The sequence below is a fragment of the Paenibacillus sp. SEL1 genome, assembly GCF_054602535.1.
The window spans coordinates 2025001-2082671 of the sequence record NZ_CM137723.1 but is presented as its reverse complement, the minus strand read 5'-3'; the positions used below and the strand labels follow the sequence as shown (position 1 = coordinate 2082671).

The window sequence follows — 57671 nt, the reverse complement described above, 5'->3', positions numbered from 1 at the left end:
TTACGATCATGACGATTATGCATCAAAATGACCGGGCAATCGAATTCCGCAGCTACACGCGCCATATCAGGGTCTGCCTTAAACCCCCACACATCATTAATGATATGTGCACCAGCTTCAAGCGCCTGCCTGGCTACTTCGGCTTTGTAAGTATCTACAGATAACGGAATGTGCGGTGCGATACGATGAATGGCCTGGATGACCGGAATGACCCGAGCCAACTCCTCTTCCACACCTACTGGGTCATGACCCGGGCGGGTAGACTCCCCACCAATGTCAATGATATCGGCTCCATCTTCCACCAGCTTCAATGCATGTAAAACAGCAATCTCTGGGTTATAATGTAATCCTCCATCGGAAAATGAATCCGGGGTCACATTCAGTATACCCATGATCTGTGTGGAATGTCCTAGCGTAAGCTCGGCATCCCCCATTCGGTAACTACGTTGATAAAGGGTCGGTATGTTCACTTGATCCCTGCTTTCTGTCTATAATCGTGCAACAGCAAAGCTGTTATGGACCTGGGTTGCGTCAAGGGAACCGATACATGGTTCGTTGCTCCACCCGGCTCCAACAACAAATCCACGGGCCGTATTTCTTGTATAGAGTTGGTCATAAAAATTTCATCAGCCTGTTTCAGCTCGTCCCAGCTGTACAAACCTTGCTCACAAGGAATGTCTCGCAGATGCGCCAGCTCCAAAATGAATTCACGCGTAATGCCTGGCAGAATTCCTGTAGACAAGTCAGGGGTATACAGCGTATTATTCCGCACAAAAAACAGATTGCTGACCATTCCCTCCGCCAGAAAACCATTGGCCGTAAGCATCATTCCTTCAGCCTTATAACGGACAGCCTCGGCATACTGCTGAAGTTCCCGCTTCGCAAGAATATTATTCATATAATGGAGCGACTTTAAACGAACCTCACCCTCTGGAGTGTTTCTGGGGGTTCGCAGCAACTGAAGCGCCGATGGGGAAATGGATTGCCCGGTTTGTGTATTGGTAGAGGGCAACGGTTTCGCAAACAAAATATGGTTGGGGCGCGTATAGTCCCCCGTCGGCAATCCTAGCACCTCTTCGCCCGCTGATACGGTGTAGCGGATATAGGCTTCATCCAGTCCATTCGCCACCATCAGATATTGGATGTGTCTCGTAAGCTGCTCCTCATCCGGTTGAAAAGGAATGCCGAGCATTCGGCAACCTTCCTGCAGTCGATGCAGATGCCGATCCAGCAAGAATGGGACACCCTTGTAGGTGCGGAATGTTTCAAACAAGCCCATTCCGTATAAAAAGCCGTGATCACTTACGTGAATCACGGCTTTTGCGGCTTCCGTGAGGACGCCGTTGACTCCGATATATTTCATGAATCAGACGCCTACCTTGCGTTTTAGGAAATTGCGTAATAGTTGATGCCCGTAATCCGTAATAATAGATTCTGGATGGAACTGAACTCCTTCTACGGCAAATTCTTTATGCCGCAAACCCATAATTTCACCTTCCGCGGTTTCTGCGGTAATCTCTAGACACTCAGGCAGACTCTCGCGTTCCACCAGCAATGAGTGATACCGGGTTGCTGTGAACGGAGAAGGCAAGCCTTCAAATACCGACGTATTGTGATGAAGAATCGGTGATGTTTTACCGTGCATGAGTCGTTCAGCCCGGATAACCTTACCGCCAAAAGCCTGTCCGATGGCCTGGTGGCCGAGGCAAACGCCAAAAATCGGAATGCGACCTTTAAAATGGCTGATCACATCCAGTGATATCCCCGCCTCATTCGGCGTGCATGGACCCGGCGAGATCAAAATATGCTCTGGTGCCAGCTCTTCTATGCCTTTCACATCAATCTCATCGTTCCGTTTTACGGTTACTTCTTCGCCAAGTTCACCCAAATATTGAACAAGATTGTACGTAAACGAATCATAATTATCAATCACCAAAATCATACGACTCACCCTCCTGTGATACCGCTTCTGCTCAAAGCAGCTTCTTCTTCACCACATTGTACCGCCTTCATGACAGCTCTGGCCTTGTTCCGACATTCCCGATATTCCCTGTACGGGTCTGAATCAATGACGATCCCCGCACCTGTCTGTAAATAGGCAGTGCTGCCTTTAACAGCTAGTGTTCTTATTATAATATTTAATTCCATATTGCCGTTATAGTCAATCCATCCAAGAGACCCTGTATAAGGACCCCGACGAACGGGCTCTAATTCTTCAATGATTTCCATGGTGCGCACCTTGGGTGCCCCGGTAATGGTTCCGCCTGGAAAGGTAGCAGCAATTACATCTATAGCTGTACGACCCTGGGCTAATTTCCCCTCAACCTGAGATACCAGATGCATAACGTGCGAATAGTATTCGACAGTCAGCAGTTCAGGCACATGCACCGATCCGTATTCAGCAATCCGTCCGATATCGTTACGCTCCAGATCGACGAGCATAATATGCTCGGCGCGTTCTTTTTCGCTTGATAGAAGCTCTGCTGCCATAGCGGCATCTTCATCCGGTGTTAGCCCCCTTCTTCTCGTACCTGCAATAGGTCGGGCGCTCACACGTCCATCCTCCAGCTTCACCAACAATTCTGGCGAGCCACTGACGATCCGTAAATCTGGCATACGCAGCATACCCATATAAGGGGAAGGATTCAGCAGACGAAGCCATTCATATATATTTTCAGGGAGGGCTGTAAGCGCACGTTGCTGACGAATCGACAAGTTAACCTGGAATACATCCCCTTGGGCAATGTATTCCTGCACACGTCTTACGGCATGTTCAAAATCTTGTTGGTTGAATGCCGCTGTCCAACCATCAGATTCTTGATGAGCAGCCTCTAACCCCTCTTCGGCAAGCCTAGCACAACGACGAGGGTACGCAGGATCAATCTCTCCTGCATTTATGATGTTATTCCACTGAATCAGCATACGTTCTGCACGTTGGGCAGCTTCCGCATAATGCTCGCAAAGTATGGGATTTGGCCCATCCCGTATAACGGGATTGGTCAAATCGGTATCACGGCTGACTTTATCGGAATGCGCAGGAGCAGGCATATGAACAGCACAATATATGCAGGATTTTTCGTGATCATAAATCCATAGCTCATTCACCCTCATCCATACATAATCAGGTATGCCCGTATCGTCTGCAGCTTGAGATGGCAAACGCTCCAACGAGCGAGCTACATCGTAGCCAAGATAACCCGCAAATCCCCCAGAGAAAAAAGGCATGCCAGGTACACGCGGTGCACGGTAAGGAGCGATCCAGTTGTTCATGACGTTCAAAGGTTGACCATGTATATCTCCATGTTTCCCACTTTGCAAATCAGTCCAAACTGCATGTTCTCCCTTGCCTTCCAATATAGCAACCGGATTTAAGGCCAGATAGGTGTACCGCCCACCTTTAGCGCTCTCCAGCAAAAAGGCATATGGCGACGAATCCTCCCAAGCCTTCCGCCACGATGACGGTAGCCCTCCCACGGGTAATGGGTACTCAGCGATATAGGGAAGTATGCTCCAGCCTTCCTCCTGCCAAACCTGCCACTGCGCCTCCGTCACTCTAGCTGTCGATTTCATCCGTGTGTGCTTCCCCTTCCCTACTTTTCAAAAAGTCTACATTCTCTCCTTAAAAAGAAACCCCCACCCCCCTGCAACAGGGAAATGAGGGAATCCTTACGTATAGTATACACAATTACGACATAATTACAGCTCGAAATTGTATAGTGGCGTACTCAGGTAACGTTCTCCATTACTTGGAACAATGACAACGATCCGTTTACCCTTGCCCAATTGCTTAGCAAGTTTCAAAGCCGCATGAACAGCCGCGCCAGAAGAAATACCGGACAAAATGCCCTCTTCCTTGGCCACTCTACGTGCTACCTCAAAAGCTTCATCGTTTTCTACATGAATAATTTCATCATAGATATCACGGTTTAAAATTTCAGGAATAAAGTTGGCACCCAGTCCTTGGATCTTGTGGGGTCCTGGCTTACCGCCTGCTAACAGCGGGGAAGAGGCGGGCTCTACAGCCACCACTTTGATATCAGGGAATTCTTTCTTAAGCACTTCTCCGGCACCAGAAATGGTTCCGCCAGTGCCTATTCCCGCTATAAAAGCATCCAGAGTTCCGCCAATGGAACGAATGGCTTCCACAATCTCAGGGCCGGTCGTTTCACGGTGAATTTTGATATTAGCTTTGTTCTTGAACTGCTCAGCAGCAAAATAATCCGGATTTTCACTCAGCAATTCTTCCATTTTCTTAACGGACCCATTCATGCCTTCTGATCCTGGTGTTAACACAAGCTCGGCTCCATAAGCACGCAACAAATTACGACGCTCTATGCTCATCGTTTCTGGCATAACGATGACTGCCTTATAGCCCTTCGCAGCAGCTACCATAGCCAAGCCGATTCCTGTATTACCGCTTGTTGCTTCAATAATGGTACCGCCTGGCTTAAGCAGACCTTCACGTTCAGCTTCTTCTACCATGCTAATCGCAATACGATCTTTTACACTGGAGCCTGGGTTCTGATATTCCAGTTTCAAATAGATTTCGGCGCTATCTTCCGGTACGATCCGGTTGAGGCGAACGAGGGGTGTTTCTCCGATAAGTTCGGTAATGTTATTAACAACTTTAGCCATGATAATTCCTCCCTGACTGTAGATGATATATTACAAATTGCGAAATCATATTGTAGATGATTCTTAGTCAATTACTTTAATTTAGTGCCGTTCATTAATTTCCGATAAAAATAGTTGGTTTTATACGCTAATCATAACAATCTTCAATTCCAATGTCAATACGAGTGAATAAGCCGCGATGCTGTCAACCCGCGTTATCAGCATCGGGCTTCCTTCAAACCAATATTCTTTCACTACGTTACAGAGAAGCTTAGGATGCATTCTTTCCAGATAAAATACGCGCTCCATATTTATCACGCAGACCCTTCTCGACCTCTTCCAAAGGAGCGGCTTGTGCAAGCGCAAGAGATCGGCGAATTTGCTGTCGGATCTGCTGCTTATCCGGAGAATTCTTCAACCGGACATCCTGTACATAAATGACAGCATAGCCATCGTTAACAGAGATCGGACCTGCAACATCCCCAGAGCTTAGCTCTCTCGCCGCCTTCATGATCGCCTCCGGTTGCAATGGATCATATTCATCCACCCATCCCAGCTGTCCACTGCTATCTTTGTCGAAAGGCTTACCTGCATGCTCTTGAATCAGCACATCGAAGCTCTCCCCCTGCTTAACCCGATCTAGCAACGCTTCTGCTTCCTCCGCATTATCTACATAAAGAGCTGCCAATTGGATCTGCTTACCGACGGCAAATTCCTCAGGATGCTGCTCCCAATACTCGTCAATCTCCGCTTCCTGAACCTGAATACCCTGCGTGGCTATTTTCTCCAAACCAATCCGGTATTCCGCTTCATTCCGCAAATCAACCGGACCTAAGCCAAACTGTCGCTGCATTTCATCAAAATAGGCATGATCTGAGTCATACCCTTTACTATCCTGCTCCAGCACCTGCTGTAGATCCTCTTGGGTGATCTTGATACCGAGACGCTTGGTTTCAGCCTGCACGGCTTTACGATTCAACATTTGCAACAGCGTATTGGTTCCATATCGCTTTTTCAGTTCCGCTACCCACTGTTCCTCCGATATGCCTTCCTGACCCATCTCCGCCACAGTATGATCGCCGTCATCCTTGCTTACATCACCCGGCTTTGACAGCCCCCGAAGCATGATAAGACCACCCAAGGCGGCGACGCTAACGGTCAGAATAATGACAGCTGTCCATAATCCTTTTTCCCGTGTAGTCATCGCTTGCACCGCCCATCCGGTTAGGCTTTGGCTTGATCTAACAGATTTTGCAATTCATCTTTATTAAATTGATAAGCCTCATTACAAAAGTGGCATACGACCTCAGCCTGTCCTTCTTCCTCAATTAACTGCTCTAATTCGCTTTCTCCCAAACTGATCAATGTTTTTTCCACGCGCTCACGTGAACACTCACATTGAAAATGAATATCCAATTCATCGAGAATCCGAACGTCCGGCAGCATCCAGCGCAGCATTTCATCAAGTTCCAACCCTTGATCCAGCAAAGCAGTAACGGGTGGAATGGAGCTGACTGCATTTTCGATCGCAGTAATCTCATCATCATTCAAGCCTGGAAGCAACTGAATAATAAATCCACCGGCCACAATAACCGAGTTATCCGTATCTACCAGCACACCCAAGCCCACTGCTGACGGGGTCTGTTCCGATTTGGCAAAATAATAGGTAAAGTCCTCACCCAGTTCACCGGAAATAATCGGAGTACTGCCGCGATACGGTTCTTTTAACCCCAAATCCTTGATGATATGAATGAAACCCTCTGTACCTACGGCACCCGCTACATCCAGTTTGCCCATACTATTGCTCGGCAAATGCACATGCGGTTCAGTAACATAACCTCGCACTTCCCCTACAGCATTGGCATCAACGACAATTTGCCCAATCGGTCCATCACCTTTAACTTGAATGGTCAATCGCTCTTTGCCTTTTAGCATAGAACCCATAATAGCACCTGCTGTGAGGGTTCGCCCCAAAGCAGCGGTTGCCGTAGGATGAGTATCATGTCTTCTCCGCAATTCCTCTACCAATTGAGTTGTCCGAACAGCAAAAGCTCTAACCCTTCCATCCATGGCTGTACCACGAATAAGTCGATCCTGCTTATTTTCCATATTGATATCCTCCCCTATTCTCCAGGACAGCTATGCTGCTTATTTTCGTTAGTATGGCTCATCATTGAAGCATAATTTCCTATTATATAAACAACCTGCATCGACAGATCACGCGAATTGTTCAAAAACGTAACATATTTCAGTATAGACGAAAAACGCCGCTAATCCAAACCGATAAGATCATCGGTTGGACTCAGCGGCAGCTTATATCCACTTTTTTTATTCAGCGTTACGTTGGTAAATGATGCGTAATCCTTCGAGCGTCAACATCGGCAACACTTTCTGAATGCTCTCTGTCTCTGATGCGATTAGCTCTGCAAGACCTCCGGTAGCAATAACCGTAGGCTCCACCTGCATTTCTTCCTTAATGCGCCTCACAATGCCATCCACTTGCCCCGCATAACCGAAGATAATCCCAGCTTGCATGGCATGAACCGTATTACGACCAATAACCTTTTTGGGTTTCTCCAACTCGATGCGGGGCAGCTTGGAAGCCCGTTGATACAGTGCCTCCGTCGAAATCCCGATCCCCGGCACAATGACACCGCCCAAGTAGTTTCCCTTATCGTCAATACAATCAAACGTCGTCGCTGTTCCAAAGTCCACCACAACCAGCGGCCCGCCGAACCGTTCGACAGCCGCAACAGCGTTCACGATCCGATCCGCACCTACTTCACGTGGATTCTCATAACGCAGGTTAAGACCAGTCTTGATTCCCGGCCCGACGATTAACGGCGTTTTGCCTATGTATTTATCGCACATTTCTTCTAATACACGGACCAATGGCGGAACGACAGAGGAAATAATCACTCCCTGGATGTCATCCTTTAATACGCCACCCATACTAAAAAGATTATGTATGAGTACGCCGTATTCATCTGCGGTTGCCTGTCTGGAGGTACTGATCCGGTAATGGTGCAACAGCTCCCGCCCTTCGTATATCCCCAGAACAATATTGGTATTGCCTACATCCACTACAAGAATCAATGGGTGTCACCTATCTTTCTTTGCGTTAAGGTCAAGGCTGATATCCAGGTTATGAAAAGAGTATGTCAGCCTGCCTACAGAAATCACATCTACGCCACTCTCAGCCATCTCACGCACTGTATCCAGCGATACATTGCCCGAGGCTTCTGTTTTGACATGTGGTGCCCGTTCCCGAATGAACCGAACGGCTTCCTTCATATCTGGGGCAGACATGTTATCCAGCATAATGATATCCGCCCCAGCTTCCAGGGCTTCCTGAACTTGTTTCATGTTTTCCGTCTCTACTTCAATCGTCATCGTATGCGGTATATTAGCGCGCGCTCGACTCACAGCTTGTTCAATCCCACCTGCGCCCTTAATATGATTATCCTTAATCATAACAGCATCGTACAGGCCAAAGCGATGATTCGAGCCACCGCCTACACGAACAGCATACTTCTCCAGCAGTCGATGTCCCGGTGTTGTTTTACGTGTATCCACCAAGCGAGTGGACAGACCATGCAATTGATCTATAAAAGCCCGAGTCCGCGTGGCAATACCAGACATCCGTTGGAGCAGATTTAACGCCAATCGCTCCCCGGTCAGGATTGCATAGGTACTCCCCGTTACTTCTGCCAAAACGCTCCCCTTTTCAATCCACTGTCCATCGACTACCAGCGGAGTGAACGACAAGGAAGGGTCCACTACCTGAAATACAAGGGCAGCCACGGGTAACCCCGCAACCACGCCGCTCTCCTTGGCATGAATGACAGCCTTGGATTGGTGGCCCTGCTCAATTGTCCAGCGCGTGGTCACATCGCCAGAGCCCGTATCTTCTCGCAGCCAGCTGCGAATTTGTGCCGTCAGTTCTTCCTGATATCCACTAAACTCTCCATAAAGCTCGCTGTTAGATGTCATGAACGTACTCCTCCGTTATCCCTTGCTCACGTCGCTGCTGAACATGCTTTCGCCAGACGCTATCATCTGTCTCAGGAAAATCCTCGCGATAATGCGCTCCCCGGCTCTCCTCACGTAGCAGCGCACCATCTGTTACTAATAAAGCACAGGTGAGCAAATTGGCAAATTCGATCTCTTCCCGGCTAGCAATCACAGCCTCAAAAATAGGCATTAGCCCTTGCAACTCATCTAATGCTGCTTGCAGCCCTTCGCCGTGCCGACGAACTCCAGCATAACGAACCATTGCTTCTTGCAGCCTATGCCGCTGCTCCGCGACGGATGAAGCCGGGAACTCTGTACGGTTATCGCTATAAGATATCAACGTATGGCCGACTAGCGGTGGCAATGAATGCAGTCGCTCAATAATTCTGCTGGCGAATACAATAGCTTCAGATAATGAATTGCTCGCCAGACGATTAGCTCCGTGAACACCTGTAGAAGAGGTTTCCCCGCAGGCGAACAAACGCGCAATGGAGCTTTCCCCGTGTAGATTAGTCTGAACACCACCCATCATATAATGGGCAGCAGGCGCAATGGGGATCCAGTCTGTCGTCATATCCAAACCAAATGACAGACATGTCCGATAAATGGTTGGAAAACGTTGCTTCACCCGCTCAGGTGGCTCATGCGTAATATCCAGGTATACAAACGCAGCTTGGGTGCGTTCCATCTCATGAATGATAGCACGAGCTACGATATCTCTGGGTGCAAGCTCCTGCCGGGAATCATACTTGTCCATGAAGCGTTCTCCGTGAATATTGCGTAATACGGCTCCTTCTCCCCGTACAGCTTCGGAAATTAGAAACCTTGGAGCGCCCGGATGGCACAACGCCGTAGGATGAAACTGTATGAATTCCATATCCCGTACAATCGCCCCAGCACGATATGCCATAGCGATACCATCCCCGGTTGCAATATCCGGGTTGGTCGTATAACGGTATAATTGCCCGCTACCTCCTGAGCACAAAATCGTTGCATTAGCAGTGATATACGACCTTTCCCCACCTGGCTTTTGGACGAGGGCTCCAATACACTCACCATGCTCCGTCAGCAGATCAATTACCATGCATTCTTCCCACACTTCGATACCGGGATGGGCAGCAACCTGGTCTGATAAGGCACGCACAATTTCATAACCGGTAGCATCTCCATTAGCATGCAAAATACGCCGGTGACTATGCGCTCCTTCCCGTGTCAACGCTAGTTCACCATCCACACGATCAAAAACCGTTCCCATACGTATTAACTCTTGAATACCAACTGGACCTTCATGGACAAGCGTACTGACCGCCTCAGGTTCACACAGACCTGCTCCAGCAATCAGAGTATCTTCCATATGATAGGCTGGTGTATCCTCGTCCGATGTGACAGCAGCAATGCCGCCTTGAGCATAACGCGTGTTGCTTTCCATCAAAGTCTTCTTGGTAATCAGCAACACTTTCCGATTCTCCGCAGCCTTAATCGCCGTATATAAGCCCGCAATGCCTGAGCCGATAATTAACACGTCGGCCTCCAATCGGGTCAAGTCCGCTACATCAAAATCAACTAGATATCTTGGAATCATGCCTTCACCTGATTTCACAGAAGAATAGCGCACACCATAAGTTCTACAGTATGCGCTCACGTATATGTTCAAAATGATAGAGAGTCGATTGCAGCGACTGTTGGCTTTTATACGCTAAGAAGACGACAGCCGTTTATTTAACAATAAATGTACACAACGTTCCGATGTCTGTCAAATCACGTTAGCAATAATCTTCCATTTAAAAAACTCCGGAAAACCAATAATACCTGGTTCCCCGGAGCTTACCTATACGCTTATTCAACTATCCATCGGATGATTAGGGTGTTGTCGGTGGAGTACCACCGGAGTTGCCCGAATTGTTATCATCCTCTGGCTTTTTCAGATTAGGGATATCATTCGGTTGATCCGTTGTATTCTTAGGCTCGTCATCCTTACCTTGAATACGTACACGGACGTCTCCAATGTTGTCGATCACAGGCTCACCATTTTCTGGTGTTCCTTCTCCCTCCGTTGTGCCACCATCCAAAGAACCTGTCTCGATCAAACGTTTGATTTGTTCAAGTTCCAGAGTTTCTTCTACCAGCAAGGTTTGAGCAATCAAATGAACCTCTTTGGAATACTTGGTCAGGAGTTCTCTAGCACGCTCATAAGACTCAGTGATGAAGCGATTCATCTCCTGGTCAATCTGATAAGCGATCTGATCACTGTAGTTCTGCTCATGACCGATATCGCGTCCAAGGAATACTTGGCCTTGTGAAGTACCGAACTGCATCGGACCAAGCTTCTCACTCATACCATATTCTACGATCATGCTGCGTGCAATGCTTGTCGCTTGCTGGAAGTCGCTATAGGCTCCCGTTCCGATCTCACCAATGAACAGTTCCTCGGATACGCGTCCACCCAACAATCCAGTGATTTTGTCCAGCAATTCCTGCTTAGTTGTCAACATGCGGTCTTCCTTCGGAAGCATGATGACATATCCGCCTGCACGTCCACGTGGAATAATCGTTACCTTATGAACCATATCCGCATTTTCCAAGAAGAAACCAATAATCGTATGGCCTGCTTCATGATAAGCAACAATTCGCTTTTCGCGGTCACTGATTACGCGGCTGCGTTTTTCTGTACCTACGATAACACGGTCGATAGCTTCATCTACTTCTCGCATCGAGATATCTCTGCGGTTACGACGAGCCGCCAACAAGGCAGCTTCGTTCAACAGATTTTCCAGATCAGCGCCTGTAAAGCCTGTTGTACGTTTCGCAATTACGTCCAGTTTAACATCCTTCGTTAATGGCTTGTTGCGAGCATGTACATACAATACTGCTTCACGGCCTTTAACATCTGGACGGTCAACCGTAATTTGACGGTCAAAACGTCCTGGACGAAGCAACGCCGGGTCTAAGATATCCGGACGGTTTGTAGCCGCTACGATGATGATACCTTCGTTTGCGCCGAATCCATCCATCTCTACGAGCAATTGGTTGAGCGTCTGCTCACGTTCATCATGTCCGCCACCCAATCCGGCGCCACGTTGACGTCCAACGGCATCAATCTCATCAATGAAAATGATACAAGGTGCGTTCTTCTTCGCATTCTCGAACAAATCGCGAACACGGGAAGCACCGACCCCGACGAACATTTCTACAAAATCAGAACCCGAGATGCTGAAAAACGGTACTCCGGCCTCGCCTGCAACAGCTCTCGCCAAGAGTGTTTTACCCGTACCTGGAGGGCCCACTAACAGGACACCTTTTGGAATACGAGCGCCCACAGCTGCAAACTTGCGTGGGTCCTTCAAGAATTCTACAACTTCGACAAGCTCTTGCTTCTCTTCGTCAGCCCCTGCCACGTCCTCGAACGTAACCTTCTTCTTCTCTTCGTTATACAGACGGGCTTTGCTCTTGCCGAAGTTCATAACTTTGCCGCCACCGCCCTGTGCCTGATTAAACAGGAAGAAGAACAACAGGAACATGATCACCAAAGGAATGATAGAAGTCAAAAACGTCAGCCAAATGCTTTCGCCTTCCATTTTCTTCTGCACGTATTCAAACCCGTTCGTTTCGCTGGCATTCACCAGTTCACTTAGTGCTTGATCCGTTGGTGGAACATATACGGAAAAATTGGTCGATTTAGCATTAGCCGGCTGCTTCTTATATGCACCGGTTACAAGATAGGCGTAACCGTCAAATTGGACCGTTACTTTAGAGATGTTATTAGCTTTAACCTCTTGCCGTAATTGGTCATATCTAGGGAGATCGGAGGCTTCGTTACTGTTGCTAACAAACTGAACGATACCCACCACAACTAAAAAAAGAATCAAATAAAAACCAGAATTCCGGATGAACCGATTCATCCCCTACCTCCTCTCGAGACACTTAAGTTATTTTACCATAGCCTGTAAGTCCTTCTCAACAAAGGGCCTTATTTAGTCCTAGGACTGGAGGCTGAGATTAGCTGGTGTAGATTTCCGGCTTTAAAATCCCTATGTATGGGAGGTTCCGGTAGTGCTCGGCATAGTCCAGACCATAGCCGACAACAAACGCATCTGGAAGCGTAAATCCAGTATAATCTGCTTCAAGATTAACTGTCCGGCGTGCAGGCTTGTCGAACAAGGTTACGACACATACCGAATTGGCATTACGGTTTTTAAGCAATTCAATCAAATGCGTCAGCGTCAGGCCGCTGTCGATAATATCTTCGACAATCAGAACGTCGCGTCCTTCTACAGATGCGTCCAAATCCTTAATGATTTTGATGATACCTGAGGATTTTGTGGATGCTCCGTAACTTGATACAGCCATGAAATCAAGCTCCAACGGCACTGTAATGGTTTTAACCAAATCAGCCATAAAGATAAACGCACCTTTCAGTACGCAAATCACCAATGGATTTTTACCTTCATATTTCACGCTGAGCTGTGCACCCAATTCCTTAATTTTACTCTGAATTTCTTCTTCGCTGATCAATATTTCCTGAATATCATTTTGCAACGGTGTAAACCTCCTAAGTTTATACTATGAAAGCCGTTCCTGCGCAATTACCGATGCCCCGGACTCTCTCGTCTTTGCCATGACATATATATAACCGAAGACGTGTGCTTTTGCACTGCGGCATGTACAGAACGTCGTACGCCCGGAATCCAGAGAATAGTTCCAGCGTGGTCGCAGACGATGGGAGTAACGGAACGCATTGAAGGAGGTATTTTTTCATCAATAAAAATATCTTTAACCTTTTTTCTTCCGTTTAATCCCATTATATACATGGTATCTCCAGGTAATCGCGAGCGTACAGTCAAAGGCAGACTCAATTGATCTGCGTCGAACCACGCTTCCTCCTTATTCGCCGGATGGTCCGCATCCGAATAGGAAGCCCTTCGCCACCGAAGTACACCACCTGCCTCAGGCAACTCTAGCTCACCGGAAAAAGGCAATACACTTAGTCCATAGCACCATTCGCCCATAACGACTTGCCTACGGTCAAACAAAACCGCCTGGTCATATTCGCGGACTCCAACCGCACCGCCTCCCAAGTCCAAACTCCATGTAGACGATGCCTCTTGGAGAAGTCTTAGTCGAACGGTCTCAATTTTACGAAAATCAAAATTTTCACTGTCCGAAGGCAGATAATTTAATATTAGTTTAATCAACCTCCGTTGTAAAGCAACGGATAGCTTACGGTATGAAGCGATGGGAAACATGTACCTGCCATTATCCAAGCGCACCATTTTCTCGTATGCCGACAGTGTGGATGCCTCCATAAAGTCATTTTCGTCAGCCATCGTTTCGGCCAGCCGGTTTAGGGACGGTGTCAGTCGCTCATTATATTGCCCCAAAAAAGGAAGCACATCCATGCGAATGGCGTTACGACGGTATTTGGATGATAAATTAGTGCTGTCTATCACATAGGAAAGATCATAAAAGTTACAAAACTCAATCAGGTCAGCCTTGTACATACGTAGCAGCGGGCGAATGAGTTGCACATTTTTTTCCCTGCGCGCCAAACGCATACCTGCCAAACCTGCTGGGCCGCTACCACGCAGCAAATGCAAGAGAACCGTTTCGGCTTGATCGTCGCCGTGATGGGCCATTGCAATATGCTGTGCTTCCCACTTTGTAGCCATATCATGTAAAAAACTGTAGCGCAGCTCGCGGGCTGCTTCCTGTGGCCCCTTCCCACTCTCCTTCATATAAGCGGGTACATCCACCCGAGTCATTTCAAATGGAAGTTCGAGCTTTTGGGCAATATTACGTACCTCTTCAGCCTCCGCATCCGATTCCTCTGGTCTGAAGCCATGATGAACGTGAGCGCAGACGAGTTGTAAAGGCATATGTATAACGGATATTTCATGTAAAATGTGCAAAAGGGCCACCGAATCCGGCCCACCGGATACAGCAACCACAATGCGGTCTCCGGGGCTCCACAGTGAATGATCTCGCGCCAAGGCGAGCACTTCCTGTACAACACCGGTCGGTTTTGTTGTTCCCATTCACGACCCTCTTTTCTCCCGACCGTAAAAATGATGATCATCTGTTATCTTATGTAAGTCTGCTGCTACCTTAACGCAATCCAGAGCGCTCCGGCAAGCAGCAAAAGCGATACCGTGAAAGCATATCCCAGCCAGCGTGGGTTCCCTTTTTTGACCGACGATTGCCTGACATGTGCGGAAGCCAAACGTGACCAAGATCGGGCCGCTGCACGAGTATCGGAATATTCTCCACGCACTGCACCCAGCAGCCATTCGGCATAGGGGCGCAATACACGGCTACGGCGAATGATGACCGTCAATTCTGCCGTATTACGCAACTGAGGCAGCCTACTCGCAGCGGTCTTTAATGATTCGCTCTCCAATATATGAATCGTTAGAAGAGCGAAGGCAAACAGGTCATACTGGGAATCAGCATTTCGGCTGCCAGCATTCCAGAATCCCCTATCATACCACTCTGTGAATTGTTTAACACTCCGACCAGCAAGAGACACCCCACCGTAGTCAATTAATTCAGCCTCTCCATAGGCATTGACCAAAATATTCTGCGGCTTGAGGTCGCCAAACACCCATCCTGCCTGATGGAGATCCGCCAGGCGATTCAGTATACCGGTTCCAGCCACACCATACCATTCCGGCCCTTTGGCTGCCACAAAACGATGAAGCGGATCACCCTTAACATATCGCATAACATAAAAGGGGATTTCTCCGCTGCGTAACACTACATCATCCACCTCAAACAAAAAGGAAGGATTTCCATTTCGCTGAAGGGCGGCCTGAGTGCCCTGAGACTGCAATGTGGTCAGCACATTAATCTCCGATTGCAGATCAAGCGTGTTCTTCCCCATTTTCAGAGCAAATTGCCGATCGGCCTGTGCTTCTTTTACCAAATATACAGTTCCGTTCGCTCCCCGGCCCAGCAAGCGCTGGATGACATAGCTGCTCCGCTTCCACTTGCCCTTGATGACCGTTCCGGGTGCAAGAACGGGATCAGACGACGTAGTCACCGAGCATCCCTTCTCCTTTGCCATAGGATTCTTCCAGATCTTTCTGTTCTCCTAGTGTAACATATCGGTAATAATCAATCACTTGTAAAATGGCAGGACCTGTCGGTGTTGCCCCTTTCATCCGCAAGCGTCCAAATATCGATTTGATCTGGTTAAGCTCAGAGGTCCAACCGATATCCATGACTGCGTCTTCTCCCATTTTGCCGCCCGGAAAATGAAATACAGATATACGACTGTGTCCGCTTCTGGACTGTAAACTGAGTAGCAAATCACGGATGCTGTCCTCTACAGCAGGCAGCTTAGGCTTCATGCTCGCACTTGCATCAATGAGCAAAGCAATCTCCAGGTTGCTTGTTTCTGTCAGTTCATCCATCACCTCAACCACTTGGGCTCGTTTGGCCGGAGGAAGTTCACCGATATGTTTGGCGCCACCCTCACCCAGAATGTGCGTTAACTCTCTATTAACCGCCTGCTGAATGGTTTGAACCACCGTTTTGCGCGTCATCATCTGCATGGTCTGCGCCAACTGTTTTGTCCCTACGATTTGGCTAAACCCTCCCCCTGCTTTAGCAATTTCTTGAATCTCCGCACTGCCAAGCTCGCCAATAGTTCCATAATCTATGACTCCGGCGACGTTCACTGTAATACCTTCCCGTAAAGCCTGGGCAGCCGCCATGACTGGACTAACACCTACATTTGAGCATCCGTCTGTAATGATCAAAATTTGCTTCATCGTTTTTTGACCTCCGCTTCCTCTTAATCTATCCCGATAGATTCTATCTTTGCCTAATCCGGAACGATTCAAACGAAGGATGCGGATTTTTAAAAATGGGTAAGGAATTTCCCGGGCAATGTCGGCTTAGCTCACCGTCCGTGGACGTTCCAACCACCTCATGCCAGGTACATGGAGAGTTGCCCACTCTGGGCGGAAGTGGTCGATTTTACTAACAACTACAGTCATATCATCATAGATTTGATTTTGCTGGTATCGAATAACCCGTTCTAGCAAACAGTCGGCCAACTGCTGAGGATCTTCACTTTCAATTTCCTGAATCATGCGTTTCATCCATATTTCCTTATTAACCGCGTAACCCGGTGAGTCGTATATACCGTCTGTAATCATAATGAGAATATCGCCCGGCTGGAGCTGCAGTGATACCAAATCAATTTCAATATCCTGTATAATGCCAATCGGCAAGTTGCTGGCAGATACAGGGATGACCTCCTCCCCTCTTTTAATAAAGCTCGGCGTAGACCCAATCTTCATAAAAGTTGTCTGGGCCGTGTACTGATCAATCAGCGCCATATCGACCGTAGCATACATTTCTTCAGGTGATCGCAGCATCAGGACAGAGTTAACCGACTTGATCGCCAACTTTTCGTCCATACCCGATTGCAGTAATTCCTCCAAAATGTTAAGTGCTGCACTGCTTTCTTGCTGCGCGCGCTCTCCGTTCCCCATACCATCACTTAATGAGACTGCAAAAGTCCCGTTCCCTAGCTCCATCATGCTGTAGCTGTCTCCTGAGAAAAAATCGCCTCCTTTGGCGGCACTAGCTACCCCTGTAGCAATCTCATACGTTTTAGCGGAGCCGAACATGACTGTAGCCAAGCCTTGGCGGCGATCTGCCTCCGTTTCGCGCATCACAGCTATATGCTCGTCCAGAATGTCCGACAGAAGTGGAGCAATGATTTTCCGACATTCATCAAATCCCCTTGTATAGGCATGGACAATCTCAATTTCTACCTGACCTGCATCCAGATTAATAATCTCAATAGATTGGATGGACAAGCCCAGTCTATCAAGAGCCTCTCGTATTTGCTCCTCCTGCCGATGCATGGTCTGTCCTTCCCGCTGAATTTCTCGCGCTAAATCCTCCATAATTTGTGATACACCCGATAGCTGGTCAGCAACAAGCTGACGACTATCGTATACTTGGCGCTTCCACTGCATATTATGTTGGTAGAGGCTATACTGCTGCTTCATCACTTGCAGGACAGCGCCCGTTTTAGCACATGCCTTGCTCCATTGCGGGGGGATCTGCTCCGGCTCCAAATCGGGGTTATCCTCAATGGCGCTCATCATTTCCGTCATATACTGATGGGTTTGCATAAACTTGCCGTCCCAGCACTGCTCACACTTGAAGCAGGAGGCACATGTCCCTTCTGCCACCGCATTCATAAAGTGTTCGATTTCTCCGTCCGACTTCGTGCTCTCACTCGCAGATATCTGGTGAAAGCTGCGGGATAGCTGACTGAATACACGGGAAAACTTCGTTACCCGCTCTGCGGTGAGATCGCGGACCCTTTTGGCATATTCATGCTGAGATTTGGCGTGGTCCTGCGTACCGGGAACATAGGTAGAAACCGCTTTAAAGAAACTTTTTGGGGTCATTAAGAATAATAGAATCGCCGCACAACTCTCCCAAGTTGACGTCAGCACGTCTCCGGTTCCGTCCAAATAGATCGTCAGAATTGAGGAGCCTAGCAGCATCCCAAGCGCAACAGCACCCTTTTTCCCTTCACGCAGCATCCCTGCCAGCAAACCTGCAAAAGCGAGTAAACTCATCTGCACAATTGCAGACATATTGGCCAAGCTTAAAATTAAACCGGTAATTACACCGACCGATGCGCCCAGCGAGGCACCTCCCACCAGAGCAAACACCAAGACCAAATATCGCGATAGTACATGATCGACAGACAATGAATGAACAGTCCAGCCTACTGCTCCCGTCATCACAGAGGCTAATAAAATAATAAGACATAAAATTTCCTCATTTTTGAGCTGGCTTGTCTTCTTGCGGTACGTAAACAACGGTATGGCCTGCGTGAACACCAGCGTAAGCATAAAACTGAGAACCGCATCCGTTCCCACAATGATAAGCTCATACCATGTAAAAGTTGGAGCCATCACGGCGTTAAATAAATTGACCATAAACACCGACAAGAAAACCATAAGCGGGGCATAGGATAATTCCAGACGGTCGAAGGTTCGTAGTCCGCGATACAGGAGATAAAATACCAGTAGCTCGCCACCAATCATAAATAACGATGGGTAAGGAGCTAACAGGCTGCCTAACACAACGGATACAGCTACAGGCAGCATCAGATCACGCCGAAGAAACGTTATGACCGCAAAATAAGCGAGGGCAAACGGAGAAAGCTCGTCCAAAATAGTGGCGCGTCCCAGTAGAACTCCCATAGCTGACAATAGCAGCATCCATCTTTGCGCCGTTACCCATTGCACCACTTTATGTGAATCCAGCCGTTTCTTGAGTCTGGAAGACCACCCTTCCGTACGCTCTTTGGATTTGGACTTTCTAGATTTTAACCCTGGAAAATGTACCACGTTCCATTTCTCCATCATGCGTCAGGCACCCCATTCATCAATTTGATGTTCCTATCTTAAACCGGAACGACTGAGAAAGTTTGTCAGAACCCCACGTCTTATTCCAAGAAATTTCCGACAAAAAAACGTTCTGCGCGAAAGGACAGAGCATCACTCTGAACATCAAGCTACGCCCGTATGGAAGCCGATGGAAGAAACGTCCCGCTACTCCTTATATGACCTCTCGATGTCGTTCATCCTGATGTCCAATCTAGCGATTTGCACAGAAGATAGACGGAAAACCGTTGGAGTTTGTCGGACGATTATGTCCTCACGACAAAAAAAACATCCGCTTTCCAGCATCGAAGCTCTTTTCTTTTCATCAAAATTGCGAATCTCATAAATGCCCGTACGACTAACCACTGGATTCAGCGCCAACAATCGCTGCTTATCGCATCCGTTGTCGGTAGAACGCAAAAAAAACCGTAGCAGTCTCTCGACTGTACGGTTTTCCGTGTATGATTGATACGGTTGTCAAAGTGAATTAAACACGCTTCGCGCCGCGTCCTCCGCGTTTACCTTCGGTGTTCTTTTTCAGCGACGAAATGCGTTCCTCACTATCTTTCAGGAAGCGTGACATTTTATCCTCAAATGAAGGTTTACCCGGTGCAGGCTTGAAAGAACGGCCTCCACGATCGCGGTTGAAACCACCGCCACCACCACCGCGTCCTTGACTTGGACCTGAACCTCCACCGCCGAAACGGTCGCCTCCGCCTGGTCCTCCTGTACGCTCCGGTCTTGGAGCTCTTGGGGGACGGGCTTCACTTGCCGGCTTGTCAATCGTTTGCTTAATGGAAAGTCCGATTTTGCCATCTTTGTCAACATTAATGACTTTCACCGTCACAACATCATTAATCTTCAGGTGGTCGTTAACATCCTTAACATAGTTATCGGCGATTTCCGAGATGTGAACGAGACCCGTGACACCTCCAGACAAATCCACAAATGCTCCAAAATGCGTGATGCCTGTCACTTTGCCCTCTAACTTGGTGCCCACTTCAATTGCCATAGAATAAAATGATCCTCCCTTAAAATATACAACCGATTTTTTTGCAAAAAAATCCCGCTGTGGTGATTTGATTATACAAAATGGCGGAACCAAGGTCAACTAAGCATTGGCCCGATAATGTTCCTATTTTTGATCTCCGATGATTGGCGTCTCTTCCGGTTTGTAAAGACCGTACTTGCTTCTGGCAATCTCGCCAATGTACTCAGGGTCCTTCAGACGATTCACTTCGGTTTGAAGCTGTTGTTCCGTTTGTGTAGCAGCTTGCTTCTGCTTTTCCTTCTGGGTGAGCTGTTCACTTCGATCGGCCATAATCATGCCTTGAGAAAAAAAGGTAAAAATTGCCCAACTACCAAAGGCGGCAAGCGATAGCAACCAAATCATGATTCGCCTGCGCCCGCCCGCGTTGGACTTGGACGTAGAAGATGAATGGCGATCTACAGACGAATTACGCATGATACTACCTCCTTCCAAACCATCTTTTCGCTGTGTTTTTCAGTCTGATACCCAGCTTTACGAGCAACTCTGGAGTCTTCCAGCGCGCTTTAAGCGGACCGATCAGCCATAGGATCGGCTTCCAAACCGGCATCAGGATGTATATCAGCATCCTTCCCAGGAACACAATTAGTGCCCATGTCCATCCGACCAGCTTGCGTAACAGCCGATACAGCGCTAACACCGGAAGAACAATCAGGATGCGCAGTATGCTGTTCACGATCAACGTCAGTCTGCGAACTATCTCTAATAACATTACCACAAAACGTTGGGTTGTAACACTAAAGGCCCAAAAATAGAGCCAAACCCCCAAAAGTAGTCCTAAAAAGACATAAAACCGCAGCTCACCGCGATTACTCGCGTATAGCACACGGAAAATAAACAAAGCCGAGGCCACCCAGTACAGCACGTCCAACATATGAACACTCCAGCGGGCAAAATGAAAGCGGATGGACAGCACCCGGTAGCTGTCAAACACCACTCCCATGGCTATGCCCGACAACAGCATCCACGTCAACGTCAGCCATTGCGTGTAAGGGTTCATTTGAAGATCTTGCCGAATAGGCTTTTTCCGTTTTTGGCCGGGGCCCCGGGCTCCAGGTAGACGAGGGAAGTAATCAGACCTTCAATGGACAACAGCCCCTCTTCTAGACTGAGGTTTTTGATATGTAAATGTTGTCCGCGAATGGTGAGATGGCCCAGCTCGGTCTGAAGCAAAAATTCTTCACTGTCAAAGCTCTCCACATTGCTGACGCCTGAAATATCGAGTTGCTTGCGGCTTTGCATGCGCAGATCATGGTGCTTGGACTTCCCTTGTTCAATCATGGCATGTACCCCTCCTTCTGTTCTTAGCTTATGAAGGGGGCCGTATGATTTAGAACCGCTTTTGCTGTTAATCAGCATATGATGGACGAAAACTCGTCATTAAAGAAAAAAAGCACTCCTTCATAAAATAATGAAGGAATGCTTTCATGTACAGTTATGAGAAAATCAGAGGTCTGCTTACCAGTTCAAACCATTGTCCCTGGCAATAGGCTCTTCCTTTACCAAAGTGTACATACTTGCAGCCTCGTCCTTGCGTGTAGTGTCGGCGAGCCGTTCCACTCGCACGGTCACCAGCTTCTGGCCAAACTGGACGGTAATTTCATCGCCTACTTTGACCGCACTGCTCGGCTTGGCTTCGCGTCCGTTCACCAGCACTCTCCCTTGTTCGGAGACGTCCTTGGCTACCGTACGCCGCTTAATCAGCCGCGAGACTTTCAAGAATTTATCAAGACGCATTAGTTAACGGCTTCTTTAAGCTTATTACCGGCTTTAAAAGCAGGAACGGTCGATTCTGGAATTTCAATCGTGTTACCGGTTTGTGGATTGCGGCCTGTACGGCTGGAACGCTTGCGTGTTTCGAAAGTACCAAAGCCGATCAGTTGCACTTTGTCACCGCTAGCAAGTGCATCTGTAATTTCACCAAGAACGCCATTCAATACAGCTTCAACGTCACGTTTGCTCAAACCGCTTTTGCTGGAAATATTGTTGATCAGATCTGTCTTGTTCATAAGATAAAAGCCTCCCAAATGTCAAAAAATAATCATCACGCTGCATGTCCATTTATGGAGCAGACGTGAGGTCCAACTGTGGCCGAAGCCCTCCTGAATGTCACTGTAACACGCTTAACTATAAGCTACAGTTATTTTCAGAATTACTACAAGTTATTCTGGCTTGTCCGTAAAAATCCTGCAATGACAGGCGTTTTTTTATTCGACCCCAGTTAAGCCAACATCCTACTACAAAACTCTGTCCATTGGCAAGTCTTCTCAAACTGGGCCTTCTTTCAACCCTGCATATGTCTCATTTTACTGGTCTGTGCAGCCAAAAGCGAATGTGTGGAATCACGCTTTGCCAAGGAGCTTTTTGGCTTCCTGCCAGTAAGTCTCCATTTCATCTACGCTGCTTTCTTCGGGACGACGCCCCTGCTCGCGTAATTTCTGCTCAATATACTGGAAACGGTCGACAAATTTGCGATTGGTGGCGGACAATGCCTCTTCTGGATCTACTCCCATGAACCGGGCTGCATTCACGGCAACAAATAACACATCGCCTAACTCCAGCAACTGGGCTTCCACGGCATGCCCTTCACGAACCGCTTCCTTCAACTCAGCCACTTCTTCGTCTAATTTATCAAATACGCCCTCAATGCTATCCCAGTTAAAGCCTACTTTAGCTGCTTTCTTCTGGAGCTTGTACGATTTCATAAGAGCAGGTAGATCACGTGGAACCCCATCCAGTACGGAAGGATATGCTGCCGTCGTGCCTTTAAGCCGTTTTTCCTCAGCTTTCATCTGCTCCCAGTTTTGCAGCGCCTCTTCCGCATCATTCGCTTGATTGTCACCAAATACATGTGGATGACGGAAAATAAGCTTATCATTCAACCCCTGGATAACATCATACACATTGAAGGTTCCGACTTCCTCTTCCATTTGGGCATGCAGCAAAATTTGCAACAACAGATCACCCAGTTCTTCCTTCATATGCTCAGGGTCGTCATCATCTATCGTTTCGATGACTTCATACGTTTCTTCGATCAGATTTTTGCGAATCGACTGATGTGTCTGTTCACGATCCCATGGACAGCCCTCCGGGCTGCGTAAAATATCGACAATCTCGTGTAGACGGTCAAAAGAACGCCGTTTCAGCGCCTCATCTTCACTGCGAGGTATGTATACCAAGGATAGGTTCCCGTAGCCCTCTACTCGATCCAGCTCGTACAGCGGCACCTTGTGCACCGCTTCCTCACCTTCCACCCCAAGAGCGTGACCGACATACACCTCATAATCGTCAGGATATCGCTCCATCAGGCACAGCTTTACATCAGATGCCGTGAAGGTGTCATACACCTGTCCGATCAGCGTATGCAGCGGAGGCTGGAGCCAGCTGGCATCCAGTGTACCTGCGTCCAACAGCTGGAAACCCTCAATCGGATCAAAACCAAGACGCACAAAAGCTTCATCCAGGAAACTTTCGCCGCCCAGAATGTTCAGTTCAATCCCTTGCGCAGGACAACGCTCCTTAAGCAACTGCACCGCTGCTTCTGCCACCATCGGGTGACCGGGAACCGCATAGACGATTTCGCTTCCGTCTTCCGCCTTAGCAGCCGTCGTAATTAATTGGCTGGTAATTTCCTCGTATACCTCTGGAAAGGACTCCTTTGTCTCATATACGTTGTCAAACGACTCAAAAGCCACTTCAAACTCATTCAGCACTTGAACCGCAGGATGCTCCTTGGTCCGCAGATAGAGCGCTGAAGCGCCCCGCATTTTGTTCAATATCCCTATCGTAAGCTGATCCGGGTCTCCCGAGCCCAAACCTACGACCGTTAATGTTACGCTCATATTCAATCCTCCGTTTCGCAGAAACAAGGTTCATGCTCGAAAAAATACACGGCCTAACCCGCTTCCGCTTCCTTTGCTTTGGCATTTACTATACCACAAAGTTGTATAGGCTCATAAAATGGCTGTGCCGCTTTCGTGCCCTAAGCCCTATGCCTGGGCTACGTCAGTACACGCAGCCTGCGCAGCACGGCTGCCAGCGGGCGTCCGAGCTTGGGCACCACCACAAGCTCGGCTTCCGTGATCAGCCTCAAGCGTGCGAGGCCGATCACGAACACTACGGTGCCTGCGGCTACGCCCAGCAGGCTCTCCGCGGCTGCCGTGGCACGACCTCCGGCAGCCCACCCCAAGGCACCCAGCACAGCGCTGGTGCCCCACATCGCCGCCCCGGCCGCACCAGCCAGGGCGATAAGCAGTGCCGCCGGCTTGAGCACGCTGGCGGACCAGCTCCCACGCAGGCCTACCAAGCGAGCCAGCAGCACGATGTTGATCACCGCCGCCAGCAGATAGGCGACAGCCCCCGCAATGGCGGCTCCAGCCGTGCCTAGCTGCGGCACGAGCAGCCAGTTTAGCAGCGCCTTGGCTACTGCAGCCGCGAGCATCGCCAGAGCCGGCGCACGAACCGCGCCAAGCCCTTGCAGCAGCGCAGCCGAGATGATGCTGAGCGTGCCGCCTACGGCGGTTAGCGCCATCCAGCGCATAACCCCGCTGCCGGTGTCGTCCGCATACAGCATCACATTGACGGGCACAGCCAGCACGATCAAGCCTGTCGCAGCGGCTAGTCCCAGCAACCAAAACCAGCGCAGCGATTGCTCGCACTGGCGACGTGCCAGCTCCGTACCGCCGGTTATCCGGGCCTCAGCCAGCGATGGAATGAATAATGCCGACAGGGTGGTGGCAAACATCATGACTAGCTGTACCAGCGGCAGACCTCGGTTATACACGCCAAAGGCCACCATAACCGCAGTATCGTCCAAACCCTCCTGCTTTAACAATCGAGGTACGGTAAATGTGTCTACCAGACTAATTAACGGAACGGCTAGCGCTCCAAGGCAAACAGGCAAGGCATAACGCAGCAGCGCCTTTAGCAAGGCACCGTTGCTTTCCGCTGGGTGTAGCTCTCCAGTTTGTGCTTGCACTGTCGCCATGACCGTCCCTTGCCTTCTAGGCCTCTTCCTGTGATTTCGCCAATATAGCAACATGACGACCAAGCCCGCTGCTCCGCCTGCTGCTGAACCAAACACTGCTCCGGCGGCAATCATATCCGCCCCCGCTCCTTGTGACAGCATGAACAGCAACAGCATAATCATCACGCTTACCCGTATCGCCTGCTCCGTCACTTGGGAGATAGCAGTCGGAAGCATATTTTGCAAACCTTGAAAATATCCTCTCAATCCCGCCATAACCGGCACGAACAAAAAGGCAAACGCCGCCGCCCTCACCGACGGAATGACGTGAGCATTGTCGATCCATTGACCAATGAGCGGCGCACACGTATACATCAGCACGCCCAGGATCAATCCAAAGACACCCAAGACAAGCGAAGATAGCCGAGCAACACGTTGCCCCGCTGCCCGGTTTCCCACTGCCTCAAACTCAGCTACAAATTTGGATATTGCAGCCGGAAATCCAGCAGCTGCAATGGTAATGAATAGCGTATAAAAAGGATAAACCGTATTATAAATGCCAAACACGCCGTCGCCGCCGATATTCTGCAGCGGGATTTTTTGCACTGTGCCGATCAGCTTGCTCGCTACTGCTGCCAGTGTCAAAATGACAGCACCCCGTAGCAGCCGCGAAGCGGCGCGATTTTCCTGCATTCTCCGTCTTCACTCCCACCTGAAATATGCATCTTTCACGAGTCCTATTATACCGCCTCTTCTCCCGGAAAGAAAAAAAAACCTGTACAACGTAGGACGGCTTTCGCCATTCTGTACGTCATACAGGGGTGAAACGGGATGTTACTGTTCCATTTGTTTGCCCAGGAAGCCAGCGGCTGTTTCAGCCATTTTGACTTCCATTTCGGACATTTTTACATTTTCGTCCTTGTTCAACAATACAACGGAACCAATGGGATCACCACCGGAAACAATGGGAGCCGCCACAAAGGACGAGAGTGTTTCTTCGTGGTCTCGCGTTAGCTCATAAGAGCCGCTGGCTGTCTCCAGCACAGTTTTGCGATTATCCATACTACCTTCGATAATGCTACCGATTGGCTTGTCCAGAAAATCTTTTTTGGAGCCTCCAGCCACCGTAATAATGGTGTCCCGATCGGTAATCATTGTAATATGGCCCGTGCTTTCAAACAGGGACTCAGCATATTCTTTGGCGAAATCACCAAGTTCACCAATAGGTGAATACTTTTTCAAAATGACTTCTCCGTCACGATCCACAAAAATCTCAAGCGGATCTCCTTCACGAATTCTCAAGGTGCGGCGAATTTCCTTTGGAATAACTACCCGCCCAAGGTCATCAATACGGCGAACTATACCAGTAGCTTTCATTTCACATGTTGCCCCACTTTCTCAAGAAGAATTTAGTAAACTACTGACGGTATCGAAAGACGCTTCCACTCCCCCAGAAGCGGTCACGAAGAACGTCACGGTCATGGTGTTTATGGTGATATCTGACCATAGTATTCATCTGTTCCCAATTCCTTATGCATGTTCAGTTATTTACCTTCGTTTGTAGCTCCATCTTTGGCTGTTCCTGCCTTGGCATCGCCCGTACCGTTTGTTGTTGCGCCCGGTGTAGTTGTGCTACCGGCACCGGAAGTTGCACCGCTTTTCTCTTGCGTAGCTGGTACCTTCGGCAGATTGATTTTCAAATCAAGTTTTGCCAAATCATTTTCGGTAAAGTTTTGGATACTTTCCCCGGCCAATTTATTTTTCAGGGCTGCCTTTTCGTTGTCTTTCAATTTATCAAACGTTGGCTCATTGCGGGACTCCACTTTGATCACGTGATATCCGTATTCCGTTTCCACCGGCTCACCAATTTTGTTGATCGGTTGAGTCTCAGCGGCCTCTTTAAAAGCAGGTACCCATTGCGCTACGGATGCATTCTCATACAGACCTCCGTTAGACGCAGAACCTGGGTCTTCTGAATATTTCTTAGCAATCGTCGCAAAATCCGCTCCTCCATCCAGCTTCGCCTTCACTTCTTTGGCCAGCTTGAGGGTATCCTCTTTTTTGCGCTGTTTCTTCGTTTTAGGATCTTCGAAGTTAATCAATACATGGCGCACAGTTGCTGTCGTGAATTGATCTTTATTTTTCTCAAATTCCTGTTTTAGCTGATCATCTGTTACTTTGTTGGTTTCGCTGTTGATTACCGTCATTACACGCGTGAAGTAATCTTTCACACCTTGTTCGGTCAGTTTTTTATCACTCAGAAATGTCTTGAACTTATCTTCTCCGACTGACTTTTTATACTGCTCCAGCTGTTCGTTCCCTTGTTTGGCACCCTGCTCCTTGGCTTTGTCGTCCGCTTTGGCCGCCAGAAGCTTGTACACCACTTCCTGCTTTACAATTTGCTCCCGTACCTGATCCGAAGCTAACGCAGCCTCATATTCCGGGTAAAGGAATTTCATCATGCTGATTTCTTGGTTGAACTCATTTTCGGTAATGGTTCCACCCTTATAGGTCACGACAACCTTGCTGTTGTCCTTCGGTTCATCCTTGACCTTGTTCTCATCCGCTTGCTTCGTACATGCTGCCAGCACGGATATAGCTAGCAGCGCTGCCATTCCCAAGGAGAGCATTCTCCAAGGTTTTCTTTTATTTAGTTGTGGCATTTTGCAGTTCCTCCTTCAATGTGAATGCTTCTTTCAATGCACTCAAAAATTGTTCTAGCAGTTCTAGCAACTGTGGATCATTTAGACCTTTGCCCTTTATGCGTGCGCTCATAGAAGTGCCCTGTTCAAATTGTACACGTCTTTCAAAGCGATTGCCAATCTCGGCAAGTCTGGCGGTCTGTACAGCCTGCTGGCGCCCTTCATGGAATTTCAGCACTATATTGTCATCACGTTGCACCATGGACTCGATGCCATACATGCGTCCATATACCTTAAGGCGAGCCACGGCTAGCAAATGACGCACAGCCTCTGGCAGATCACCAAATCGGTCGACCAGTTCATCCTCCAGTTCGGAAGCCTCGTCAAAGGTGCTGACCGCTGCAACCTTTTTATAAATCTCAATCTTCTGGATGCTGTCATAAATATAGTCTCCTGGCAAGTAAGCATCGACGCCTAAATCAATCGACGTACTCCAATTCCGATTGGACTGATCCTCTTCTCCAAGTACGCTGACTTTACGTTTATTAATTTCCTCAGCCAGCATCTGCGAGTAGAGATCAAAACCGACGGATGCGATGAAACCATGCTGCTCAGCGCCAAGTAAGTTACCCGCTCCACGGATGGACAAATCGCGCATTGCAATCTTGAACCCGGAGCCGAGCTCCGTAAATTCTTTAATCGACTGAAGGCGCTTCTCCGCCACTTCCGTGAGCACCTTATCCCGCTGGTACGTGAAATAAGCATAGGCAATCCGATTGGAACGACCTACACGCCCACGCAACTGATAAAGCTGAGATAGCCCCATTTTATCGGCATCATGCACAATGAGTGTATTCACATTTGGAATATCCACGCCGGTTTCGATAATGCTGGTGCTGACCAGCACATCGTATTCGCCATCCAGGAAATCCAAAATCGTTTTCTCCAGTTCGGTTTCGGACATCTGTCCGTGACCCACGCCCACCTTAGCCTCCGGTACAAGCGCATTGATCTCGGCAGCCATCTCCTGAATACCCTGCACGCGATTATACAAATAGTACACCTGTCCACCGCGTGCCATCTCGCGTTCAATGGCCTCACGAACTAGAGTTTGGCTGTGCTCAACCACATAGGTTTGCACTGGAAAACGGTTTTCCGGTGGCGTCTCAATGACTGACAAGTCACGTACACCCAGCATGGACATATGCAACGTACGCGGAATAGGTGTTGCCGTTAACGTCAGCACGTCTACGTTCGTTTTCAGCTTCTTCAGCTTTTCCTTGTGAGTTACGCCAAATCGCTGTTCTTCATCGACAATCAGCATTCCGAGGTCCTTAAACACCAGATCCTGCGACAACAGACGATGGGTACCAATGACAATATCGACCGTGCCCTGCCGGACCCCTTTAATCGTCTCATTCTGCTCTTTGCGCGAGCGGAAACGGCTCAATACCTGAATATTGAACGGATACCCTGAAAAACGTTCACGGAACGTCTCATAGTGTTGCTGTGCCAAAATCGTCGTCGGTACCAGCACCGCTACTTGTTTGCCTTCAATAGCAGACTTAAAAGCAGCACGAATGGCAACTTCAGTTTTGCCGTAACCTACATCACCGCATAGCAGACGATCCATCGGGCGGCTCTGCTCCATATCCTTCTTAATCTCTTCAATGGCCCGAATCTGGTCACGTGTCTCATCATACGGGAACATATCCTCAAACTCTTGTTGCTCCGGTGAATCCTTTTCAAAAGCAAACCCTGGTGCCGACTGTCGTTCTGCATATAGCTTGATCAAGTCATCCGCAATATCCTGAACCGAGCTGCGCACCTTACTTTTAACCCGTGTCCACTCATTGCCACCCAGTTTATAAATCTTGGGTTCCTTGTCCTCTGAGCCGACATATTTCTGAATCAGATCAATTTGTTCAATCGGCACAGACAGCTTATCTCCACCCGCGTAGAGGACATGCATGTAATCCTTATGGATACCGCCAACCTCCAGCGTGCCGATCCCCATGTACTTCCCGATCCCGTGATTTTGGTGTACGACGTAGTCGCCCACCTTCAGCTCGCTATAGCTCTTAATCCGTTCTGCATTGTCCACATGCCGGCCCTGCTTACGAGCTTTCCGCTGCTTCTGAGAAAACATCTCGCCCTCGGTAATGACTGCCAGATGAATAGACGGCATTTCAAAACCGCTTTGCAGATTGCCGATTGCCATCGTCGGCTCATCAATACCGTAATCTTCAAGCACTCGGCGCATCCGGTCCAGACGTTCATCTCCACTTGCCAGCATCATAACCTGCGTGCCGGCTTTGCGCCAACGATCCATCTCCGCCTTGAGCACATTCATTTGGCCATGGAAATCCTGCATTCCTCGGCAGATGAAATTCAAAATATTTTGTGGCTGGGTATGAGGAACCTGACGGAGAAAAATCGACAGGAACAACGTCTGAAATCTCCGGTTGTACAGCAGATTGTCCGCGTCATCTGACAGTTCTAGCTGCGGTAACGTTTTACCGTTTTGAAGCAAATGCAGATTCCATTCTGACTCATCCCGTTCCAGTTGCTTGGCTGTTTCCAGCATACGCGCCGGTTCGTCAATAATCAGAATCGTATCTTCCGGCATATAGTCTGCTAGGGTTTTACGTTCAGGATACAGCAGGGAGATATATTTATAGATTTCGTCAAAATACACATGCTCTCGCAGCAACTCAATTTCACGATGGATCTCTTCTTTCAGGTGCTGCTTAGCTTGACGATCCGTCATTTTGCCCAGCTGCTCCTCCAGCAAAATAGCAGCGGCATCCGCCGCCTGATCCATACGCTGGTTATTCGCAATAACTTCCTTACACGGCGTTACGGTAACGTCCTGAACCTTTTCCACCGAACGCTGATCTTGCGGATCAAACTTACGGATCGAATCGATTTCATCGTCAAACAGCTCCACACGATAGCCCCAACGGGTTGTCATTGGATAAAAATCAATAATTCCTCCGCGTACGCTCATCTCTCCACGTGATTCCACACGCTCTACACGCTGGTAGCCCATCTCGACCATATGTAGCAAAAACGCTTCCAGCTGAATCGTTTCGCCTTCTTTCAGCTCAATACGAGCCTCACGCCATGTTTCCGGGATTGGCAGTAAACGTCGGACACCAGAAAACGGCACGACAACAATCCCACGAAAACCCTGGGCGCAGCGTATCAATACATCAATTCGTTGGGACAATGTCTCTGGACTGGATATTGCAGCTTCAGCAGCTACCAGCTCATTAGCAGGATACAATAAAACCTGATCAGGAGAAAGCGCTTCCTGTAAGTCATCTGCTATTTTTTGAGCGGCAAACATATTGTGCGTCATGACCATTAACGGTCGTCCGGTATCTTCGGCAAGCGCGGCCATCAGTACCTGTCGGGAAGAGCCTGATAAACCTGATATCAGTTGTTCCTTCATCCCTGATGAAATACCTGCTGCAATGGATGCATAATCAGCATCCTTCGTAAAAGCCTGAATAAGTGCTTGTAACAAAAAAGGCACCCCTTTATGCTTATAAATAGTTACATGTAAACCGAAAAAGAAGCCTCAGCAATGCTGCCAAGGCTCCATAAGCGGAATTGCCGCTTCACCTCTCAAGCTGGTACATCCTACCAGTTGAATACCTGTTATTGGAGCGGATTAACGAGCAGACTCAGCTCTGGATTATTCTCCAATGCCTGACTGCAATGCTCGCAAATGACTTTGACGGTCACTTCACCACCCGAATTATACGCTATTATATCTCTACGTTCGGCAGGGGTCAAGGAATGGAAGCCCAACCTTTCTTCGGTTATTGCCGCGGAATCAATTCGTCCCAAGAAAGTTCGACAATGTCTGCATACATAATTAACAATCATGTAATGTATATGCCTCCTGAAAGTTTTCTATACCTTTCAGTATGTCCAACAATCTTCCATTTAAGCCCGTCTGCCTACGTCTGAACTTACTTGTTGAATTCAGCCATCGTCCGTTCAAACGGATGATTCAAGCTGTGTTCTAAGGCGTTGCACGTGTCCTCGATCATTCCGGCCAGTAATTCTTTTTCCTTCTTGGGAAAGGTACCCAGAACATAATCGACAATAGCATGCCCAGGCTCCGGGCGGGAAATGCCCATACGAATCCGATTGAAGGACTGCGTGCCGGTATGCTGAATGATCGATTTAATGCCGTTATGACCGCCTGCGCTACCTTGATAACGCAATCTTATTTTACCGACTTCTGTATCCAGATCATCGTACACGACAATCAGATCTTCCATATCGGCCTTATAATAGTCCATATAAGCACGTAAAGACTCGCCTGATAGATTCATATAGGTCATTGGCTTAATCAGTACGGTTTTTACGCCACCAATGTGACCCTCTCCAATTAACGACTTGCATTTGCTTTGGTTAATCTGGATGTTATGACGCGAGGCAAGAGCATCCAATGCCATAAATCCGACATTATGTCTCGTTTTCTCGTATTGGGGACCGGGGTTGCCCAATCCTACAATCCACTTCATAACTTTGACACCCTCTTTCGCAGTCTTGATTTTTTGGTAAAATAGTTGTATTGAATAGGAAGGTGCGTGCCGGTATGCTCAATCAAGGTGATATCCTCTTATATGACAGCCATTTTCTATATCATTTAAAACATTCCGTTCCTGTCCAGATCTATGACGGGAATGTACATATTCAGATTGGCATCGTTGCGCGTTTTAATGAGCATTTCGTCGAAATAGAGGACACACTATACAATCGTCAACGTTTCACATTCATATCTCGCCCAGGCTTTTAGCCTGACATGCTGATAGGGGTTACCTTTTCCATATGGAAAAGGCAACCCCTTTTTTAATGAGCCAGCGCTTATTCGATTTCAAACAGTTTGCTGATCGACAATTCTTCATGCACACGGATGATAGCTTCTCCCATTAATGGAGCCACAGACAATACCTTCAGCTTGCTTGTCGGATTCGGGTGAACGATCGGGATTGTATCCGTCACAACCACCTCTTTTAATGGCGAATTCTCCAGTCTTTCCATAGCAGGACCGGACAGCACAGCATGTGTACAACACGCATACACATCTTTTACGCCGCCTTCTTTAAGCGCATTTGCACCTAATACAATCGTTCCGGCTGTATCAATAATATCATCAATTAAAATAGCCGTTTTACCCTCAATGTTCCCGATGATGTTCATCACTTCACTGACATTTGGCTCTGGACGACGCTTATCAATAATAGCGAGCGGCGCACTCAGGAAGTCTGCCAGCTTACGCGCACGAACAACCCCGCCATGATCGGGTGAAACGACAATCGGGTTCTCAATTTGCTTGGAACGGAAATATTGGGCCAGAATTGGCGCTCCCAACATATGATCTACTGGAATATCAAAGAATCCCTGAATCTGCATCGCATGCAAATCCATGCTGATTACGCGGTGAGCTCCCGCTTTTTCAATCAAGTTAGCGACAAGCTTCGCTGTAATCGGATCGCGTGAACGAGCTTTACGATCCTGACGAGCGTAACCGTAATATGGCATAACGACATTGATACTTTTGGCAGAAGCGCGTTTAAGTGCATCAATCATAACCAATAACTCCATCAAGTTGTCGTTAACCGGCAGACAAGTTGACTGCACAATATACACATGGCAGCCGCGTACGCTTTCCGACAGCTTAACTTGGATTTCACCGTCACTAAACGATGTGGTATGGGATTCCCCCATTGGGATGCCGATGTAGTCCGCAATCTGGTGGGCTAACTTCGGATTGGAGTTACAAGTAAATATTTTGAGTTTGGAATCGCAATAAGTCATTAATAGAAACCCTCCGTGCTGGTTCATTCATTACAGATTCAACAGCTTGCTGATTAAGGTCATTCCGATCTTTTCTTCTTCGCTTTGGCACGTGCGCGGATCTTGTCCGCATATCCGGCTTTGTTCTCTTGACGTGGTCTGGCAATGGCCAGATCGTTATCAGGGACAGCATGTGTTACAGTGGAGCCTGCTACAACATAAGCACCTTTTCCAATCTTAATCGGGGCGATCAGATTCACGTTGCTGCCAATAAAGGCATCGTCTTCAATTTCTGTAATGGATTTATTATATCCATCATAATTGACCGTTATTGCCCCGCAGCCAATATTTACGTTTGTACCCACCTTAGCATCACCGACATAGCTCAAATGAGAAACCTTGGAATGATCTCCAATGGTCGCATTTTTCACCTCAACAAAATCACCAATTTTCACATGTTCGCCAAGCTTCGCGCCTGGACGCAGATAAGCAAACGGCCCCACAGATGTACTGCTTCCCACTTCCGCTTCGTTCAACACCGAATGTTTTACCGTTGCGCCTGAATGGATAATCGTATTCTGAATCTCAGCCTGTGGACCAATCACACAATCTTCTCCGATTTGTGTTTGACCATGCAGCCATGTGTTCGGATACAGTACCGTATCGGAACCAATAACAACCTCGCTCCCGATATAGGTAGAAGACGGATCAATGACAGTGACACCATTCAGCATATGCTTGCGAACAATGCGCTCACGCATATAGCCCTCAGCTATCGACAAAGCCACTCTGTCGTTAACACCGATGGATTCAGACACATCATCTGTCAAATACGCCTCAACCTGCTCACCTTCACCATGCAAAATACCAATGACATCTGTCAGGTAATATTCCTGCTGTGCATTGGTGTTCGTTACCTTGTCCAGCGCTGCAAACAGCTTGGCATTGTCAAAGCAGTACGTTCCCGTATTGATCTCCCGGACAGCATCTTCCTCAGGTGAACAATCTTTCTGTTCCACGATCTTGAGCACGGCCCCGGAAGCATCACGAATAACTCGTCCATATCCTTTCGGGTCGTCCAACTCAGCGGTCAGAATCGTCGCAGCCGCCCCACGGCTCTCATGCAGTTGCACCAAGCCCTCCAGCGTTTCCGCTGTGATCAAAGGAGTATCCCCACAAATGACAATGGTTGTACCTTTTTCCTGACCGAGCAAGTCCTTGGCTTGCTTGACAGCATGGCCTGTTCCCAACTGCTCAGCCTGAAGCGCATATTCTGCCGACGGTCCCAAATAAGACTGTACCGCCTCTGCTCCATGACCCACGACGACTACACTTCGGGACACACCGATTTCACGAACCGTGTCGAGCACATGCCCGACCATCGGTTTTCCGCACACCGGATGCAGAACTTTATATAATTTGGATTTCATACGTTTTCCCTGCCCTGCGGCAAGAATGACTGCCAACCTTTCCAACAAGTCCAACCTCCTATCCTGAAAATAACAGTTACCCCTTGGCTAAAACGTTAATTCCCAGATCAGATTTTGCTTAACTTTTCACAATCCTCCTGAAAAATAACGGCGAACCTTTGGTTAATGGCTATTTTTTCAGGCCAGCTTGTGCTGGACATTCATCCCCGGGACGCATCTCTGCCTAGTCCCTGTCTTATGAAAAAGCCGCTTCGGCAGCCCGGATGGCTCCAAGTTGCCTTAAAACTGACTGTTAACTCACTAAAGAATATATCTCATTCCAGACAAAAAGAAAAGAGAGCCACAGTTAGTGGCTCTCTTTTTCTTTTGTACCCCAATCCTGCTTTAGGCGAATTAAGCGCCTTCTTCAATAGCAACTTCTTCATCCACAGCTGCACGTTCGTACTCAGTCAATACAGCAGCTTGGATCTTCTCACGGGTTCCTGAAGATATCGGATGAGCGATATCGCGAAACTCTCCGTCTGGAGTTCGTTTGCTTGGCATAGCTACGAACATCCCGTTATTACCGTCGATAACTCGGATGTCATGAACAACAAACTCGTTATCAATCGTAATGGATGCAATCGCCTTCATTCTTCCTTCTGAGTTCACTCGGCGGAGTCTAACATCCGTAATCTGCATGTGTGTTTCACCACCTTTTTCCAAATAGGACTTGGTGTATACATTCCACACAGCAGTTCGAAATCCTTCTTTTTTTCGGTAATTCGTATCCTAAATTCAGGTAATTTTTTTGAAAAGATTTCTTTTCGACATATTTAGGTATTTTATGATGGATTGTGACAATTTACTGCCCTGTTCACTCATCAAAATAATTGCCCAGCTTGACCGTAATTTGCTTGCTTCGAGAATCGACTGCGGTCAGATTCGCCAGTGAAATATAATCGTGCAGCAGGCGCTCTTCGTTCTCCACCTCGCCCGATTCTACCAGCACACCTACACCGGCCACCTCAGCATCAAACTCAGCCAGCAAGTCGACCATCCCCTGAATGGTGCCACCGGCCTTCATAAAATCATCTACGATGAGCACACGCGATTTCTCACGCATCGCACGTCTGGATAAAGACATTGTATGCAGGCTCTTTTGTGATCCTGAAACATAATTAATACTTACAGCCGAGCCTTCTGTCACCTGATGATCACGCCGTACGAGGACGACTGGCAAATTCAGCTGTGCTCCGGTTGCATAGGCAAGTGGAATACCCTTGGTCTCCACCGTCATAACCACATCAATCTGACGATTGGCAAAAGCGGTGGCGAATATTTTACCTGCTTCGTTCATCATCGCAGGTTGGCCCAGCAAATCGGACAAATACAGGTATCCTCCCGGTAATATGCGGTCAGGCTGCTCCAGTTGCGCACACAGGTCGTTCGCAAACGCAAGCGCATGCTGCTTGGAAAGCCTCGGGATCAGTTTCACGCCCCCTGCCGCTCCCGCCAGCGTCAGAAGCTCGCCAGTGCCCTCATCCTCAAATACTTCCTTAATGATGGCCAAATCCTCGCTTATGGAGGACTTAGCTGCCCCGTAGCGATCCGCAAAATGAGTAAGAGGCACCAGCGTATGCGGCCGTGACAACAAAAATTGCGTCATTTCCACCAATCGTGAGCTTCTTTTAAGTTTTTTCACAACAATTCCTCGCGATCTATTCTCCTGCCGCCCGCTTTGTACAGTAAAGCACCGGCGGACTGGCCGGTTGCTGGCGGAATGTAAGTGATATAGTAAAATCCGAATATTTAATAGTAAATATATCATCTTCGTACGTATTTGTACAACAATTACCACTATAATATGAAAGAAATATCTAAAATCAGGTCAAAAGTCGTACTGCATACACATCTTTACAAAACCCTCTTAGTCCATTGTAAATCCGTGGCACTTTGGCTTCCTTCGATACCAGTCCGAACACTGTAGGTCCACTACCTGACATCAGCACACCGTCTGCTCCTAAACGGATCATGGAGTTTTTAAGATGCTCTACCTCTGGATACAGCTTTAGTGTTACATCCTCAAGTACATTCCCCAGCGCGTTGCATACATCGGTAAAAGAAGCGTTATGGATCGCATGCTCCATCTGGCGGGCAGACGGGTGGTGCGCAATCTGATCTGCTTTGACACGACCATACACTTCAGCCGTCGATACATTAATCGGCGGCTTCGCAAGGATCACCCAGCATTGTGGCGGATTCGGAAGTGGCTTGAGCAGTTCTCCGCGTCCACTTGCTAAAGCTGTACCCCCTGTAATACAGAAAGGTACATCTGAGCCCAGTTCCGCACCCAGCACCCTTAATTCGGCATCCGAAATACCAAGCTTCCATAGCTTGTTCAGTCCACGCAGCGCTGCGGCAGCATCACTACTTCCACCCGCCAACCCTGCCGCCACCGGGATATGCTTATCCAGATGAATGTGGACGCCCGTAGACACGTTATAACGTTCTTTGATCAGACGAGCAGCCTGAAAAGCCAAGTTCTTTTCATCCAATGGTATGTACCCGGCTTGACTTGAAATAATAATGGTATCACGCGGTAACTCAGACATCGTCAATCGGTCAGACAGATCGACCATGGTCATAATCATTTCGACCTCGTGATAACCATCATCCCGCTTACGTAGAACATCAAGCATTAAATTGATTTTCGCCGGTGCTTTTTCATATATTTTCAAGGCGTTCACCCACCTTCAACTTTTCCCTCAAGACAGCTTAACATATTATATCAGACTCAGCGTGTCAAGTCATGAGGTTCAAAAAAGCGGAGATGACCCGGTCTAATCCCGGATATCCCCGCTTTTCATCAGCACCACCGATAGCTACGATTTGCGGGAAGCTGCCTGCTCGGCAAGTTGGATAGCCCGCTTGACCATATTGCCCGCATCCTTGGCTTTAATGCCTCCCCAGCCTTCTTCCTTGACCGTGTCGTAAAATCCAAGATCTTTGGCCAGCTCGTACTTTAGCTCCTCCGACATGACACTCCGTCTTCTTCGGCTCATACATACGCCTCCTTCGGCAATGGAATAAGGAAGATCATTCCCGGCTTAGTATGTGCAGAGATGTCATGCTTCATCCTGCTCTGTATATACAAAACGGCCCCGTCATTTGAAATGACGAAGCCGTCGTTAAACCTGCAAAGCTGGTATAAATCACGAAATCAATTAAGGTGTTTCAAAATATTCGACTACACTTGTATGGGAGTCGGGATCATATACGCTGACTTCTACCGACTCGGTAAGAATGTCAGCATAGCTGTAGGAGACACGTTTAAACGTCTGTTGCTCCTGATCCAGCTTGACGATAAAAACAGAAGGGTACGTTTCTTCCAAGACACCAGTTCGTTCGACGGTCTTACGGCGTCCGCCGTTAGCCCGCAGCAAAATTTTTTGCCCTACATGTGCGTCGAGACTGCGTTTGATTTCCAACAGCGTATTTTTAGCCATTGCCTAACGACCACCTCTTTCCTTGTCCATTATAACGAATTTTAGAGGGATTGTCAAATCAAGCTAAATATTATAACAACACGAAAAATAAGTTGTCAATTTAATTTTTTGCGAACAGGAATAATTTATATAAAAAATGACAAAAAGCCTCTGAAAGCAGAGGCTTTTTGTTCAGGTTAATCCTATTGGCACATTTGAATCCTAGATTGCGGAAGGCGTTACTTTAAGCGTTGATAAATTTTCAAGCTTCGGCAGGCCGATGCGATAGCTTCCCCTAGTTTCAATTCCACCCACTCCGCGACTGCCACTGATTGTCTGGTGAAACAGGTCCCCCATGTTGACCGTATCACGGATCGAAGTAAAGGCCGCCTTGGCAGCCACGTAAACGGGGTCCAGCGCGTGAATCAGGATACGCCCTGGTGAGCTGGCGAAGTTTGCTCCCGCACGTAGTAGCGCCTCAAAATGGGACTGGCACGCTCCCGCTACAATCGTCAGCGAATCCAGATGACGTTCATATTGTCTTGCTACCTGAATTGCCGCCACAAAATTTTGCGAATTTTTATAACTTTTCAAGCTGTACAAATCGTAAGGCTGTGGCTGCTTCAGCACACCGTCATGTCCGGTAATGACTACGATATCCGGACGGATACGAGGAAGCAGTCGGTACAACGTGTCCGCCATTGCCGATTCGTGAACGTGATGTCCCTCTGCAGGAACACGGAGCTGTTCATATAAACTGAGACATTTTTTCAGATAGCTGGGATCTCCATCCAGGTGAAGAACCTTTCCCGGCATTTCAAAATACGTTGACTCAACCGGATCACTCCAGTCCCCTACCAGAGCTGCCTGACTACGAGCAGCTTGCTGCTGGCGTGCCCGTTGCAACAGATTAAGAGACTCACCAGCCTTAATGTGGGCCTGCTGAGTCTTACCGCTAATCTGGTCTGCAGGCACTCTGACCAGATCGTTCACCGGGGAATCGGCCAGCAGCCGAAATTCTATTCCCTTAATGATCGCTTTATCCCGCTGGATGTCCTCAACACGAAACGTGACATCTCCACCGTACGATTTCCGAACGACCAAGTCTCCTAAACTCATCACACTGTATCACCCCTCCTATATCGTATGGGTGAATGCACAGTTTGGTTCCAGCTTAGGATATACCTGCCTCCAACAGCACAGCGCTGAGACGCGCAAATTCCTCAATACTTAGCGTTTCTCCTCGACGGGAGGGTTCAATACCAGCTTGTTGCAACAGCGGCTCCAGCGTGTCCCTGTTCTCTTTGGTGAAGAAACGGCTTTTTAAGTTATTGGAAATGGTTTTACGACGCTGGGCAAAAGCAGCATGAACCACTTCAAAGAAGTGCTTCTCATCCACCACTTCCACCGGAGGGGCTTCCCGTACACGCAGCCGGATGACTGCAGACTCCACATTTGGCTGGGGAATAAATACTGTATTCGGCACAGTGCAGACTAATTCAGGTTCGCTGTAATATTGCACTGCAATGCTCAGACTGCCGTAATCCTTCGTTCCAGGAGACGCAGCCATGCGCTCAGCCACTTCTTTTTGGATCATAACGACGATATTCTCCAGAGGGAGCTTGTCCTCCAGTAGCCTCATCAGAATCGGTGTAGTAACATAGTACGGCAGATTAGCCACGACACTTACTTTACTCACGTCTGCAAAATCGGCTGCGAACACCTCGCGCAAATCCAGCTTCAGCACGTCTCCATGACGTACCTTCACATGCTCGTAAGGGGCCAACACCTCTTCGAGAATTGGCAGCAGCCGCTGGTCAATCTCGACAGCGGTAACTACCTTGGCCGATTGCGCCAGCTTCTCGGTCAAAGCGCCAATCCCAGGACCGATCTCAAGTGCACCCTTCGTCTCATCCAATCCGGCAGCATTTACAATCTTATTGAGAATATTTTGATCAATCAGGAAATTTTGTCCCAAACTCTTTTTGAACGAAAAACCGTGCCGTTGAATAATTTCCTTCGTACGCCGCGGTGTTGCTATATCTTGAATCCCTGTCATACGGACATCACAATCCTTCACTTTCAATTTGTGCCAGCGCCCCGGCAAATTCCTCGCGGCTGATCTGAAATACAGACAGCCGTTTATGTAGCTGCTTTCCGTTACAATAACCAATACCCAGCACATTCCCTAAGGCCATACGGCGTGCAGCAGCATTGGGATGGGTGATGAGTCCAGCATCAATCAGGTCCGCCCACTCAATCAGCGGGTCGGCGCCTTCCACTGTCGTATGGACCCGTGCAAGAGCGTGTCTGATCGCTTCTGGTGAGGCATTCTCCACGCCAATATCTCCTTTACGCGTCGCTTCTGCCTCGGGTATAAAGGCCTGCTTGCAGCCGGGTACCTTGGAAGCGATAATCTTACGGATGCGCTCCCCTGCATGATCGGGATCGGTTAAAATGATGACCCCCCGCCGCTCCTGCGCCAATGCAATTTTACGCAGCGTCATTTTATTAATGGCGGAGCCGCCAGTTTCTATCGTATCCGCTTCAACAGCGCGGCGAATGGCCACCGTATCATCCCGGCCCTCTACCACGATCACTTCCTTGATCATTTGCGTTTCCCTCCACTGCTACACAGCAAGCTATATTTATCTTTCCCTGCTTTTGAAAACAAAATAAGAAGAGGATATCCTCTTCTTAGCATGGCATAACTATGTTGTTAATACTATCGCATTGCCCTCAACATACACAACCTGTTTTAGTTGATTTCAGGCTTTACCGGTCCGATAACATATACGGTTTTACCGTGCTTACGACCAAATTGGTTGGCTCGGCTCAAACTCTCATAATACACATCGATTTTGTGGCCTTTAATCGCGCCACCGGTATCCTCCGCACGACGGAAGCCCACCCCTTCGATATACACCCACCAGCCGATTGGAATTACACTCGGATCGACCGCGATGGTGCGTCCTTCCGTGACACGTGCGCCGGATGCAGTACGTGTACCGATACCTGGCTCCTGTGAGGAATACGCCGTCATGGAGACATTTTGTAAAACTTTGCTATATTTAAAATTTACGCCTGCTTTACGGACAGCACTGCCCGAACTAACTGTTGTTGCCTTAACCGCATCATTGGGACCGACGGAAGCAGCAAGAACGACCGGTTTTTTCTTCGTTCCTACCGCAATGACCTTATCCACACGGTTCTGTGCAACTTCCTTGTTAACCAGCTGTTTGGATACCAATTTTCCATCATGATATACCTTTTGAACGTGCTGGACGACCACACCCGATTTGCCGCTTTGAATGACCCGATTATCGCCTTTATAAAGACTCGGATCGGCCGTTTTGATGACCTGATAAGGCACCTGTTTTTTCTGTTCGACCTGCTGTTTCTTCACACGGACGATTTTTATGTCCATGTTAGACGAAACAGAGGCATCCAACGCAGGATAAACTTTATCCGTTGATGATAATTTATAGCCCGAGGTACGAATGGCACCTTCTACTGTATTTTCTGTTGTGTACAGCTTTTTCGTCTCATTGCCTGAAGATACTTTAACCTGATTGGCACGTTTAATGACTACGCGATCGCCATCCTGTATTGCTCCATTTAGCGGCATGGAAACTGTATCATGCGGCTGAAGTGAAATGGAATGCTCGCTCAGCAAATCTTGAAGCTTGGATTCCCGGGTTTCTACCGCAGACGCCTTGCCATCAATGACAAAAAAGACTTGTTTTTTAGATTGCGTGTACATCAGAATTGAAATCATAATCGTTAGCGCGATTAGAAAAATAGCAACCAAAGCAGCCTGGCGCACATTCTCTTGCTTCCAACGCAATACGTAAGACATGCTGGATGAGCGTGACTCATGGGTATCCTTTTTTTGGAAAATGCCCATTTCCTCCGTCCTCCTTACATAGCCCGCCGTCTGGAGTAAGACATAGTTGAGATTTGACGTGACTATAACAGATTTTCTACAAGACAAGCCCAAACTACGACTGTCCTGCACCATGTACCCGTCTTCGCGGCATGCTGTCCTCCCCTGTTTAACCACAGTATGATGACAGATTTTCTTTTATTCACAACAAAAAAAGCCAGAGAAAGAGACTAGAGAGCTCTTTCGTGGCTTCCGGCATGTGTGAATATGCGGGAAAACTCATGCACGAGATGGCTTCTCTCTTGTTACGCTTACGGGGTTAGCTGTCGGGTTCGGACGTAGAGAGTCGCCCTAGCTTGGGTCAACCGCTCATGGCGGTCGCCTTCACATTCACCCCGAAGACCCAGAAAGAAATCGAAATACGGCTCCTCCACCTGTTCAATCCCATCCGGGAAAAGAATTTAGGTCGAGCCGGCTGGCGGAAGAGACGTTCCCTTCTTGCACATACGCCGGACGTACTGTAAGCCATATCGGTTCCCCCGTTCCCTGTAAAAGGGACTCAGCGAGACTGGTTCATGAAATGACTTGTTGATGTTTACATTCAAACAACAATTCACTGAAAAGATGATATCCTGTTTCTATGCATGTTGTAAAGCAGGTTTCAAGTACATTTTTTAAAATATTCGGTTAAAATATTGTAATATTCTCGAGTTTCCTGCAACAAATTCATGATTAGCTTCGTCTATCTCTTTATTTTGATCGATTTCTTCACTTTTTCATTGAATGTCAAATCGTTCCAGGGCATTTCGGGTCGTTATTGACACTAATTCCTCCACTGTAATCCCTTTGATTTGGGCTGCAGCCTCTGCTACCAGTCTCACATGTGCAGACTCATTTCGCTTCCCACGAAACGGATGAGGCGTCAGATAGGGAGCATCAGTTTCAATGAGCAGACGGTCCAGCGGCACCTGTGCGAGCACCTCTTTTGGCTGCTTGGCATTTTTGAACGTTATTGGACCACCGAAGGAAAGGTGAAATCCCATATCCAGCACCATTTTGGCTGTCTCCCAGCTACCCGAAAAGGAGTGCATGACTCCACCAATCTCACTCGCTTTTTCCTCGCGCAAAATCTTAACAATATCTTCATGTGCATCCCGGTTATGAATAACAATAGGCATCTTGAGCTCACGAGCCAGACCAATTTGATTTCGAAACACCCGATGCTGCACATCCTTCGGTGATGTATCCCAATAATAATCCAGACCGATCTCCCCGATGGCTACAACCTTTTTATGACTGCATAACGATGCAATCCATTCTAGATCGCCCTCCTGCATTGTAATAGCATCCTGTGGGTGCCATCCAACTGCCGCATAAATAAAATCATACGTCTCGGCCAATTTCATGGTGGATGGAATGGTCTCACGATTAAATCCGATATTGATCATCCGCGTTACTCCTGATTCGACAGCACGTGCTATAACTTCTTCACGATCTTCGTCAAATTGTGGCGCATCCAAGTGAGTATGAGTGTCGAATAAATCCAAGGTTTACATCTCCTTTTTTTACTTACATTTCTATATAGTTGTCTATTCTTTGACAAAATAATTCCTTATTTCGGCAGGAATCCTGTCTTTTACCGCGTTCAATTTATTCTGGGGAAAATACATATGATATTTCCCTCGGTGAATACCACTTATTGAGCGCACAATTTCCGAAACTTCGGATATTTCACTCACCTCGCCCTGACGTCCAAGCAGTAAAATCTGGTTGTCCGTCGAGCCACCCTGCCGAAACACATCATAAGGAAGATCTGTCGGAAAATCAATTTCAAAATCATATTCAGGGTGCAAACCAGCCTCTTTCAAAGCTTCTCGAATACTGTCAATGGTATCTGTATCCATATTTTCAATCTCTACATATTTATACAATCTACGGTCCATAAACCGGCTGCTCAAATCACTTAAAATCTCGTCCTTTTCTCGTTTCCACTGGCTAAATACGGTCTGGATTAATGACTCGTCGAGCATCAGATATTGCTCTACTGTAAGATCTCCCTTCAACAGATCCGGCAACGGGTTCAGCAGAAATCCAAACTCATATCCGTTTTTAAACAATTCCTTTGCTCGCTTGAAAATTTTACGTAAAAGGATTTCCGAGCTGCGTGTTACAGGATGAAAATAAATTTGCCAATACATCTGGTAGCGTGACATTAAATAATCTTCTACTGCATGCATACCTGATTCCTTCACAACAATTCTCCCATTATGAGGACGCAGCAGTCGTAAAATACGATCCAAATCAATCGTGCCGTAGTTGACACCTGTCGAGTGAGCATCCCGCAACAAATAATCCATACGATCGGCATCTAGTGGACTGGTTACCAGGTTGACAACAATCGGTTTATCATACGTTTTGGCTATAACCGCAGCCACCTTTTGTGGAAGCTTCTCGTCGACTTGCTGTAGCACGGCGTTGATCTCCGTGTCTCCCAGTACAATGCGGCATGTCCAATCCTCATGGTTCATATGAAAGGCTTCCTCAATTGAATGAGAAAATGGGCCGTGCCCCACATCATGCAATAGAGCTGCACACAGAGCAACCAGCCTTTCCTCCTTCGGCCAATCCGGGAAATCTCCACGTTCAAATTGAGAAATAATACTTCTCGTAATCTCATATACGCCCAATGAGTGTGAAAACCGGCTATGCTCCGCTCCATGAAACGTAAGATACGACGTTCCTAACTGCCGTATTCGCCGTAAACGTTGGAACTCCGGCGTGTTGATTAACCGCCATATCACAGTATCCTGAACATGGATGTAATTATGTACCGGGTCTTTAAAAACTTTTTCTTCACTAAGTGGCTGGTGCAAGATATCAGCTCCTTTAATATTCGGAATAATGGATTAAAATACAATAAAATCCTAAATGGTTTCCCTCATTCGACATTCTTTGTCGTAATATGTCGAATTATAGTTTTTCGACATTTCCAAATCGACAAACTGAATAAATCATCAATGAGATAAGGCAATACACACAAGTAAAGCTCTTTAATCTAAATACTTTTGCATAATCAGACTGTTACTACATTTTTAAGGTTGACTGTTTTGGGAATCGTTGGTATAGTAAATATCAGAAAAGAGAAAATTTTGTCGAATCATGACACTTATATTATTTTAAACGGCGAGAGGAGCCTGACTTATTATGATGAAATCCACTGGTATTGTAAGAAAAGTTGACGAGCTCGGACGTGTTGTTATTCCAATCGAATTGCGCCGTACCCTGGGAATCGGAGAGAAAGACGCTTTGGAAATTTATGTTGATGGCGAACGCATCATGCTTAAAAAATACGAGCCAGCTTGTATCTTCTGCGGCAATGCTGAGAACGTAATTTACTTCAAAGGAAAAATTGTTTGCCAAGATTGCATTTCTGAAATCCCAACACCTGTGACAAACTGAGAATTTTAGTATATAATAGACTTATCAGATATTGTTAATTCTAACCTTTTTCATATATACTCCTTGTTGCCTTCCACGGTTTGAACCCAACCGTTGGAAGGCCCTTTTTTGTTTAGGCAGATATTCATAAGAGTGCGTTGTAAACATCTCTCTTGGAGATTGAACGATCTGTGGCTGTACGCTTCATTGCATCCTTGCGTGTGAGTCCCTCTGCCTCATAATGTGCGACGTGGGACTGCAAAGATAAAGACTGCCACCATGCCTGACGTTCCTGTTCCTCTTCCTCTTCGTCTTTCCCTTCAACCACCAGACAATATTCACCAATCGGCGGATTCTCCTCTAGTTTAGCAAGGCATTGCTCCACGGTTCCCCGCACCCATTCCTCATGCAGCTTGGTCAGCTCACGCGCAAGCACCACTTTGCGTGAACCTAATGTTTCCTTCAACACCATCAATGTCTTCACAATACGATGAGGCGATTCATAAAAAATAATTGTGCCGTGAGATACCTGAAACGATAGCAACAGCTTCTCTAGGTCCTTTTTCTCCCGTGGTGGAAAGCCAGCGAAGGTGAACCTTTCTGTATCCAGTCCTGAGGCAATTAAAGCCGATAGTGCCGCATTTGCTCCTGGGATAGGAATGACGCTAATCTCCGCTTCCAGTGCCAGTTTGACCAGATCCGAACCAGGGTCAGAAATGGCTGGTAGACCTGCATCGCTAACCAGTGCCAAATTTTTTCCTTCTATTATATAACGTATCAGTTCAGGCCCACTGGCAGCCTTATTATGTTCATGATAACTGAAGAGCATATCCGGTGTAATTTCGAAATGAGTGAGCAGTTTGCGTGTCTGCCGTGTATCTTCAGCAGCGATAATACTACATGATTTTAAGGTGTTAATCGCCCTAAAGGTCATATCGTCCAGATTTCCAATAGGTGTCGCAACAAGATACAACTTTCCCCGTTCTTCTTCGCTGGTACTAAAGCTTTTTTGTACAGCTGCTTTCACACAGAATCCCCCTTGCTTACTTCTCCATAGATATCTCTTATTTCCTGAGTATAATTCCCATTTTCCTGATATACAATGAGCGGAGGCAACAAACGAACCTCCGGTTTACCGTCACGTAATGCTTCAACTAGGACCATATTGGCTTCCATATGAACTCTTGGGTGAACAAAACGTATTCGTTTGGGTTCCAAACTATGTTTACGCATCAAGGTTATAATCTCACCCAGCCGCTGCGGGCGATGAACCATAGATACCTTTCCCCCATTACGTACAAGCCGGGTGGATGCCTGAATGACTTCTTCGAGTGTGCAGTTCACTTCATGACGGGCAATTGCTTGGTGAGGATTCAGCTTGATATCGCTACCATTTAGCGGCATATAGGGGGGATTCACGGTAATCGCATCATAAACACCATGTCCCGTGGTGTGAACCAGCTCACGTAGGTCCCCTTCCCGAATCTGAATTGCTGCTTCTAATCCATTCAAGCTGACACTACGTCTAGCCATATCTGCCAAACGTGGTTGAATCTCAATTCCTTCAATAGACGCCTTTGTTCGTGTCGTTAGCAACAGCGGGACAACCCCATTGCCAGTACACAGATCCAAAATCTTTCCACGCTGCGGAATACCGGCAAAACGTGCCAGCAACACCGCGTCCATTGAGAAACTGAATACTTCATCACTTTGGATAATGCGCAAATTATGTGAAAGCAGATCATCAATTCGTTCAGACTTCTTTTCATTTTCGTACATAGTGCTCTCCCATCTTTTATAACCAAAATCGCTTTTCACTCATACTTCCTTACAAAAAAGCCGTAGGCATCTTGCTCCTACGGCTTGTTTTTATTTATTCAAAAATGACAGACAGAAGAGGCAATCGCCTTCCGTTCGCAAATGTCCGTAATACACGTTGCATATATGAAATCCTTCATGATACAGCCTCGCTAGATTGTCGTAGCCTTCGCCCACGACCTCACCCGTTTGCCCTTCATCCTTAATGACGATCGGAGGAGGAAGCTTCGGCTTGTTTGCCGTCTTTTCTTCTCCAGAGGTTTCACGTTTGAGCATCTTGCGCACCTGTTCGTTTTCAATCGTTAGTCGTTGATTTTCCTCCAGCAGCTCTTTTACTGCCAGTTTCAATTCACCCAGATCGCTATGCAACTGTCCCATTTGGGTTTCCATTTCGTGAATACGCGCAAAAACATTTAATTTATCCAAGTTTCCACCCCGAAGCAACCTAATGGTTTACTTGACGACTACATCGTCCATTGGAAGTTCCTTGACCTTACTGATCTCAAATAGTTGAACATGCACCGTGCGATGACCTGCATTCACACCTACGACTTTACCTTCTCCCAAAGAGGTGATAACCATCTTACCCACCTGAGGTAGCTCTTCTCGCATGCTTTCGTAGTTATCATGTTCAAACTTGAGACAGCACATCAATCTCCCGCACAACCCGGAAATCTTCGTCGGATTCAGCGACAAACTCTGATCCTTCGCCATCTTAATAGATACCGGCTCAAAATCCCCCAGCCATGAGGAGCAACACAGAATACGTCCACAAGGTCCGATTCCGCCAAGCATTTTAGCCTCATCCCGTACGCCGATCTGCCGCAGCTCGATCCGTGTACGAAAAATACTGGCCAAGTCCTTTACAAGCTCTCGAAAATCCACCCGACCCTCTGCCGTAAAATAAAAAATGATCTTATTTCGGTCAAATGTAAATTCTACATCTACCAGCTTCATTTTAAGGCCATGGTCTTTAATTTTATTTAAACACGTGCCGAATGCATCCTTGGCCGCCAATTTATTCTCTTCTACAACAAGAGCGTCATCATCCCCAGCAATACGAATGACTTTTTTTAAGGGCAGGACAACATCCGAATCATTTACCTCTTTTTTGCCCACTACAACCTTGCCATATTCAATACCGCGCGCGGTCTCTACAATGACGCAGTTTTCTTTCTCCACTGGAAGATCCAGCGGATCAAAATAATAAGTCTTGCCCGCCTTCTTGAAACGGACACCCACTACACTATACAAAAATTAACCCCCTTGTATGCCACTAAACCTCATTTGAAGCCGACATTGTACGAATGGCCGCAATTGAAGTCTCACTGTCGCACAAACCGGGAACCTGGCGTCGCGGATTGTGCAGAGTGGAACAAGCGCGCCTTCCTGTTAGCCGGTGATAGAACCGCTTGTATCGGACAACCCAATCAGAAGCTGCTCCACGCATAATTGCCCGTTGACGTGAAAACGGAGCTTCTTCCTGCAATTCGCGGCCAAATCCATATAAGAGACCCATTGTTCCGTGCTGCGGGTGATTGCCAATTTGGAGACGGACTCCAAATGATCTATGAAAACAATGCTTTCGTGCCTTCCGTAACGGAAATGAAGCATATCCTTAAACCACAAATGAAACAGATGAAACAGAATATCCAGGTGTTCAGAAAGTCCAGTTTTAAAAATCTTCTGTTGAGCCAGAATAATAGACGAGCTCCCCCGACTCATGGACTCCTTCACTAATTGTAACACTACGTTTCTAATTTCTGCAAACCAATTCTGCTGGAGAATTTCTCTACATGATTCCAGTCCTGAAGCAATATGAACGACCGACCGGACAAGCCCTGCTGTATAGCCTTCCCCAATTAATGCCTGCATCATCACCTCCGGCTGTAAAGCGTGGAAAGGAACCTGCTGCGTCCGTGATTGAATCGTAGGCAGCAACGCCTGTCCATTTTCAGAAATGAGTATGCCGACCACTGGAATCTGGGGCTCCTCCAGAAATTTAAGTAGGCTATTAGCAGCTTGCACTGTCATGGTATCCGCCTGCCGAATGATATATACCTTCGGATTGGAGCTTTCAGATTTGTAAGAAAATATACGTTGAAGCCCACGAATCTGATCAATTTTAATCGTAGCTCCATCCGGCTCTACAATATGCAAATCTGGATGATTCCCGTGCTCTACCTTGCGGCATGACAAACACTCCCCGCATGCATCATCCGTCTGTCGCTCACAAAATAAAGCCTTAGCAAAGATCTGCGCCATGTTCATCTGCCCGCTTCCCGGCGGCCCGCTAAAAACATAGGCATGGTTGACTGTATGATTCCGTAGTGCACTCTGCAGCATTTTTTTGGCTACATCCTGGCCCATTATATGTTGAAAAGACATATTTCCTCACTTTCTCCACTGAAAACAACTGTGATCCATCGGCAAATCGTTGTTCTTCCAGGCATGTACATAGTCAAAAATAATCTGCCAGCATGATCAGCAAGCAGATTATTTCTTCGTGGCAACAGCCCGTCTGTATTCATTTATAACATAAGTCTGCATTAAAATGAGAGATTAATTAGCAATCCTCTGATCTCACCGACCCCTTGCAAAAGCTCAATCTTGCCTTGCTCGGTTTCGAGCAGCTCATCCGCCATTTTGAGCAACAGCTCATCCACTTCATCTATCAGCTTATAACGTTTGCTGCGTCCCCGGCGATCCCAGCCCTTCGTGTCCTTCATGGACACGCCTCGCCGAACGGTATCTTCCAAAAACCGTTTAACCAACATCTTATAGGCCTTCAGCTCACGAATCGTCATTGAACGTGCAAGACGATCTCCCTGCATTTGTATTTCCTTAAAGCGCCGATTCAATTCCTCCTGCGAAGCTTGCTCCCCATTTTGCTGCATAACGTCGGAGAAGCTCTTGGGCTGAATTGGCTTTGCACTCATTTCATTTGTAGACAATGTACTTTGTAAAGGGCGATAGCCCGGATTTATTTTCATATAAACCTGCTTTCTCCCCGGATGCTTCCACTTTCCCCCTTCATGAACAGTTCAATCTAGAACTCAGGGTTTCTTCGGCTTTCCGGGGACTGCGCTGTAGCGCTGCCGTTTTAGTGGATCTGCCCTCACTCTCATCATGTGAGAAGATACAGGCGATTCCCCTATCATATCGGCAGAATAGGCCCTATTGTGTAGATTCAGAAATGCTCGAAACGGTCTACAGGCATCACGAATACCGTCGCTCCACCCACCTGGACTTCAACAGGCAACGGTAAATAGGAATCCGTCGTCCCGCTCATAGGGGTAACGGGTGTGACCAGCTGTTCACGAACCTTGCAACTGCTGCGAATGACGTTCATTAATGAGTCCACCTGATTGTCATCAACACCGATCATAAATGTCGTATTACCAGCACGCAGAAATCCTCCTGTGCTCGCCAATTTAGTAGCACGGAAATTAGCTTTCACCAGTCCGCTGGATAATCTGTTACTGTCCTTATCCTGTACAATCGCAATAATCAGCTTCATCCTGTATTCCTCCTTCAAGTCATATTAGAGACAACCTTGTCCCTAGCTCAATTTTACCGTATAACCTTCGACAATTATATGCTAAAATTCTGAACAAACCGCTTTTTCAGCAAATCCTTCAATACTTGCTCCACCTGCTCTGGCGCCGGAGATGCATCAACAATTGTAATTCGCTCCGGAAATTTGCGAGCCAACTCCAAATATGCCTCTCGCACCTTATGGTGAAACGATATACTCTCCATGTCGAGGCGGTCCATTTCTGCTCCTCGTGACGCATTAATTCTTGCCAATCCCAATTCGGGCTCAATATCCAGATAAAATGTGGCATCCGGCTCCCAATCATCCACTGCGAAGCGATTAATTGAAGCTACCTCTTCAATTCCGATCCCTCTTGCAAATCCTTGATAGACCAAGCTACTATCCACAAAACGATCACATAATACGATAGCTCCCTGTTCAATAGCCGGCTTTACCTTCTCCACCAAATGCTGACGCCGCGCCGCCGCGTATAAAAGTGCCTCTGTTCGAGCATCCATACTGGTATGAGCAGGGTCCAAAATGATAGAACGAATCTTTTCGGAAATTTCGATGCCACCCGGCTCCCTCGTCGTGATGACTGGATAGCCTTCTCTCTCCATAAACTTCGCCAGCCGTTGAATCATAGTTGTTTTACCGGAGCCGTCTCCCCCCTCCAGTGTGATAAAAATGCCTTTCCGATTCATGTTATTCCCTGCTTTCCTGCCTGAAAAATAAAAGTCACCCATAGGCTACGTATGCTTCTTTTATTCAGTCTTCTGTATTTGTTAAGTCTCTAGTATCTAATCTTTATTGTAAACGGAATACCCGAATTGTAAGCATACTTTCATCTGCTACCCCGTGCCACTTGGCTCCCAGCTCACGTAGACGACTCATCCGCAATGCAACCGCTTCTGTGATCGTTTCTCCTGCATATAGCAGTGGAATACCTGGAGGATACGGGATAATCATTTCAGCCGCTACCCTGCCAGCGGATTCGTCTACAGGCACGGTCTCCATCTGATCCGGGCTAATCGGTCGAAGCCCAAACGGCACCGGACTAGAGTATCCCTTCATTCTATCATTGTTCCACGTGGAAAAATCTAATTCGAATCTTTGCTGCTCTTTTTCCGTTGACCCCGGCTCACCAGCCGTCTCCTTAAATCTTATATCGTTATCTATATGCACAAGAGCCTGCAACAGGTGACTCGCATCCTTAGCCGTAGAGCCTAACGTAAACAATAAAACAACATGTTTTTCGTCGCTCATCTCTGGAACACATCCGTAAGTCTCCAACTCATGCTTGAGTCCAAACCCATCCAGTATACCCCATGTATCATACAGCACCAATTTAAAAGGATCCTGGGTTGAATATCCGCTTATTCCCTCATCAGCCCTTTCTAGGACCTCAGAGATTCCCCTGTGAGCGTATTCTCCCTCTAGTGCCTGCTGTGTAGGTTCTAGCAAGCGAAAGCGTGGGAGCTGCTCCAGGCCCTTTCTAAAAGCATCTGCCGCCGCTAAGCCCACTGTAAAAGCATCTGTTCCATACGCCTCTATATACCATCTTGCCAAATCCAGTGAAGCCATTAACGGATAAGAAGGGCTAGAGCTTTGCACCATCGCCAAACGCTGACGAAGCAGTTCCCGATGGATTCTCTCTCCCTGCACATGTAACATGGCCCCCATGGTCATGGCTGGAAGCATTTTATGTGTCGACTGGACGACTACATCAGCCCCGCAGGATAGCGCAGAGGCTGGCAAACGAGGATGCAGCCCATAATGGGCACCATGTGCCTCATCTATCAATAGCGGCACATGGGCTGCATGACAGGCCTTAGCCGTTGCCTTCAGGTCATGCCCCATCCCATAGTAATTAGGTAGTGTAAGTAACACCCCTTTAGCCGAAGGATAGGCCTTCAGTGCAGCTTTTATTGTATCCGTCGTTGGGGCAACCGCCAGCCCGCTTAGTGTATCTATTTCCGGATCTAGGAATACCGCATTAGCCCCTGACAGCATGAGACCGTTCAGGACAGATTTGTGTACATTTCTCTGTACCAGCAGTAGATCTCCCGGCTCCGTACATACAGTTAAAATCATAGCCAAATTACCGACCGTGCTTCCTCCAATTAGCCAAAAGCTTTCTTCAGCACCAAAGCACTTTGCAGCCAGCTCTTGCCCTTCATGAATCACATCTTCTGGGTGATGCAAATCATCCAGTCCAGTAATTTCTGTCGCATCAATAGACATCACTTCTTGCAACAGAGATGCAATATTTTCATGCTCATATACTTGTCCATTTTTATGACCGGGTACATGGAAAGAAGCATTGCCCTGAGTCCGGTAACGTATTAGAGCTTCCATTAATGGTGCATGTACCGCCTTTTTCCTCATCATCCTGCAATCCTTCCAAACAAAGCTTTATATCTACCTTATTTTATCGTAAAATCAAGCGGAATCCTACTTTTACTCACAGAAAAAAAGGCCCGTATCGACAGACCTTGGAATGCCAATCCTTCAAAGACTAATTAGCAAAGGATATTATGCATTTTTCTGTACCCAGATTTGCTTTAGTTGATCAATAAAAAAATGATATTTGGCATCAGTTGCATCCGTGTGCACCATTTCAGCTTCACACGTATCACAGATAAACTCGGAAACGATAAAAATGCCTTCATGCTTGTGCTGCCCGCATATAATACAGCGGTGGCCGCCTTGATCATGCATATCCATCCCACCTTGTTTCTTTTACTATTAGTATGGGGCACTTTCTACTATTTTAAACCTTTTCATAGCCCAGTTCGACGATATACTCTATATATATTCCATCTGGGCCATTATGGTGTTTGTACCCCGTATGTTTAAAAAACAGCCGTCTATGCCGATATAATAAGAAAAGCTCTTATGTATGGATACCCTTTCATCGGAGCCCTTGAACACTTCATCAGTGATAGCTTTTCCAGTAATTATAGAGTAGGCTAGCTAACACCGGATGTCGATCATTCTGTACTTCTACAAAAACGATTAAATGCTTATTTAAAGCGGCATGAGCGAAGTACCGTCCCTTTTTCCGGCTGTGGACGGGAAGCCACTTGTGATGCAGTAGATTAATGAAAGGACTGTTCGCATGACAGAGGAAACCGGAACCAAAGCTACCTACTATCACTACAAGCTCATTAAAAAAATCAGTATACCGCGTCAACTAATATGGAGTCATATCACACTGCCTGTTATTATGCTTCTCTTTCTGCTTCTTGCCTTTTCCTGGACTAGCGTGTTTTTGTTTGCTCTTGCCTTTTTCCTAACCTTATGGGTACACTTCGTAATCTCACGATCTGTCCTATACATCGGTGGCGGAACATCCTTCCGCAAACGCTGGGCATTCCACCGTAAATTACCTTGGCTAGGCTATATGACAGACCAGTACATAGGCTATAGCATCTTTCGCCGTGTGCACATACATACCCTCTGGATCGGTATCTGCTTATCAGCCGTATTCATTCTCTGGTCTCCACCAGCCTTTACTGTATCCTTACTCTTCTGGCATCTATGGCTTATTGCACCGCGTCTATACATCCTCAGTCGGCTTACCGGCGAGAGAAAAGATGGCATGTTAAAGTTCACCGATGAAGATGCCTCATATTATCAACAGTAAATTTAACCACTCATTATCCGTACTGATAGAAAACTCAGGTCTGAACTAACCTATCAACGATCTAGACTGAAGCAATAAAAAAAGGAGCAACCTCAAACGGTTACTCCTTTTTTTGTAACTTAACAATTAAAATCGCTTCATTCTCTTATCAAGTAAATTTTCCTCATCGTTATCCTTGTTATTCATGTAGAGCATTTGATCAACATGCAAATATATAAAAGTAAGCCACTCCCTACTCAACGGCAGTTCTGAGTGCTTCCCCATATCCGATCTCTTCATTCTTCATTATACACAGCATACAATACGCTATGAGTTTACTATAAATATGATCTACAATAAATCCTATGCTGCTTACTCGGTTGGAAACCGTGTCCCTAATTAAGATCCACGCTTTTGCTCTTCACAACAGCCTTTCTGTCTTTTGGAACCAATACAGTAAAAGAACCATCATGCACAGACAAATGCACCATATGCTTATTTTTCTGAAACACCTTCTGATTCGAGGTGGATAAATTCGGTTCCTCAGTCCAGCCCCAAGCTGCAATCTCTTCTAAATAAGGAGCAGGTAGACTATCACTTTCCTTCAACGCTGGCAGTGCATAGCGAACATAGTCCATGTCCGAATTACTGCTGGCCCGATCGGTTTTACTAGCTTCTTTAGGAACCGGAAACGTCTTCTCGTTGGCAGCACCCTCAAACGATGTCCAAGAAGGCTCCTCTTCCACGCACCCGGTAAGAATCGCGACAGCGACACTGAATAGCACCAATAGAGCAAGCCATTTATTTCGCCGCATGATCTTCCCTCCTTACCAGCCTGATTGACTATACAAAATCCTATGATGGAGTTTGCATAATTCTGCAATAATGCAGCGTGTGTGTATGGGATTCAATACCTATATTATACAGGGTTTACTCCTACATTCCGTAACAAAAATGTTACCTTCCTTTTGTAAGGATATTTCTAAAATATACGTATATGCAAAAAAAGAATCATAATCTCAACGAGATCATGATTCTCTTTACTTTTTGCTTGGCGACGTCCTACTCTCCCAGGACCCTGCGGTCCAAGTACCATCGGCGCTGGAGGGCTTAACGGTCGTGTTCGGGATGGGTACGTGTGGAACCCCTCCGCTATCGCCACCAAACATGAATTTACATCGTAAATTCTACATTCAAGGTTACACCCTGAAAACTGGATCCGAAACTCATTGCGTCTTATCTTAGGATAAGCCCTCGACCGATTAGTATTGGTCAGCTCCATGCATTACTGCACTTCCACCCCCAACCTATCTACCTCGTCGTCTTCAAGGGGTCTTACTAATTGGGAAATCTCATCTTGAGGGGGGCTTCACGCTTAGATGCTTTCAGCGCTTATCCCTTCCGTACATAGCTACCCAGCGGTGCTCCTGGCGGAACAACTGGTACACCAGCGGTACGTCCATCCCGGTCCTCTCGTACTAAGGACAGCTCCTCTCAAATTTCCTACGCCCACGACAGATAGGGACCGAACTGTCTCACGACGTTCTGAACCCAGCTCGCGTACCGCTTTAATGGGCGAACAGCCCAACCCTTGGGACCTACTTCAGCCCCAGGATGCGATGAGCCGACATCGAGGTGCCAAACCTCCCCGTCGATGTGGACTCTTGGGGGAGATAAGCCTGTTATCCCCAGGGTAGCTTTTATCCGTTGAGCGATGGCCCTTCCATGCGGTACCACCGGATCACTAAGCCCGACTTTCGTCCCTGCTCGACTTGTAGGTCTCGCAGTCAAGCTCCCTTCTGCCTTTGCACTCTTCGAATGATTTCCAACCATTCTGAGGGAACCTTGGGGCGCCTCCGTTACTCTTTAGGAGGCGACCGCCCCAGTCAAACTGCCCACCTGACACTGTCCTCGTACCGGTTTACGGTACCAAGTTAGAACCTAGATACGATCAGGGTGGTATCCCAAGGATGCCTCCTCTCAAGCTGGCGCTCAAAGTTCTACGGCTCCCACCTATCCTGTACAGATCGTACCCAAATTCAATATCAAGCTGCAGTAAAGCTCCATGGGGTCTTTCCGTCTTGTCGCGGGTAACCTGCATCTTCACAGGTATTAAAATTTCACCGGATCTCTCGTTGAGACAGCGCCCAAGTCGTTACGCCATTCGTGCGGGTCAGAATTTACCTGACAAGGAATTTCGCTACCTTAGGACCGTTATAGTTACGGCCGCCGTTTACTGGGGCTTCGGTTCATAGCTTCGCTCTTGCGAGCTTACCACTCCCCTTAACCTTCCAGCACCGGGCAGGCGTCAGCCCGTATACTTCGCCTTGCGGCTTCGCACAGACCTGTGTTTTTGCTAAACAGTCGCTTGGGCCTTTTCACTGCGGCCCCCTCGGGCTATTCACCCTACCGAGGCACCCCTTCTCCCGAAGTTACGGGGTCATTTTGCCGAGTTCCTTAACGAGAGTTCTTCCGCGCGCCTTAGAATTCTCTTCTCGCCTACCTGTGTCGGTTTGCGGTACGGGCACCTTCTCCTGGCTAGAGGCTTTTCTTGGCAGTCTGAGATCATGACCTTCGCTACTACAATTTTCGCTCCCCATCACAGCCCAGCCTTAACGATGTGCGGATTTGCCTACACATCAGCCTCACTGCTTAGACGGACATCCATCAGTCCGCGTCACTACCCTACTGCGTCACCCCATCGCTCATAACGGATTACGGTGGTACAGGAATTTCGACCTGTTGTCCTTCGACTACGCCTATCGGCCTCGCCTTAGGTCCCGACTTACCCTGAGCGGACGAACCTTCCTCAGGAACCCTTAGGCTTTCGGCGGATCTGATTCTCACAGATCTTTTCGTTACTCATACCGGCATTCTCACTTGAATGCAGTCCAGCGCTCCTTACGGTACACCTTCAACCCGCATTCAACGCTCCCCTACC

56 protein-coding genes, 2 rRNA genes and 1 riboswitch (2 of these 59 only partly in view) are annotated in these 57671 nt (G+C 47.5%); of the genes, 3 read left to right on the top strand and 55 right to left on the bottom strand.

Annotated features, from left to right (window positions below; translation table 11 throughout):
- The 29 genes from folP to pth form a co-directional block, all read right to left on the bottom strand.
- Positions 1-470 carry the 5' portion of a dihydropteroate synthase gene (gene folP, locus ACYCSE_RS09615; protein WP_459702124.1) on the bottom strand. It extends 397 nt beyond the left edge of the window, so the window shows 470 of its 867 coding nt (coding positions 1-470); its start codon is at positions 468-470; its stop codon lies off the left edge, out of view.
- A complete protein-coding gene (locus ACYCSE_RS09610; protein ID WP_459702123.1) occupies positions 467-1363 on the bottom strand; it encodes an aminotransferase class IV in 897 nt (298 codons plus the stop codon). The genes folP and ACYCSE_RS09610 overlap by 4 nt, the downstream gene beginning before the upstream one ends.
- 3 nt (positions 1364-1366) lie before the next feature.
- A complete protein-coding gene (gene pabA / locus ACYCSE_RS09605) occupies positions 1367-1942 on the bottom strand; it encodes an aminodeoxychorismate/anthranilate synthase component II (RefSeq protein WP_013308153.1) in 576 nt (191 codons plus the stop codon).
- A gap of 5 nt (positions 1943-1947) precedes the next feature.
- Complete coding sequence (locus tag ACYCSE_RS09600) at positions 1948-3570, bottom strand: anthranilate synthase component I family protein (protein WP_459702121.1); 1623 nt, start codon at positions 3568-3570, stop codon at positions 1948-1950.
- A 126-nt stretch (positions 3571-3696) separates the two neighbouring features.
- Entirely contained in the window at positions 3697-4635 is a 939-nt protein-coding gene (gene cysK / locus ACYCSE_RS09595) for a cysteine synthase A (RefSeq protein ID WP_061831241.1), read from the bottom strand.
- A 250-nt stretch (positions 4636-4885) separates the two neighbouring features.
- On the bottom strand, positions 4886-5818 hold the full coding sequence (locus ACYCSE_RS09590) for a peptidyl-prolyl cis-trans isomerase (RefSeq protein WP_235306852.1): 933 nt from the start codon (positions 5816-5818) through the stop codon (positions 4886-4888).
- A 20-nt stretch (positions 5819-5838) separates the two neighbouring features.
- Positions 5839-6723: an Hsp33 family molecular chaperone HslO gene (gene hslO, locus ACYCSE_RS09585; RefSeq protein WP_061831243.1), complete on the bottom strand. Its 885-nt coding sequence runs from the start codon at positions 6721-6723 to the stop codon at positions 5839-5841.
- Positions 6724-6942: 219 nt separating this feature from the next.
- Positions 6943-7710 (bottom strand): type III pantothenate kinase, encoded by a 768-nt coding sequence (locus tag ACYCSE_RS09580; RefSeq protein WP_013368697.1) that lies wholly within the window; start codon positions 7708-7710, stop codon positions 6943-6945.
- Positions 7711-7716: 6 nt separating this feature from the next.
- Positions 7717-8607, bottom strand: a complete 891-nt coding sequence (gene nadC, locus ACYCSE_RS09575) for a carboxylating nicotinate-nucleotide diphosphorylase (RefSeq protein ID WP_459702118.1) — start codon at positions 8605-8607, stop codon at positions 7717-7719.
- On the bottom strand, positions 8597-10210 hold the full coding sequence (gene nadB / locus ACYCSE_RS09570) for an L-aspartate oxidase (protein ID WP_459702116.1): 1614 nt from the start codon (positions 10208-10210) through the stop codon (positions 8597-8599). Before nadB ends, nadC begins: the two co-directional genes overlap by 11 nt.
- A gap of 277 nt (positions 10211-10487) precedes the next feature.
- Positions 10488-12527 carry an ATP-dependent zinc metalloprotease FtsH gene (gene ftsH / locus ACYCSE_RS09565; RefSeq protein ID WP_061831246.1) on the bottom strand — a complete coding sequence of 680 codons (2040 nt, stop codon included), beginning with the start codon at positions 12525-12527 and terminating at the stop codon, positions 10488-10490.
- A gap of 97 nt (positions 12528-12624) precedes the next feature.
- Positions 12625-13164, bottom strand: coding sequence for a hypoxanthine phosphoribosyltransferase (hpt, locus tag ACYCSE_RS09560; protein ID WP_025721686.1), 540 nt, complete (start codon positions 13162-13164; stop codon positions 12625-12627).
- A gap of 47 nt (positions 13165-13211) precedes the next feature.
- A complete protein-coding gene (gene tilS / locus ACYCSE_RS09555; protein WP_459702115.1) occupies positions 13212-14660 on the bottom strand; it encodes a tRNA lysidine(34) synthetase TilS in 1449 nt (482 codons plus the stop codon).
- A 65-nt stretch (positions 14661-14725) separates the two neighbouring features.
- Positions 14726-15664, bottom strand: a complete 939-nt coding sequence (locus ACYCSE_RS09550) for a protein kinase domain-containing protein (RefSeq protein WP_061831248.1) — start codon at positions 15662-15664, stop codon at positions 14726-14728.
- Entirely contained in the window at positions 15648-16397 is a 750-nt protein-coding gene (locus tag ACYCSE_RS09545) for a vWA domain-containing protein (protein ID WP_307354268.1), read from the bottom strand. The genes ACYCSE_RS09550 and ACYCSE_RS09545 overlap by 17 nt, the downstream gene beginning before the upstream one ends.
- Positions 16398-16523: 126 nt before the next feature.
- Positions 16524-19031 (bottom strand): stage II sporulation protein E, encoded by a 2508-nt coding sequence (gene spoIIE / locus ACYCSE_RS09540; RefSeq protein ID WP_023986443.1) that lies wholly within the window; start codon positions 19029-19031, stop codon positions 16524-16526.
- A gap of 505 nt (positions 19032-19536) precedes the next feature.
- Positions 19537-20061 carry a S1 domain-containing RNA-binding protein gene (locus ACYCSE_RS09535; protein WP_014279051.1) on the bottom strand — a complete coding sequence of 175 codons (525 nt, stop codon included), beginning with the start codon at positions 20059-20061 and terminating at the stop codon, positions 19537-19539.
- A 123-nt stretch (positions 20062-20184) separates the two neighbouring features.
- Positions 20185-20514 carry an FtsB family cell division protein gene (locus ACYCSE_RS09530; protein ID WP_013308137.1) on the bottom strand — a complete coding sequence of 110 codons (330 nt, stop codon included), beginning with the start codon at positions 20512-20514 and terminating at the stop codon, positions 20185-20187.
- Positions 20515-20518: 4 nt separating this feature from the next.
- Positions 20519-21097: a spore cortex biosynthesis protein YabQ gene (gene yabQ / locus ACYCSE_RS09525; RefSeq protein WP_013308136.1), complete on the bottom strand. Its 579-nt coding sequence runs from the start codon at positions 21095-21097 to the stop codon at positions 20519-20521.
- Positions 21094-21378: a sporulation protein YabP gene (gene yabP, locus ACYCSE_RS09520; protein ID WP_025721693.1), complete on the bottom strand. Its 285-nt coding sequence runs from the start codon at positions 21376-21378 to the stop codon at positions 21094-21096. The genes yabQ and yabP overlap by 4 nt, the downstream gene beginning before the upstream one ends.
- Positions 21379-21555: 177 nt before the next feature.
- Entirely contained in the window at positions 21556-21834 is a 279-nt protein-coding gene (locus tag ACYCSE_RS09515) for an RNA-binding S4 domain-containing protein (RefSeq protein ID WP_016818913.1), read from the bottom strand.
- Positions 21834-22106, bottom strand: a complete 273-nt coding sequence (locus ACYCSE_RS09510; protein ID WP_007428028.1) for an HU family DNA-binding protein — start codon at positions 22104-22106, stop codon at positions 21834-21836. The genes ACYCSE_RS09515 and ACYCSE_RS09510 overlap by 1 nt, the downstream gene beginning before the upstream one ends.
- Positions 22107-22439: 333 nt before the next feature.
- Positions 22440-23939: a bifunctional methyltransferase/pyrophosphohydrolase YabN gene (yabN, locus tag ACYCSE_RS09505; RefSeq protein WP_322175545.1), complete on the bottom strand. Its 1500-nt coding sequence runs from the start codon at positions 23937-23939 to the stop codon at positions 22440-22442.
- Positions 23940-24097: 158 nt separating this feature from the next.
- Positions 24098-25756 (bottom strand): putative polysaccharide biosynthesis protein, encoded by a 1659-nt coding sequence (locus tag ACYCSE_RS09500; RefSeq protein ID WP_459702113.1) that lies wholly within the window; start codon positions 25754-25756, stop codon positions 24098-24100.
- A 141-nt stretch (positions 25757-25897) separates the two neighbouring features.
- A complete protein-coding gene (gene spoVT / locus ACYCSE_RS09495; protein ID WP_061831843.1) occupies positions 25898-26440 on the bottom strand; it encodes a stage V sporulation protein T in 543 nt (180 codons plus the stop codon).
- Between the two features lie 167 nt (positions 26441-26607).
- Positions 26608-27726 carry a peptidylprolyl isomerase gene (locus tag ACYCSE_RS09490; protein ID WP_069290755.1) on the bottom strand — a complete coding sequence of 373 codons (1119 nt, stop codon included), beginning with the start codon at positions 27724-27726 and terminating at the stop codon, positions 26608-26610.
- The gene (gene mfd / locus ACYCSE_RS09485) at positions 27710-31237 is read right to left on the bottom strand and encodes a transcription-repair coupling factor (RefSeq protein WP_446676120.1); all 3528 of its coding nucleotides are present in this window, start codon (positions 31235-31237) and stop codon (positions 27710-27712) included. The genes ACYCSE_RS09490 and mfd overlap by 17 nt, the downstream gene beginning before the upstream one ends.
- A gap of 134 nt (positions 31238-31371) precedes the next feature.
- Entirely contained in the window at positions 31372-31602 is a 231-nt protein-coding gene (locus tag ACYCSE_RS09480) for an anti-sigma-F factor Fin family protein (RefSeq protein WP_013308128.1), read from the bottom strand.
- Between the two features lie 86 nt (positions 31603-31688).
- Complete coding sequence (pth, locus tag ACYCSE_RS09475) at positions 31689-32249, bottom strand: aminoacyl-tRNA hydrolase (protein WP_459702111.1); 561 nt, start codon at positions 32247-32249, stop codon at positions 31689-31691.
- Positions 32250-32323: 74 nt separating this feature from the next.
- Between pth and ACYCSE_RS09470 the strand changes: the two genes are divergently transcribed.
- Positions 32324-32524, top strand: coding sequence for a hypothetical protein (locus ACYCSE_RS09470; RefSeq protein WP_023986434.1), 201 nt, complete (start codon positions 32324-32326; stop codon positions 32522-32524).
- A 68-nt stretch (positions 32525-32592) separates the two neighbouring features.
- On the opposite strand, the gene ACYCSE_RS09465 is transcribed toward ACYCSE_RS09470, so the two are convergent.
- The 13 genes from ACYCSE_RS09465 to ACYCSE_RS09405 form a co-directional block, all read right to left on the bottom strand.
- Entirely contained in the window at positions 32593-33546 is a 954-nt protein-coding gene (locus tag ACYCSE_RS09465) for a ribose-phosphate diphosphokinase (RefSeq protein WP_013308125.1), read from the bottom strand.
- Positions 33547-33605: 59 nt separating this feature from the next.
- Positions 33606-35003: a bifunctional UDP-N-acetylglucosamine diphosphorylase/glucosamine-1-phosphate N-acetyltransferase GlmU gene (glmU, locus tag ACYCSE_RS09460; protein WP_081330709.1), complete on the bottom strand. Its 1398-nt coding sequence runs from the start codon at positions 35001-35003 to the stop codon at positions 33606-33608.
- Positions 35004-35348: 345 nt separating this feature from the next.
- The gene (gene spoVG, locus ACYCSE_RS09455; protein ID WP_007428016.1) at positions 35349-35636 is read right to left on the bottom strand and encodes a septation regulator SpoVG; all 288 of its coding nucleotides are present in this window, start codon (positions 35634-35636) and stop codon (positions 35349-35351) included.
- A gap of 175 nt (positions 35637-35811) precedes the next feature.
- Positions 35812-36639: a pur operon repressor gene (gene purR, locus ACYCSE_RS09450; protein ID WP_013308122.1), complete on the bottom strand. Its 828-nt coding sequence runs from the start codon at positions 36637-36639 to the stop codon at positions 35812-35814.
- Between the two features lie 181 nt (positions 36640-36820).
- Complete coding sequence (gene ispE / locus ACYCSE_RS09445; RefSeq protein WP_069290753.1) at positions 36821-37675, bottom strand: 4-(cytidine 5'-diphospho)-2-C-methyl-D-erythritol kinase; 855 nt, start codon at positions 37673-37675, stop codon at positions 36821-36823.
- A 144-nt stretch (positions 37676-37819) separates the two neighbouring features.
- Complete coding sequence (locus ACYCSE_RS09440; protein WP_007428013.1) at positions 37820-37999, bottom strand: small, acid-soluble spore protein, alpha/beta type; 180 nt, start codon at positions 37997-37999, stop codon at positions 37820-37822.
- Between the two features lie 162 nt (positions 38000-38161).
- Positions 38162-38443: a biofilm formation stimulator Veg gene (veg, locus tag ACYCSE_RS09435; RefSeq protein ID WP_013308120.1), complete on the bottom strand. Its 282-nt coding sequence runs from the start codon at positions 38441-38443 to the stop codon at positions 38162-38164.
- Positions 38444-38644: 201 nt separating this feature from the next.
- The gene (yabG, locus tag ACYCSE_RS09430) at positions 38645-39541 is read right to left on the bottom strand and encodes a sporulation peptidase YabG (RefSeq protein WP_061831846.1); all 897 of its coding nucleotides are present in this window, start codon (positions 39539-39541) and stop codon (positions 38645-38647) included.
- A 55-nt stretch (positions 39542-39596) separates the two neighbouring features.
- Complete coding sequence (gene rsmA / locus ACYCSE_RS09425) at positions 39597-40481, bottom strand: 16S rRNA (adenine(1518)-N(6)/adenine(1519)-N(6))-dimethyltransferase RsmA (protein ID WP_235306841.1); 885 nt, start codon at positions 40479-40481, stop codon at positions 39597-39599.
- A gap of 7 nt (positions 40482-40488) precedes the next feature.
- Complete coding sequence (gene rnmV, locus ACYCSE_RS09420; protein ID WP_013308117.1) at positions 40489-41034, bottom strand: ribonuclease M5; 546 nt, start codon at positions 41032-41034, stop codon at positions 40489-40491.
- Positions 41035-41180: 146 nt separating this feature from the next.
- Positions 41181-42329 (bottom strand): 3D domain-containing protein, encoded by a 1149-nt coding sequence (locus ACYCSE_RS09415; RefSeq protein ID WP_023986430.1) that lies wholly within the window; start codon positions 42327-42329, stop codon positions 41181-41183.
- 271 nt (positions 42330-42600) lie between these two features.
- Positions 42601-42883, bottom strand: a riboswitch (cyclic di-AMP (ydaO/yuaA leader).
- Between the two features lie 201 nt (positions 42884-43084).
- Positions 43085-43855, bottom strand: a complete 771-nt coding sequence (locus ACYCSE_RS09410) for a TatD family hydrolase (protein WP_013308115.1) — start codon at positions 43853-43855, stop codon at positions 43085-43087.
- Positions 43856-43897: 42 nt separating this feature from the next.
- Positions 43898-45181, bottom strand: a complete 1284-nt coding sequence (locus ACYCSE_RS09405) for an HD domain-containing protein (RefSeq protein ID WP_459702108.1) — start codon at positions 45179-45181, stop codon at positions 43898-43900.
- 331 nt (positions 45182-45512) lie between these two features.
- Between ACYCSE_RS09405 and ACYCSE_RS09400 the strand changes: the two genes are divergently transcribed.
- On the top strand, positions 45513-45767 hold the full coding sequence (locus tag ACYCSE_RS09400; protein ID WP_007428005.1) for an AbrB/MazE/SpoVT family DNA-binding domain-containing protein: 255 nt from the start codon (positions 45513-45515) through the stop codon (positions 45765-45767).
- 124 nt (positions 45768-45891) lie between these two features.
- On the opposite strand, the gene rsmI is transcribed toward ACYCSE_RS09400, so the two are convergent.
- From rsmI to ACYCSE_RS09350, 10 genes are all read right to left on the bottom strand, one after another.
- A complete protein-coding gene (gene rsmI, locus ACYCSE_RS09395) occupies positions 45892-46773 on the bottom strand; it encodes a 16S rRNA (cytidine(1402)-2'-O)-methyltransferase (RefSeq protein WP_459702107.1) in 882 nt (293 codons plus the stop codon).
- Positions 46770-47525, bottom strand: a complete 756-nt coding sequence (locus tag ACYCSE_RS09390; protein WP_254327482.1) for a tRNA1(Val) (adenine(37)-N6)-methyltransferase — start codon at positions 47523-47525, stop codon at positions 46770-46772. The genes rsmI and ACYCSE_RS09390 overlap by 4 nt, the downstream gene beginning before the upstream one ends.
- A gap of 90 nt (positions 47526-47615) precedes the next feature.
- The gene (yabA, locus tag ACYCSE_RS09385) at positions 47616-47990 is read right to left on the bottom strand and encodes a DNA replication initiation control protein YabA (protein ID WP_025722558.1); all 375 of its coding nucleotides are present in this window, start codon (positions 47988-47990) and stop codon (positions 47616-47618) included.
- 27 nt (positions 47991-48017) lie between these two features.
- A complete protein-coding gene (locus ACYCSE_RS09380; RefSeq protein ID WP_013308110.1) occupies positions 48018-48818 on the bottom strand; it encodes a PSP1 domain-containing protein in 801 nt (266 codons plus the stop codon).
- A 138-nt stretch (positions 48819-48956) separates the two neighbouring features.
- Positions 48957-49952 carry a DNA polymerase III subunit delta' gene (gene holB / locus ACYCSE_RS09375; protein WP_023986424.1) on the bottom strand — a complete coding sequence of 332 codons (996 nt, stop codon included), beginning with the start codon at positions 49950-49952 and terminating at the stop codon, positions 48957-48959.
- Between the two features lie 161 nt (positions 49953-50113).
- Positions 50114-50557 (bottom strand): YaaR family protein, encoded by a 444-nt coding sequence (locus ACYCSE_RS09370; protein ID WP_013308108.1) that lies wholly within the window; start codon positions 50555-50557, stop codon positions 50114-50116.
- A gap of 197 nt (positions 50558-50754) precedes the next feature.
- Positions 50755-51084, bottom strand: a complete 330-nt coding sequence (locus ACYCSE_RS09365) for a cyclic-di-AMP receptor (RefSeq protein WP_007427998.1) — start codon at positions 51082-51084, stop codon at positions 50755-50757.
- Positions 51085-51158: 74 nt separating this feature from the next.
- On the bottom strand, positions 51159-51806 hold the full coding sequence (gene tmk, locus ACYCSE_RS09360; RefSeq protein WP_348621089.1) for a dTMP kinase: 648 nt from the start codon (positions 51804-51806) through the stop codon (positions 51159-51161).
- Between the two features lie 103 nt (positions 51807-51909).
- Positions 51910-53493, bottom strand: coding sequence for an aminotransferase class I/II-fold pyridoxal phosphate-dependent enzyme (locus ACYCSE_RS09355; RefSeq protein WP_459702106.1), 1584 nt, complete (start codon positions 53491-53493; stop codon positions 51910-51912).
- 144 nt (positions 53494-53637) lie between these two features.
- Positions 53638-53823: a sigma factor G inhibitor Gin gene (locus tag ACYCSE_RS09350; RefSeq protein WP_023986422.1), complete on the bottom strand. Its 186-nt coding sequence runs from the start codon at positions 53821-53823 to the stop codon at positions 53638-53640.
- A 400-nt stretch (positions 53824-54223) separates the two neighbouring features.
- Between ACYCSE_RS09350 and ACYCSE_RS09345 the strand changes: the two genes are divergently transcribed.
- Positions 54224-54751, top strand: coding sequence for a hypothetical protein (locus ACYCSE_RS09345; RefSeq protein WP_061831832.1), 528 nt, complete (start codon positions 54224-54226; stop codon positions 54749-54751).
- A gap of 374 nt (positions 54752-55125) precedes the next feature.
- Here ACYCSE_RS09345 and ACYCSE_RS09340 read toward each other — a convergent pair whose 3' ends face one another.
- The 3 genes from ACYCSE_RS09340 to ACYCSE_RS09330 form a co-directional block, all read right to left on the bottom strand.
- On the bottom strand, positions 55126-55545 hold the full coding sequence (locus ACYCSE_RS09340; protein ID WP_013308104.1) for a hypothetical protein: 420 nt from the start codon (positions 55543-55545) through the stop codon (positions 55126-55128).
- Between the two features lie 234 nt (positions 55546-55779).
- Positions 55780-55896: ribosomal RNA gene (gene rrf, locus ACYCSE_RS09335) — 5S ribosomal RNA — on the bottom strand.
- A gap of 76 nt (positions 55897-55972) precedes the next feature.
- A 23S ribosomal RNA gene (locus tag ACYCSE_RS09330) occupies positions 55973-57671 on the bottom strand (it continues 1229 nt past the right edge of the window).

Bases quoted from the DNA above. Each gene is read 5' to 3' on its own strand.
- ACYCSE_RS09415 (WP_023986430.1), bottom strand. From the start codon at position 42,329: ATGGGCATTTTCCAAAAAAAGGATACCCATGAGTCACGCTCATCCAGC.
- yabQ (WP_013308136.1), bottom strand. From the start codon at position 21,097: ATGAACCCTTACACGCAATGGCTGACGTTGACGTGGATGCTGTTGTCG.
- ACYCSE_RS09370 (WP_013308108.1), bottom strand. From the start codon at position 50,557: ATGAAAATAAATCCGGGCTATCGCCCTTTACAAAGTACATTGTCTACA.
- spoVG (WP_007428016.1), bottom strand. From the start codon at position 35,636: ATGCAGATTACGGATGTTAGACTCCGCCGAGTGAACTCAGAAGGAAGA.
- ACYCSE_RS09340 (WP_013308104.1), bottom strand. From the start codon at position 55,545: ATGCGGCGAAATAAATGGCTTGCTCTATTGGTGCTATTCAGTGTCGCT.
- ACYCSE_RS09465 (WP_013308125.1), bottom strand. From the start codon at position 33,546: ATGACTTATTGCGATTCCAAACTCAAAATATTTACTTGTAACTCCAAT.
- rnmV (WP_013308117.1), bottom strand. From the start codon at position 41,034: ATGATCAAGGAAGTGATCGTGGTAGAGGGCCGGGATGATACGGTGGCC.
- pabA (WP_013308153.1), bottom strand. From the start codon at position 1,942: ATGATTTTGGTGATTGATAATTATGATTCGTTTACGTACAATCTTGTT.
- hslO (WP_061831243.1), bottom strand. From the start codon at position 6,723: ATGGAAAATAAGCAGGATCGACTTATTCGTGGTACAGCCATGGATGGA.
- ACYCSE_RS09545 (WP_307354268.1), bottom strand. From the start codon at position 16,397: ATGAAGCAAATTTTGATCATTACAGACGGATGCTCAAATGTAGGTGTT.
- ACYCSE_RS09535 (WP_014279051.1), bottom strand. From the start codon at position 20,061: ATGGCAATTGAAGTGGGCACCAAGTTAGAGGGCAAAGTGACAGGCATC.
- ACYCSE_RS09510 (WP_007428028.1), bottom strand. From the start codon at position 22,106: ATGAACAAGACAGATCTGATCAACAATATTTCCAGCAAAAGCGGTTTG.
- yabP (WP_025721693.1), bottom strand. From the start codon at position 21,378: ATGATTGAACAAGGGAAGTCCAAGCACCATGATCTGCGCATGCAAAGC.
- ACYCSE_RS09390 (WP_254327482.1), bottom strand. From the start codon at position 47,525: ATGTACGAAAATGAAAAGAAGTCTGAACGAATTGATGATCTGCTTTCA.
- ACYCSE_RS09400 (WP_007428005.1), top strand. From the start codon at position 45,513: ATGATGAAATCCACTGGTATTGTAAGAAAAGTTGACGAGCTCGGACGT.
- ACYCSE_RS09470 (WP_023986434.1), top strand. From the start codon at position 32,324: ATGCTCAATCAAGGTGATATCCTCTTATATGACAGCCATTTTCTATAT.
- ACYCSE_RS09530 (WP_013308137.1), bottom strand. From the start codon at position 20,514: ATGCGTAATTCGTCTGTAGATCGCCATTCATCTTCTACGTCCAAGTCC.
- tmk (WP_348621089.1), bottom strand. From the start codon at position 51,806: ATGAATCGGAAAGGCATTTTTATCACACTGGAGGGGGGAGACGGCTCC.
- rsmA (WP_235306841.1), bottom strand. From the start codon at position 40,481: ATGACAGGGATTCAAGATATAGCAACACCGCGGCGTACGAAGGAAATT.
- ACYCSE_RS09500 (WP_459702113.1), bottom strand. From the start codon at position 25,756: ATGCAGGAAAATCGCGCCGCTTCGCGGCTGCTACGGGGTGCTGTCATT.
- ACYCSE_RS09440 (WP_007428013.1), bottom strand. From the start codon at position 37,999: ATGAGCCGAAGAAGACGGAGTGTCATGTCGGAGGAGCTAAAGTACGAG.
- ACYCSE_RS09355 (WP_459702106.1), bottom strand. From the start codon at position 53,493: ATGATGAGGAAAAAGGCGGTACATGCACCATTAATGGAAGCTCTAATA.
- ACYCSE_RS09480 (WP_013308128.1), bottom strand. From the start codon at position 31,602: ATGATTGTTAATTATGTATGCAGACATTGTCGAACTTTCTTGGGACGA.
- yabG (WP_061831846.1), bottom strand. From the start codon at position 39,541: ATGAGTTTAGGAGACTTGGTCGTTCGGAAATCGTACGGTGGAGATGTC.
- cysK (WP_061831241.1), bottom strand. From the start codon at position 4,635: ATGGCTAAAGTTGTTAATAACATTACCGAACTTATCGGAGAAACACCC.
- ACYCSE_RS09610 (WP_459702123.1), bottom strand. From the start codon at position 1,363: ATGAAATATATCGGAGTCAACGGCGTCCTCACGGAAGCCGCAAAAGCC.
- pth (WP_459702111.1), bottom strand. From the start codon at position 32,249: ATGAAGTGGATTGTAGGATTGGGCAACCCCGGTCCCCAATACGAGAAA.
- yabN (WP_322175545.1), bottom strand. From the start codon at position 23,939: ATGAGCGTAACATTAACGGTCGTAGGTTTGGGCTCGGGAGACCCGGAT.
- holB (WP_023986424.1), bottom strand. From the start codon at position 49,952: ATGTCTTTTCAACATATAATGGGCCAGGATGTAGCCAAAAAAATGCTG.
- veg (WP_013308120.1), bottom strand. From the start codon at position 38,443: ATGGCTAAAAATACGCTGTTGGAAATCAAACGCAGTCTCGACGCACAT.
- ACYCSE_RS09345 (WP_061831832.1), top strand. From the start codon at position 54,224: ATGACAGAGGAAACCGGAACCAAAGCTACCTACTATCACTACAAGCTC.
- ACYCSE_RS09590 (WP_235306852.1), bottom strand. From the start codon at position 5,818: ATGACTACACGGGAAAAAGGATTATGGACAGCTGTCATTATTCTGACC.
- ACYCSE_RS09515 (WP_016818913.1), bottom strand. From the start codon at position 21,834: ATGCGTCTTGATAAATTCTTGAAAGTCTCGCGGCTGATTAAGCGGCGT.
- nadB (WP_459702116.1), bottom strand. From the start codon at position 10,210: ATGATTCCAAGATATCTAGTTGATTTTGATGTAGCGGACTTGACCCGA.
- nadC (WP_459702118.1), bottom strand. From the start codon at position 8,607: ATGACATCTAACAGCGAGCTTTATGGAGAGTTTAGTGGATATCAGGAA.
- ACYCSE_RS09490 (WP_069290755.1), bottom strand. From the start codon at position 27,726: ATGCCACAACTAAATAAAAGAAAACCTTGGAGAATGCTCTCCTTGGGA.
- ftsH (WP_061831246.1), bottom strand. From the start codon at position 12,527: ATGAATCGGTTCATCCGGAATTCTGGTTTTTATTTGATTCTTTTTTTA.
- ACYCSE_RS09350 (WP_023986422.1), bottom strand. From the start codon at position 53,823: ATGCATGATCAAGGCGGCCACCGCTGTATTATATGCGGGCAGCACAAG.
- ACYCSE_RS09365 (WP_007427998.1), bottom strand. From the start codon at position 51,084: ATGAAGCTGATTATTGCGATTGTACAGGATAAGGACAGTAACAGATTA.
- spoVT (WP_061831843.1), bottom strand. From the start codon at position 26,440: ATGAAAGCTACTGGTATAGTTCGCCGTATTGATGACCTTGGGCGGGTA.
- spoIIE (WP_023986443.1), bottom strand. From the start codon at position 19,031: ATGATGGAGAAATGGAACGTGGTACATTTTCCAGGGTTAAAATCTAGA.
- tilS (WP_459702115.1), bottom strand. From the start codon at position 14,660: ATGGGAACAACAAAACCGACCGGTGTTGTACAGGAAGTGCTCGCCTTG.
- ACYCSE_RS09600 (WP_459702121.1), bottom strand. From the start codon at position 3,570: ATGAAATCGACAGCTAGAGTGACGGAGGCGCAGTGGCAGGTTTGGCAG.